54 protein-coding genes, 5 pseudogenes and 1 riboswitch (1 of these 60 running past the window's edge) are annotated in these 55,931 nt (G+C 68.9%); of the genes and pseudogenes, 31 read left to right on the top strand and 28 right to left on the bottom strand.

From position 1 onward, the window contains the following. The 4 genes from QH290_RS28595 to QH290_RS28580 form a co-directional block, all read right to left on the bottom strand. A protein-coding gene (locus tag QH290_RS28595) for a MaoC/PaaZ C-terminal domain-containing protein (RefSeq protein WP_280261764.1) crosses the window boundary here: on the bottom strand, positions 1-249 show its 5' portion. It extends 627 nt beyond the left edge of the window; 249 of the gene's 876 nt are visible here — the first part of the coding sequence; its start codon is at positions 247-249; its stop codon lies beyond the left edge, outside the window. Beyond that, positions 246-680 (bottom strand): type II toxin-antitoxin system Rv0910 family toxin, encoded by a 435-nt coding sequence (locus QH290_RS28590; protein WP_280261762.1) that lies wholly within the window; start codon positions 678-680, stop codon positions 246-248. Before QH290_RS28590 ends, QH290_RS28595 begins: the two co-directional genes overlap by 4 nt. A gap of 28 nt (positions 681-708) precedes the next feature. Further along, entirely contained in the window at positions 709-1,917 is a 1,209-nt protein-coding gene (locus tag QH290_RS28585) for a lipid-transfer protein (RefSeq protein ID WP_280261760.1), read from the bottom strand. Positions 1,918-2,139: 222 nt separating this feature from the next. After that, positions 2,140-2,784: a TetR/AcrR family transcriptional regulator gene (locus tag QH290_RS28580; protein ID WP_280261758.1), complete on the bottom strand. Its 645-nt coding sequence runs from the start codon at positions 2,782-2,784 to the stop codon at positions 2,140-2,142. A gap of 168 nt (positions 2,785-2,952) precedes the next feature. Here QH290_RS28580 and QH290_RS28575 point away from each other — a divergent pair, with 168 nt between their 5' ends. The 13 genes from QH290_RS28575 to QH290_RS28515 are packed head-to-tail and all read left to right on the top strand — an operon-like array spanning position 2,953 to position 15,211. Next, entirely contained in the window at positions 2,953-3,489 is a 537-nt protein-coding gene (locus tag QH290_RS28575; RefSeq protein ID WP_280386291.1) for a nuclear transport factor 2 family protein, read from the top strand. Next, on the top strand, positions 3,486-3,890 hold the full coding sequence (locus QH290_RS28570) for a nuclear transport factor 2 family protein (protein WP_280386289.1): 405 nt from the start codon (positions 3,486-3,488) through the stop codon (positions 3,888-3,890). The genes QH290_RS28575 and QH290_RS28570 overlap by 4 nt, the downstream gene beginning before the upstream one ends. Positions 3,891-3,947: 57 nt before the next feature. After that, positions 3,948-5,219, top strand: a complete 1,272-nt coding sequence (locus QH290_RS28565; protein WP_280386287.1) for a beta-ketoacyl-[acyl-carrier-protein] synthase family protein — start codon at positions 3,948-3,950, stop codon at positions 5,217-5,219. After that, complete coding sequence (locus QH290_RS28560) at positions 5,216-6,463, top strand: beta-ketoacyl synthase N-terminal-like domain-containing protein (RefSeq protein WP_280386285.1); 1,248 nt, start codon at positions 5,216-5,218, stop codon at positions 6,461-6,463. Before QH290_RS28565 ends, QH290_RS28560 begins: the two co-directional genes overlap by 4 nt. Positions 6,464-6,468: 5 nt before the next feature. Next, positions 6,469-6,735, top strand: a complete 267-nt coding sequence (locus QH290_RS28555) for an acyl carrier protein (protein ID WP_280386283.1) — start codon at positions 6,469-6,471, stop codon at positions 6,733-6,735. Further along, positions 6,725-7,519 carry an SDR family NAD(P)-dependent oxidoreductase gene (locus QH290_RS28550; protein ID WP_280386281.1) on the top strand — a complete coding sequence of 265 codons (795 nt, stop codon included), beginning with the start codon at positions 6,725-6,727 and terminating at the stop codon, positions 7,517-7,519. Before QH290_RS28555 ends, QH290_RS28550 begins: the two co-directional genes overlap by 11 nt. 28 nt (positions 7,520-7,547) lie before the next feature. Continuing rightward, complete coding sequence (locus tag QH290_RS28545) at positions 7,548-8,456, top strand: aromatase/cyclase (protein ID WP_280386279.1); 909 nt, start codon at positions 7,548-7,550, stop codon at positions 8,454-8,456. Further along, entirely contained in the window at positions 8,453-9,388 is a 936-nt protein-coding gene (locus QH290_RS28540; RefSeq protein WP_280386277.1) for an MBL fold metallo-hydrolase, read from the top strand. The genes QH290_RS28545 and QH290_RS28540 overlap by 4 nt, the downstream gene beginning before the upstream one ends. 14 nt (positions 9,389-9,402) lie before the next feature. After that, complete coding sequence (locus QH290_RS28535) at positions 9,403-10,953, top strand: class I adenylate-forming enzyme family protein (protein ID WP_280386275.1); 1,551 nt, start codon at positions 9,403-9,405, stop codon at positions 10,951-10,953. Next, complete coding sequence (locus QH290_RS28530) at positions 10,950-11,648, top strand: dienelactone hydrolase family protein (protein WP_280386273.1); 699 nt, start codon at positions 10,950-10,952, stop codon at positions 11,646-11,648. Before QH290_RS28535 ends, QH290_RS28530 begins: the two co-directional genes overlap by 4 nt. A gap of 17 nt (positions 11,649-11,665) precedes the next feature. Then, the gene (locus QH290_RS28525) at positions 11,666-13,207 is read left to right on the top strand and encodes an acyl-CoA carboxylase subunit beta (protein WP_280386271.1); all 1,542 of its coding nucleotides are present in this window, start codon (positions 11,666-11,668) and stop codon (positions 13,205-13,207) included. Between the two features lie 21 nt (positions 13,208-13,228). After that, positions 13,229-13,426, top strand: a complete 198-nt coding sequence (locus QH290_RS28520) for an acyl-CoA carboxylase epsilon subunit (RefSeq protein WP_280386269.1) — start codon at positions 13,229-13,231, stop codon at positions 13,424-13,426. A 24-nt stretch (positions 13,427-13,450) separates the two neighbouring features. Further along, positions 13,451-15,211, top strand: a complete 1,761-nt coding sequence (locus QH290_RS28515; protein WP_280386267.1) for an acetyl/propionyl/methylcrotonyl-CoA carboxylase subunit alpha — start codon at positions 13,451-13,453, stop codon at positions 15,209-15,211. A 3-nt stretch (positions 15,212-15,214) separates the two neighbouring features. Here the strand turns inward: QH290_RS28515 and QH290_RS28510 are convergent, their stop codons facing one another. After that, a complete protein-coding gene (locus QH290_RS28510; RefSeq protein WP_280386265.1) occupies positions 15,215-16,264 on the bottom strand; it encodes an Lrp/AsnC family transcriptional regulator in 1,050 nt (349 codons plus the stop codon). 108 nt (positions 16,265-16,372) lie between these two features. Between QH290_RS28510 and QH290_RS28505 the strand changes: the two genes are divergently transcribed. From QH290_RS28505 to QH290_RS38235, 3 genes are read left to right on the top strand one after another with little or no spacing between them, the layout of a single operon-like run. Next, a complete protein-coding gene (locus QH290_RS28505; protein WP_280386263.1) occupies positions 16,373-17,938 on the top strand; it encodes an MFS transporter in 1,566 nt (521 codons plus the stop codon). A gap of 34 nt (positions 17,939-17,972) precedes the next feature. Continuing rightward, complete coding sequence (locus QH290_RS28500) at positions 17,973-18,392, top strand: hypothetical protein (protein WP_280386261.1); 420 nt, start codon at positions 17,973-17,975, stop codon at positions 18,390-18,392. Between the two features lie 11 nt (positions 18,393-18,403). Then, complete coding sequence (locus QH290_RS38235; protein WP_425303660.1) at positions 18,404-18,886, top strand: anthrone oxygenase family protein; 483 nt, start codon at positions 18,404-18,406, stop codon at positions 18,884-18,886. Between the two features lie 93 nt (positions 18,887-18,979). On the opposite strand, the pseudogene QH290_RS38230 reads toward QH290_RS38235, so the two are convergent. From QH290_RS38230 to QH290_RS28485, 3 genes and pseudogenes are all read right to left on the bottom strand, one after another. Further along, a pseudogene (locus tag QH290_RS38230) lies at positions 18,980-19,249 on the bottom strand (helix-turn-helix domain-containing protein); the annotation flags it as partial. Between the two features lie 915 nt (positions 19,250-20,164). Beyond that, positions 20,165-21,304, bottom strand: coding sequence for an MFS transporter (locus QH290_RS28490; RefSeq protein ID WP_280386299.1), 1,140 nt, complete (start codon positions 21,302-21,304; stop codon positions 20,165-20,167). 448 nt (positions 21,305-21,752) lie between these two features. After that, positions 21,753-22,970: an NADP-dependent isocitrate dehydrogenase gene (locus QH290_RS28485; RefSeq protein WP_280261953.1), complete on the bottom strand. Its 1,218-nt coding sequence runs from the start codon at positions 22,968-22,970 to the stop codon at positions 21,753-21,755. A 269-nt stretch (positions 22,971-23,239) separates the two neighbouring features. Continuing rightward, a riboswitch (SAM riboswitch) is annotated at positions 23,240-23,350 on the top strand. A 144-nt stretch (positions 23,351-23,494) separates the two neighbouring features. Between QH290_RS28485 and metX the strand changes: the two genes are divergently transcribed. Both metX and QH290_RS28475 read left to right on the top strand, forming a co-directional pair. After that, positions 23,495-24,652, top strand: coding sequence for a homoserine O-acetyltransferase MetX (gene metX, locus QH290_RS28480; protein ID WP_280386258.1), 1,158 nt, complete (start codon positions 23,495-23,497; stop codon positions 24,650-24,652). A gap of 808 nt (positions 24,653-25,460) precedes the next feature. Continuing rightward, on the top strand, positions 25,461-26,405 hold the full coding sequence (locus QH290_RS28475) for an EamA family transporter (RefSeq protein ID WP_280386256.1): 945 nt from the start codon (positions 25,461-25,463) through the stop codon (positions 26,403-26,405). Between the two features lie 37 nt (positions 26,406-26,442). Here QH290_RS28475 and QH290_RS28470 read toward each other — a convergent pair whose 3' ends face one another. Next, entirely contained in the window at positions 26,443-26,688 is a 246-nt protein-coding gene (locus QH290_RS28470; RefSeq protein WP_280261957.1) for a DUF3017 domain-containing protein, read from the bottom strand. A 122-nt stretch (positions 26,689-26,810) separates the two neighbouring features. On the opposite strand from QH290_RS28470, the gene QH290_RS28465 reads away from it, so the two are divergent. Beyond that, on the top strand, positions 26,811-27,287 hold the full coding sequence (locus QH290_RS28465; protein WP_425303659.1) for a tRNA (cytidine(34)-2'-O)-methyltransferase: 477 nt from the start codon (positions 26,811-26,813) through the stop codon (positions 27,285-27,287). Between the two features lie 84 nt (positions 27,288-27,371). Here QH290_RS28465 and QH290_RS28460 read toward each other — a convergent pair whose 3' ends face one another. The 5 genes from QH290_RS28460 to QH290_RS28440 form a co-directional block, all read right to left on the bottom strand. Next, the gene (locus QH290_RS28460; RefSeq protein WP_280386254.1) at positions 27,372-28,382 is read right to left on the bottom strand and encodes a DUF4349 domain-containing protein; all 1,011 of its coding nucleotides are present in this window, start codon (positions 28,380-28,382) and stop codon (positions 27,372-27,374) included. After that, on the bottom strand, positions 28,379-29,677 hold the full coding sequence (locus QH290_RS28455; protein WP_280386252.1) for a hypothetical protein: 1,299 nt from the start codon (positions 29,675-29,677) through the stop codon (positions 28,379-28,381). Before QH290_RS28455 ends, QH290_RS28460 begins: the two co-directional genes overlap by 4 nt. Beyond that, the gene (locus QH290_RS28450) at positions 29,674-31,212 is read right to left on the bottom strand and encodes a glycoside hydrolase family 19 protein (protein WP_280386250.1); all 1,539 of its coding nucleotides are present in this window, start codon (positions 31,210-31,212) and stop codon (positions 29,674-29,676) included. Before QH290_RS28450 ends, QH290_RS28455 begins: the two co-directional genes overlap by 4 nt. A gap of 20 nt (positions 31,213-31,232) precedes the next feature. Then, positions 31,233-31,544 (bottom strand): hypothetical protein, encoded by a 312-nt coding sequence (locus QH290_RS28445; RefSeq protein ID WP_280261941.1) that lies wholly within the window; start codon positions 31,542-31,544, stop codon positions 31,233-31,235. A 173-nt stretch (positions 31,545-31,717) separates the two neighbouring features. After that, complete coding sequence (locus tag QH290_RS28440; protein WP_280386248.1) at positions 31,718-35,074, bottom strand: error-prone DNA polymerase; 3,357 nt, start codon at positions 35,072-35,074, stop codon at positions 31,718-31,720. Between the two features lie 207 nt (positions 35,075-35,281). Between QH290_RS28440 and QH290_RS28435 the strand changes: the two are divergent. From QH290_RS28435 to QH290_RS28425, 3 genes and pseudogenes are all read left to right on the top strand, one after another. After that, positions 35,282-36,202 (top strand): annotated as a pseudogene (locus QH290_RS28435) (SDR family NAD(P)-dependent oxidoreductase); the annotation flags it as partial. Positions 36,203-36,303: 101 nt separating this feature from the next. After that, the gene (locus QH290_RS28430) at positions 36,304-37,197 is read left to right on the top strand and encodes an alpha/beta fold hydrolase (RefSeq protein WP_280386246.1); all 894 of its coding nucleotides are present in this window, start codon (positions 36,304-36,306) and stop codon (positions 37,195-37,197) included. 150 nt (positions 37,198-37,347) lie between these two features. Further along, positions 37,348-38,079 carry a MerR family transcriptional regulator gene (locus QH290_RS28425; RefSeq protein WP_280261937.1) on the top strand — a complete coding sequence of 244 codons (732 nt, stop codon included), beginning with the start codon at positions 37,348-37,350 and terminating at the stop codon, positions 38,077-38,079. Positions 38,080-38,108: 29 nt separating this feature from the next. On the opposite strand, the gene QH290_RS28420 is transcribed toward QH290_RS28425, so the two are convergent. The 4 genes from QH290_RS28420 to QH290_RS28405 form a co-directional block, all read right to left on the bottom strand. Beyond that, the gene (locus QH290_RS28420; protein ID WP_280261936.1) at positions 38,109-39,023 is read right to left on the bottom strand and encodes a ferredoxin family protein; all 915 of its coding nucleotides are present in this window, start codon (positions 39,021-39,023) and stop codon (positions 38,109-38,111) included. Then, positions 39,023-39,583, bottom strand: a complete 561-nt coding sequence (locus QH290_RS28415; protein ID WP_280261935.1) for a YdeI/OmpD-associated family protein — start codon at positions 39,581-39,583, stop codon at positions 39,023-39,025. Before QH290_RS28415 ends, QH290_RS28420 begins: the two co-directional genes overlap by 1 nt. A gap of 27 nt (positions 39,584-39,610) precedes the next feature. After that, positions 39,611-40,378: an alpha/beta fold hydrolase gene (locus QH290_RS28410; RefSeq protein ID WP_280261933.1), complete on the bottom strand. Its 768-nt coding sequence runs from the start codon at positions 40,376-40,378 to the stop codon at positions 39,611-39,613. Positions 40,379-40,458: 80 nt separating this feature from the next. Next, positions 40,459-40,893, bottom strand: coding sequence for a tautomerase family protein (locus tag QH290_RS28405; RefSeq protein WP_280386244.1), 435 nt, complete (start codon positions 40,891-40,893; stop codon positions 40,459-40,461). Positions 40,894-40,974: 81 nt separating this feature from the next. On the opposite strand from QH290_RS28405, the gene QH290_RS28400 reads away from it, so the two are divergent. Further along, positions 40,975-41,490, top strand: coding sequence for a winged helix-turn-helix transcriptional regulator (locus QH290_RS28400; protein ID WP_280386242.1), 516 nt, complete (start codon positions 40,975-40,977; stop codon positions 41,488-41,490). Positions 41,491-41,666: 176 nt separating this feature from the next. Beyond that, positions 41,667-42,371, top strand: a complete 705-nt coding sequence (locus QH290_RS28395) for a class I SAM-dependent DNA methyltransferase (protein WP_280386240.1) — start codon at positions 41,667-41,669, stop codon at positions 42,369-42,371. A 23-nt stretch (positions 42,372-42,394) separates the two neighbouring features. Here QH290_RS28395 and QH290_RS28390 read toward each other — a convergent pair whose 3' ends face one another. Together QH290_RS28390 and QH290_RS28385 are read right to left on the bottom strand one after the other, a co-directional pair. Next, positions 42,395-44,278 (bottom strand): Y-family DNA polymerase, encoded by a 1,884-nt coding sequence (locus tag QH290_RS28390; protein WP_280386238.1) that lies wholly within the window; start codon positions 44,276-44,278, stop codon positions 42,395-42,397. A gap of 193 nt (positions 44,279-44,471) precedes the next feature. Beyond that, on the bottom strand, positions 44,472-45,197 hold the full coding sequence (locus tag QH290_RS28385; protein ID WP_280386236.1) for a hypothetical protein: 726 nt from the start codon (positions 45,195-45,197) through the stop codon (positions 44,472-44,474). 259 nt (positions 45,198-45,456) lie between these two features. Here QH290_RS28385 and QH290_RS28380 point away from each other — a divergent pair, with 259 nt between their 5' ends. Next, positions 45,457-46,587, top strand: a complete 1,131-nt coding sequence (locus QH290_RS28380; protein WP_280261921.1) for a serine/threonine-protein kinase — start codon at positions 45,457-45,459, stop codon at positions 46,585-46,587. On the opposite strand, the gene QH290_RS28375 is transcribed toward QH290_RS28380, so the two are convergent. After that, complete coding sequence (locus tag QH290_RS28375) at positions 46,588-47,226, bottom strand: response regulator (RefSeq protein ID WP_280261954.1); 639 nt, start codon at positions 47,224-47,226, stop codon at positions 46,588-46,590. A gap of 167 nt (positions 47,227-47,393) precedes the next feature. Between QH290_RS28375 and QH290_RS28370 the strand changes: the two genes are divergently transcribed. After that, a complete protein-coding gene (locus QH290_RS28370; protein WP_280261919.1) occupies positions 47,394-47,927 on the top strand; it encodes a GrpB family protein in 534 nt (177 codons plus the stop codon). 6 nt (positions 47,928-47,933) lie between these two features. Here the strand turns inward: QH290_RS28370 and QH290_RS28365 are convergent, their stop codons facing one another. From QH290_RS28365 to QH290_RS28355, 3 genes are read right to left on the bottom strand one after another with little or no spacing between them, the layout of a single operon-like run. Then, complete coding sequence (locus QH290_RS28365; protein WP_280261917.1) at positions 47,934-48,326, bottom strand: TA system VapC family ribonuclease toxin; 393 nt, start codon at positions 48,324-48,326, stop codon at positions 47,934-47,936. Then, positions 48,323-48,547, bottom strand: a complete 225-nt coding sequence (locus QH290_RS28360; protein WP_280261915.1) for an antitoxin — start codon at positions 48,545-48,547, stop codon at positions 48,323-48,325. The genes QH290_RS28365 and QH290_RS28360 overlap by 4 nt, the downstream gene beginning before the upstream one ends. 15 nt (positions 48,548-48,562) lie before the next feature. Then, a complete protein-coding gene (locus QH290_RS28355) occupies positions 48,563-49,897 on the bottom strand; it encodes an ATP-binding protein (RefSeq protein ID WP_280386233.1) in 1,335 nt (444 codons plus the stop codon). Positions 49,898-50,107: 210 nt separating this feature from the next. On the opposite strand from QH290_RS28355, the gene QH290_RS28350 reads away from it, so the two are divergent. Beyond that, positions 50,108-51,664, top strand: coding sequence for a PspC domain-containing protein (locus QH290_RS28350; protein ID WP_280386232.1), 1,557 nt, complete (start codon positions 50,108-50,110; stop codon positions 51,662-51,664). Next, entirely contained in the window at positions 51,657-51,863 is a 207-nt protein-coding gene (locus QH290_RS28345) for a hypothetical protein (RefSeq protein WP_280386230.1), read from the top strand. The genes QH290_RS28350 and QH290_RS28345 overlap by 8 nt, the downstream gene beginning before the upstream one ends. Positions 51,864-51,925: 62 nt before the next feature. Here QH290_RS28345 and QH290_RS28340 read toward each other — a convergent pair whose 3' ends face one another. Then, positions 51,926-52,390 carry a guanyl-specific ribonuclease gene (locus tag QH290_RS28340; protein ID WP_280386228.1) on the bottom strand — a complete coding sequence of 155 codons (465 nt, stop codon included), beginning with the start codon at positions 52,388-52,390 and terminating at the stop codon, positions 51,926-51,928. A gap of 18 nt (positions 52,391-52,408) precedes the next feature. Between QH290_RS28340 and QH290_RS38305 the strand changes: the two are divergent. Further along, a pseudogene (locus tag QH290_RS38305) lies at positions 52,409-52,846 on the top strand (hypothetical protein); the annotation flags it as partial. A gap of 420 nt (positions 52,847-53,266) precedes the next feature. Continuing rightward, positions 53,267-53,728: pseudogene (locus QH290_RS38300) on the top strand (M13-type metalloendopeptidase); the annotation flags it as partial. A gap of 32 nt (positions 53,729-53,760) precedes the next feature. On the opposite strand, the pseudogene QH290_RS28330 reads toward QH290_RS38300, so the two are convergent. After that, positions 53,761-53,940: pseudogene (locus QH290_RS28330) on the bottom strand (ribonuclease domain-containing protein); the annotation flags it as partial. Positions 53,941-54,221: 281 nt separating this feature from the next. On the opposite strand from QH290_RS28330, the gene QH290_RS38225 reads away from it, so the two are divergent. Continuing rightward, on the top strand, positions 54,222-54,443 hold the full coding sequence (locus QH290_RS38225; RefSeq protein WP_425301541.1) for a Clp protease N-terminal domain-containing protein: 222 nt from the start codon (positions 54,222-54,224) through the stop codon (positions 54,441-54,443). Between the two features lie 80 nt (positions 54,444-54,523). Here the strand turns inward: QH290_RS38225 and QH290_RS28325 are convergent, their stop codons facing one another. Further along, the gene (locus tag QH290_RS28325) at positions 54,524-54,787 is read right to left on the bottom strand and encodes a hypothetical protein (RefSeq protein ID WP_280264225.1); all 264 of its coding nucleotides are present in this window, start codon (positions 54,785-54,787) and stop codon (positions 54,524-54,526) included. A 142-nt stretch (positions 54,788-54,929) separates the two neighbouring features. Continuing rightward, entirely contained in the window at positions 54,930-55,859 is a 930-nt protein-coding gene (locus QH290_RS28320) for an ABC transporter ATP-binding protein (protein ID WP_280386226.1), read from the bottom strand. Between the last annotated feature and the right edge of the window lie 72 nt (positions 55,860-55,931).

The raw sequence follows: 55,931 nt of genomic DNA, 5'->3' as shown, positions 1-55,931 counted from the left end.
CACCACCCGGCCGAAGATGTCCATGGGCGCCACGTCGATGACCGGCACCATCATGGCGTCGAAGACCGGCACGATCGCGAAGACCGGGGAGGCCACCTCGCCGTCGCGGTGGGCCGCGATGGGATCGTTGGTGGCGGCGGCGTATTCGGCGATCCGCTCGCGCGTGACCTCGAAACGTTCCTCGTCGGACCAGGTGTTCAGGCCGGAGTCGTCGAATTCGACGACCCGGCCCTCGGTGCCCGTACTCACTTGGCCGCCAGCGCCTCGAGTTGCTCGAGGGACTTCTCGAGCTGCTTCATGCCGTCCTTCTCCACGGCCTTGCCGAGCGCGCCCTTGATGAGCGCGCCCTCGAAGTCGCCGTTGACCGCCAGCTCGCTGCCGTCGCCCGCCGCGGTGATGGTGAAGGTGAATTCCACCTTCACACCGGCCATTCCGGTCGCGGTCAGGGTCAGCTTGCTGGGCGCGTCGACGTCGGCCACGTTCCACTCGAACTTGTTGGCCATGCCGAGCATGACGACCTTGGCGACCAGCTTGTTGCCCACCTCGAGGGTGGCCGGGGGCTCCTCCATCCACCGCTCGTGAATGGAGAACCAGTCGCCCCAGGTGTTCGGATTGCCCACAACCGCCCACAGCGCATCAGGCGCGGCAGACAACTTCTTGGTGTATTCGATGTGGCCCATGTGTCCTCATTCTACGAAGAATGTTGGTTTATCGACGATCCGCGCGCTGGTAGGCCGTCACGATGGCCGCGCCGCCCAGGCCGATGTTGTGCTGTAGTGCCGCAGTGACATTGGATACCTGGCGCTTGTCGGCCGTGCCGCGCAGCTGCCAGGTCAGCTCGCTGCACTGCGCCAAACCCGTTGCGCCCAAGGGATGTCCCTTGGAGATCAGGCCGCCGGAGGGATTGACGACCCACTTGCCGCCGTAGGTGGTCTGGTCGGCGTCGATGAGCTTGCCCGCCTCGCCCTCGCCGCACAGGCCCAGCGCCTCGTAGAGCAGCAGCTCGTTGGCCGAGAAGCAGTCGTGCAGCTCGATCACCTGGAAGTCCTCGGCTCCCAGCCCGGACTGCTCGTAAACCTGTTGCGCGGCTTTGACATTCATGTCGTAGCCGATGATGCCCTTGGCCGTGCCGTCGAAGGTGGAGGCGAAGTCGGTGGTCATGGCCTGCCCGACGATCTCCACCGCCTGGGCGGCCAGGTTGTGCTTGTCGACGAATGCCTCGGAGGCGAGGATCGCCGCGCCCGAGCCGTCGGAGGTCGGCGAGCACTGCAGCTTGGTCAGCGGGTCGTAGATCATCCGCGCGTCCAGGATGTCCTGCATCGAATACTCGTCCTGGAACTGCGAATACGGGTTGTTGACCGAGTGCTTGTGGTTCTTGTACCCGATCTTCGCGAAGTGCTCGGCGGTGGTGCCGTAGGCCTTCATGTGCTCGCGACCGGCGGCGCCGAACATCCACGGCGCGGGCGGGAACAGCACCTCGGAGATCTCGGCGAGGGCCATCATGTGCTTGGCCATGGGCTGCTCGCGGTCGTCCCAGGTCGAGCCGAGCGATCCGGGCTGCATCTTCTCGAAGCCCAGCGCCAGCGTGCAGTCGGCCAGCCCGCCCCGAATCGCCTGTGCCGCAAGGTACAGCGCGGTGGAGCCGGTCGAGCAGTTGTTGTTGACGTTGACGACCGGGATGCCGGTCATGCCCAGCTCGTAGACCGCCCGCTGGCCCGAGGTGGACTCGCCGTACACGTAACCGACGTATGCCTGCTGCACCTGATCGTAGGAAATCCCGGCGTCCGCAAGGGCTTTCGTGCCCGACTCGCGCGCCATGTCCGGGTAGTCCCAGTCGCTGCCGTCCTCGTTCTTGCGCCGCCCCGGCTTTTCGAACTTCGTCATGCCGACGCCGACGACGTAGACCTTGTTCGCCATCGAACTCCTCACATCTGGCCGCCGCGCGGACGGCGTGGACGATCCCGTCGGGACCGGACTAAAACAAACATACAGAGCTGTATGTAACTTGGCAAGGGGTGCGGGATTCCGGCCGGAGGCAGAGGTGGGACGGCGGCCGGAAATGAGGTGGAGCGACGGCCGGAGGCGAGGTTGGACCGTGGCCGGAGGAGAGGTTGGAGCTGGCCGGGTGAGGCGGGTGGGTCAGTTGGGCTGACGTAGGCCCGGGAGCGAGGCTTCCGCGGCGATGCGCAGGTGGGCGGAGGCGCGTTTCCAGCGGCGCAGTGCGCGGTCGGAGTCGGGATCGATGAAGTTGGAGACCAGGATTCCGCGCAGCGCGTCCATGGCGGTGTAGACGAAGTCGCGCGCTATCTTCCGGTCGACCTCGTCGGGAACCATCTGGGCGACCGCCATGAGCACGGCGTTGTTGACGAACGGCTCGACCTTCGCCATCTCGGCGGCGAGCACCCGATCCACGCGGCCCGCCACCCACAGCTCCATCGCCGCGATGAACAGCGGGCCCTGGTGCAGTTCCCACAGGAAGTCCAGGACCGCGGCCAGCGGGTCGTCCTCGGCGCGGAAGCGGCCGAGTTCCTGCATGGCGGCGTCGGTGCGGCGCTGCGCGAGGTGGCTGATCGCGGCCACGACGAGGTCGGTCTTGGAGCCGAAATGGTGCACCTGCGCGCCGCGCGTGACGCCCGCGCGCTCGGCGACCCGCGGCGTGGTGGTGCCCGCGTAGCCGTATTCGACGAGGCAGTCTATGGTGGCGTCGAGCAGCCGGACGCGCATCTCACTGCTGCGCTGCTCCTGCGTGCGACGCTGCGGTTTCGAGACTGCGGGCCTGGCCATTCCGAAGATTGTACACTTACATGCAGACCTGCATGGAAGTGGTCTCCGCAGGGCCCCGGGTTTGCCCGATCGCCACGAATTTCCCCGGATTGCGAACAGAAGTGCCGAACAGGGGAACCCGAGTGCATTCACATTGCCACTCCCGCACACCGCTGCATACCGTGTGAATTGTCGATCGAGGCGGGGGATCTCATCGACTTCGGTTTCGAAAATGTTAACACGATTCTCACGGGGCGGTACGAGATGACAACACAATTGTCGACGGCGGAGAAAATCGATCCCGGCGTATCCGACTACGATTCCTGGAGCCGGTTCTACGCCGAACACATGGCGGCGCTCGACGGGGGCAATGTCGCGAGCTGGTCGGCGGATTTCCTGCCGGAGGCCATCTTTACCGCGAGCGGGCTCGAGAATCCGCTGCGCGGCGCACGGCAGATCGGGGATGCGGCGGCCGCCGGGTACGCGGCGCGGGAGAAGTCCGGCGTCCGGCACCGCCATCTGGTGTCGATGCTGCGGATCGAGCCGCGCACCCCGATCCTCACCCGGGCCACCAGCTACGTGCTGGTCATCGAATCCCGCGCGGGCGGCGGCTCCGAGATCTACGCCAGCACGCTCTGCGAGGACCTGCTGGTCCGCCGCGGCGACCGCTGGCAGATCCGGTTCCGCCGCGTCACCCGCGACGACAGTGCCTGGGGGCGGCCATGATCACCGCCGCCGCGGCGAATGCCGAGCAGTTCTACGCCGAACAGGTGCACGCCCTGGACCGCGCGGATTTCGCCGCCTACGCCGCGACGTTCCTCCCGGACGCGGTCTTCCGCATCGTCGGCGCGCGCACCCTGCTGGGCCGGGCACAGATCGTCGAGCACAGCCGGACACTGCGGGCCCAACGGTCGGCACGCAATGCGGTGCAGCGGCATTACATGTCCAATTTCTCGGTCGATCCAACCGCCTCCGGCGCCCGGGTGCGGGCCATTGTGCTCACCGTGGAATCCGCACCCGGCCAACCGGCCCGACCGACCGGAATCATTTCGTGTGAAGACATCCTCGCCCGCGATTCCTCGGGGCGATATCTCGTCGAATTGCGCACGGCGACGCGCCTCGCCTAGCCGTTCCATTTACCACCGCCGGAAACCATTTCCGGCGCGGTTGATTCAGGAGTCCCCATGTCACAACACGACCGCAGAGTCGTCGTCACGGGTATCGGTGTGGTTGCCCCCGGTATGCCCGGACGGAAGAATTTCTGGAATCTCATTGCCGGTGGCCGCACCGCCACCCGCCGGATGACCCTCGTCGATCCGGCGCCGTTCCGCTCGCAGGTCGCCGCCGAGGTCGACTTCGACCCGCAGATGTGCGGGCTGAGTCCCGCCGAGACGCAGCGGATGGACCGGGTCGGCCAGTTCGCCCTGGTCGCCGCGCGGGAGGCGCTGGTGGACAGCGGTCTCGAATTCGACCGCACCGACCCCTGCCATACGGCCGTCGTGGTGGGCACGGCCGTCGGCTCCACCCCGGGCCTGGAGTCGGAGTACGTGCGGATGAGCGAGCGCGGCACGCTGTGGGAGGTCGCCGAGCACGCGGCCTCGCCGAACTACTACTCCTATTACATCCCCAGCTCCATCGCCGTCGAGCTCGCGCGGGAAGTCGATGCGCGCGGCCCGGTCTCGGTGGTGTCCAGCGGCTGCACCTCCGGGCTGGACTCGGTCGCGCACGCGGTCGACCTGGTCCGCGAGGGCACCGTCGAGCGGGCGGTGTGCGGCGCCTCGGACGCGCCGATCTCCCCGATCACCATCGCCTGCTTCGACGCGATCAAGGCGACCACGCCGCGGGTCGAGAATCCCGAGCGCGCCTCGCGGCCGTTCGACCTGTCCCGCAACGGTTTCGTGCTCGGCGAGGGCGCGGCCATGTTCGTGATCGAGGAGCTGTCGGCCGCGGTGCGCCGGGGCGTGCCGATCTACGGCGAGATCAGCGGCTTCGCCGGGCGGTGCAATGCCTACCACATGACCGGCCTGCGCCCGGACGGCGCCGAGATGGCCGACGCGATCACCGCCGCGCTGCGCCGGGCCCGGCTCGCGCCGACCGAGATCGGCTACATCAATGCGCACGGCTCCGGCACCAAGCAGAACGACCGGCACGAGACCGCCGCGTTCAAGCGCGCGCTGGGCGAGCACGCCTACCGGACGCCGATCAGCTCGATCAAGTCGATGGTCGGGCATTCGCTGGGCGCGATCGGATCCATCGAGATCGCCGCCTGCCTGCTCACGCTGACCAACGAGCTGCTGCCGCCGACCGCCAACTGGACCGAGCGGGATCCGCAGTGCGACCTGGACTACATTCCGGGCGAGGCCCGGCCCGCGGCGCTGGATCACGTCCTGACCGTGGGCAGCGGGTTCGGCGGATTCCAGAGCGCGATGGTCATCTCCCGGGTGGATGCGCGATGAGGGCCGTCATCACCGGGCTGGGCGTGATCTCGCCGTTCGGGCTCGGCACGCAGGCGTACTGGTCGGGGACGCTCGCGGCGGCCAATGCCGTCGCGCCGATCACCCGGTTCGACGGCAGCCGCTACGCCACCGGCGTGGCGGGCGAGGTGACGCCGTTCGATCCCCGGGCGCACCTCCCGGCGCGGCTGCTGCCGCAGACCGACCGCGTCACCCAGTTCGCGCTGGTCGCCGCGCAGGAGGCGCTCGACGACGCCCGGCTGTCCCCCGACGACCTGGCCGGATATTCGGCGGCGGTGGTCACGGCCAACAACGGCGGCGGCTTCGAATTCGCGCAGAAGGAGATGCAGGCGCTGTGGTCGCAGGGGCCCGACCACGTCAGCGCGTACCAGTCCTTCGCCTGGTTCTACGCGGTCAACTCGGGGCAGATCTCGATCCGCCACGGCATGAAAGGCCCTGGGCGAGCGCTGGTTTCCGATGACGCGGGGGGCATGGACACGATCGGACAGGCGCGGCGGCAACTGCGCGAACCCGGCGACTGCCGGATCGTGCTGGCGGGCGCGGTGGACAGCAATATGTGCCCGTGGGGCTGGTCGGCCTACACCAGTTCGGGGCTCATGACCGTCGGCGCGGACCCCGACACCGCCTACCGGCCGTTCTCCCCCGGCGCCTCCGGATTCGTCTCCGGTGAGGGCGGAGCGCTGCTGACGGTGCAGCCGGACCGCGCGCCCGACGGCACGCGGCCGCAACGGATGTACGCCGAAATCGCCGGTTTCGCTTCGACTTTCGACGGTCGCGGGGCTCCGGTTGCCGGGCTGGAGCGGGCGATCCGGCGTGCCCTCGCCGATGCCGACGCGGATCCCGGCGAGGTGGACGTGGTCTTCGCCGACGGATTCGGCACGGCGGATATGGACGAGCAGGAGGTACGGGCGATCACCGCGGTCTTCGGCGCGGGCGCCGTGCCCGTGACCGTGCCCAAGGCGGGGATCGGCCGAATCGGCTGCGGCGCCAGCGCTTTGGATATCGCCACCGCCTGCCTGGCGCTGCGCGACGGTGTCGTCCCGCCCACCCGCACCTATCCGCGCTCCCGGCGAGCCCGGGACCTCGATATCCCGACCAGTCCCGTCCACGCGGACCTCGGCGCCGCCCTGGTGCTGGCCCGCGGGCGCGGCGGCTTCAATTCGGCGACCTTGCTGCGCAGGCCGAGCAGCGCTGTCGCGGTAGCGAACTCGGCCACGAAGAGGTGATTCGGATGAACAGCGAATACAAGGACATTCTCGCCGAGGTGCTGCGGCAGGTGGCGGGCGACGATGCCGCCATCGAGGTGGCGGCCCTGGACCAGGCCGGTGACGAAACCCCGTTCGAGGATATGGGTTTCGACTCCATCGCCCTGTTGGAAGTCCTCAACCAGCTCAAGCGCGAGCACGGTATCGCACTGGACGACGACGTGCTGGAGCAGGCCACGACGCCCGCGCAGCTGGTCGCGGCGATCGACGAGGAGCGCCGCCATGTCGCCTGACACCAACGGACAGGGCCGGGTCGCGCTCATCTCCGGCGGCACCAGCGGCATCGGGCTGGCCACCGCCACCCGGCTCGGCACGGCCGGATACCGGGTGTTCCTCTGCGGGCGCGACACCGACCGGCTCGCCGCCACCCTCGCGGATCTGCGCACCCTCGGCATCACCGCCGACGGCGTCGGTTGCGATGTGCGCGACGAGGTTTCGATCGAGGCGTTCGTCGCCGCCGGTGTCGAGCGCTTCGGACCGGTCGACACCCTGGTCAACAATGCCGGAATTCCGGGCGGCGGCGTGACCAGTGAGCTGTCGAGCGAGCTGTGGGACACCGTGATCAGCACCAATCTGCGCAGCGTCTTCCTGATGTCGAAGTACGTGCTGACCACGGGAAGGATGCCGACGCGGCCCGCCGGGCAGATCATCAATATCGCCTCCACCGGCGGCAAGCAGGGCGTGGTGCTCGGAGCGCCGTACACCGCGTCCAAGCACGGCGTGGTGGGCTTCTCCAAATCGCTCGGCCTGGAGCTGGCGGGGACCGGTGTCACCGTCAACGCCGTCTGCCCGGGATATGTGGAAACGCCTATGGCACAGCATGTTCGGAGCAACTACTCGAAGATCTGGGGCATCGAGGAGTCGGCGGTGCTGACCAAGTTCGAGGCCAAGATTCCGCTGGGCCGCTACACCACGCCCGACGAGGTCGCCGGGCTCGTCGAATACCTCACCACCCCGGCGGCCGCCGCGATCACGGCGCAGGCGATCAACGTCTGCGGCGGACTCGGCAACTACTGACCGGCACTCACCGAGCGAGGACAACGCCATGGACACCACACATTCCGTCGATATCGACGCCGATTCCGGCACGGTCTACGACCTGCTGGCCCGGGCCGAGTACTGGCCGGAGCTGTTCGCGCCCACCCTGCGGGTCGAATATCTGCACCGCGCACCGGATTCGGAGATGCTGCGCATCTGGGCCCGGGCGGGCGAGGACGTCAAGTCGTGGACCTCGGTGCGGGAACTGGATCGCGACGCCGGGCGCATCACCTTCCGGCAGACCGCCCCGGCCGCGCCGATCGCGGCCATGGCGGGCACCTGGACGGTCGAGCCGATCGGCGACGACCGGACGAAACTCCATCTCGCCCACACCTTTTCCGCGGCCGAGGACGACCCGGCGGTACTCGAGTGGATCGAGCGGGTCACCGACGAGAACAGCCGCACCGAACTGGCGGGACTGAAGGCACTGGCCGAGCGCCGGGCCGAGACCGCCGAGGTGCGGACGTTCTCCGACTCGATCCGGATCGCCGCCGATCCGAAGGCCGTGCACGAATTCATCTGGGACGCACGGTGCTGGACCGAGGTGCTACCGCATGTGCGGGCGATCGACGTGCGCGAGTACGGGACCGGTGTGCACGCGCTGACGATGACCACCCGCTCCAGCGTGGGCGAGCACGACACCATGTCGATCCGGATCACCGACGGGCACAGCCGTATCGAATACAAGCAGCTGAACCTGCCGCCGCTGCTGGATCTGCACCTGGGCAGCTGGAGCATCGACGCCTCCGGCGGCGATGCCGTGCTGACCTCGTCGCACACCATCCGGTTGCGGCCCGAGCACGCCACCGCCGAGCCGCAGGGACCGAATCTGGACAAGGCGCGAGATGCGTTGAGCGCCAACAGTATGTCGACGATGCGCATCGCCAAGCAGCGCCTGGAGAGCGAGCACCCGTGACCGAACTCGCCACGGCCGGACTGCCCGCGGCTCCCACCATGGTGGAGCTCGCTCCCAGCGTATTCGCCTACCTGCAGGAGCATTCGGGGTGGTGCGTCAACAACTGCGGGGTGGTCGCGGGGACGCACGGCACCACCGTGATCGACACCTGCGCCACCGAGGCGCGCACGCGGGCGCAGCTGGCCGCGATCTCCGAGTTGGGAGCCGCGCCGATCACCGACCTGGTGAATACCCATTTCCACGGCGACCACGTCTTCGGCAACTGCTTGTTCCCGGACCGCACGCGCATCGTGGCGCAGCGGTGCACCCGGGACGAGATCGCCGAGAACGGCACCGCCCTGACGGGGCTGTGGCCGCAGGTCGAGTGGGGTGAGGTGTGGGTGCGGTTGCCGGAGGTCACCTTCGACAGCCGGCTCACGCTGCACGACGGCGACCGGGAGATCGAATTGATCCATCTCGGTCCGGCGCACACCCGCGGCGACACCGCGGTGTGGCTGCCGCGGGAGCGGGTGCTGTTCAGCGGGGATCTGCTGATGTCCGGGTGCACACCGTTCTTCCTGATGGGCTCGCTGGACGGGATGCGGCGCGCGGTCGAGGCCATGCGGGAGCTGCGGCCGCGCGTGATCGTGCCCGGGCACGGACCGATCGCCGGGCCCGAACTGCTCGGGGCGACCGCGCGCTACCTGGACTGGGTGGGATCGATTGCCGCGGTGGGGTTCCGGGCGGGCCAGTGCCCGCTCGACGTCGCCCGGCACGCGGGCCCGGGCGCCGAGTTCTCGGGGTGGCGCGATCCGGAACGCCTGGTCGGCAACGTCCATCGCGCCTATGCCGAACTGCGTGGCGGCGCGCTGGGTGAGGCCCTGGACGTGGTGTCCGTCTTCGGCGAGATGGTCACCTTCAACGGCGGCACCCTGCCGCACTGCGCCGCCTGATACGGAGACGAAAGATGCACAGCGACAGCACAATCGAGATCACCGGTGCGACAACACCCCCGGCGCCGGACAGCACGCCCGGCACCGTGGACGAGCTGCTCTCCGAGGCGGCACGCAGCCACGGACCGCGCACGGCGGTGCAAACCGACGTGGCCGTGCTCACCTTCGCCGCGCTCGACGATCTGGCCGATGCGGTGGCTCGGACGCTGCGGGACAAGGTGGGATCGCGCCGGGTGGTCGGCATCGTCGCCGACCTCGATCCGGTCTTCCCCGCCTTCTACTACGGCGGCATTCGCAGCGAAAACATTGTCGCGCCGATCAATCCGCTGCTACCGGCACCGGCGCTCGCGCATGTGCTGGAGTTGTCGGCACTGGCCGCGGTGCTGGTCTCCGAGCGAGGCTTCGAGGGATTCCTCGACAAGGCCCTGGGGCACGAACGGCTCAAAAGCCTGCTGCGCGAGTCGATTCGGCTCGACGCGGGCTGGCTGGTGCGCACCGGATTCGACCACACGGCGGGATTACCCGACGACGCCGCCGCGCTGATGTTCACCAGCGGCTCCACCGGTCCGGCGAAGGCGGTCTGCTACAGCCACGCCAATATTCGCGCCAATGCCGAACAGCTTTCCGCCGCACACGGTCTCGCCGACAGCGGCGGGGTCGCCCACAGCCGTCCCATCTACTACCCGATGCATATGAACGCGTCGATCCGGGTGGGTGCCCGGCAGGTGCTCGCGGGGCATCGCGATGTCTGGGAGTCCGTGATCGTCGCCGATCAGCTGCGCGCCACCCACCTGTATTCGCTGCCGGTGCGGCTCGAGCAACTCGCCGCGGACCCGCGGTTCGGCGATGCCCCGATCCGGCACCTGACCATGATCGGATCCGGCAGCACCGCGCTGTCGGCGCGGGCCAATGCGCGGATCCGGTCCACGCTGAGGCTGCCCTGCTGGCAGGGCTACGGCCTGACCGAAACGACGTCGCTGATCAGCACCGAGCGGGCGGGCGCCGAGCGCATCGGGTCCGTCGGCACCGCCGTCGGCGGTGTCTCGGTGCGGATCGCGCCGCTGGACAGCGCCACACCCGACCCGGTTCCCACCGGAACACCCGGGCAGATCTGGGCGAGCGGACCCGCCATCATGCTCGGCTACTACGACGGCGCCGCGCTGCACAGCGCCCCCGGAACCTGGTTCGCGACCGGCGATTACGGCAGCCTCGGCGCCGACGGCCTGCTCACGGTCACCGATCGGATCCGGGATCTGGTGCACCGCGACGGCGAGGTGATCTCCCCCTCGGCGGTGCGGCGCGCGCTGGAATCGCATCCGGGTGTCGAAGAATGCGAGGTGGTCGGGGTCCATGACGGCGCGGCGGTGCGCCTGGCCGGATTCGTCAACGCCGCGCAGGGGTCCTCCGGCCTGCTCGAAGAGCTGCGCGACACCTATTCCGAAGCAGCACAATTGAACTCGATCGAACTGGTGGACCGGCTGCCACGCCTGCCCAACGGCAAGGTCGACCGATCCGCACTGTCCGACATCGCACGAGCCGATATCGCACGAGGAGCAGCGCAATGAACCAGACCCGGATCGACTCCCCCACCGGCGGCATCGACGCCGAACTCGTCCGGCCCGAGGGTTCCGGCCCCTGGCCGGGCGTGGTCGTGGTGCACGACGTCATGGGACTCAACGACGACGTCCGCACGATCACCCGCACCATCGCCGAGGCCGGATATCTGGCCGCGGCACCCCGGCTGTTCGACGGCAGCGGGCCCCGCTGCCTGGTCGGGATGTTCCGCGACTTCAATCGCGGGCAGGGCACCACCTTCGACCGCATCACCGCGGCCCGCGAATTCCTGAAGGGGCAGCCCGACTGCACGGGGCGCATCGGCGTGGTCGGTTTCTGCATCGGCGGCGGGTTCGCACTCGCCACCGCCACCGACGGATTCGACGCGTCCGCGCCGTTCTACGGCAACCTGCCCAAGGATATGAACGAGACGCTGCGCGGCAGCTGCCCCGTGGTCGGCAGCTACGGCAGGCGCGACCCCTCGCTGCTGGGCGCCGGGGACAAGCTGTCCGAAGCGTTGTCCCACAACGATGTTCCCCACGACGTGAAGACCTATCCCGGCGTCGGGCACGGCTTCGCCAACCACTGGAACGCCGGGCCGATGACCCCGCTGCTGCGCGTCACCGGCTTCGGCTACCAGCGGCAGGCGGCCGAGGACGCGTGGCGGCGGGTGTTCGAGTTCTTCGACACCTACCTGAAAAGCTGAGAGACAGAGGAGACGTCGTGTACCGAACCGTCGCCGAACTCACCGACCTGCAGCGGTCGGTGCAGAGCAATACCACCGCGGCCAGCGCCCGCCAGCACGACCAGGGCAAGGCGACCGCGCGCGAGCGCATCGACATGCTGCTGGACAAGGGATCTTTCACCGAGGTCGAATCGCTGCGGCGCGGGCTCGGGACCGGGTTCGGGATGGCCGGGCGCCGCCCGCACACCGACGGCGTGGTGACCGGATGGGGCACGGTCTTCGGGCGCACCGTTTTCGTCTACGCCCAGGATTTCCGCATTCTCGGCGGCGCGCTCGGCGAGGCCCATGCCGAAAAGATCCACAAGGTCATGGATTTGGCGGCGGCGACCGGTGCGCCGCTGGTGGCGCTCAACGACAGTGCGGGCGCGCGGATCCAGGAGGGCGTCTCCGCACTGGCCGGGTTCGGCGGGATCTTCCGCCGCAATGCCCGGTCCTCCGGGGTGATTCCGCAGATCAGCGTGATGCTGGGGCCGTGCGCGGGCGGTGCGGCCTACAGCCCGGCGCTGACCGATTTCGTGTTCATGGTGCGCGGGATCGCGCAGATGTTCCTCACCGGGCCGGATGTGGTCGCCACGGTCACCGGGGAGCGGGTCACCATGGAGCAGCTCGGCGGCGCCGATGTGCACGCGCAGCATTCGGGGGTGGCGCATTTCGCCTACGACGACGAGCAGACCTGCCTGCACGACGTGCGGCTGCTGCTGTCGATGCTGCCCGCCAACAATCACGAACAGCCGCCCGTCGCACCGTGTTCGGATCCCGCCGACCGGCGCAGCGAGGCGCTGTACGACCTGGTTCCCGCCGACGGCAACCGGCCCTACGACATGCGCGCGGTGATCGAGGAGATCGTCGACGACGGGGTCTTCTTCGAGGTGCAGGAGCAGTGGGCCGCCAATGTGGTCTGTGTGCTGGCGCGGCTCGACGGGCATGTAGTGGGAATCGTTGCCAGCCAGCCGAATTCGCTGGCCGGTGCGCTCGATATCGCCGCCGCCGAGAAGGCCGCGCGCTTCGTGCAGACCTGCGACTGCTTCAATATCGCGATCGTGACGCTGGTCGACGTGCCCGGATTTCTCCCTGGCGTCGGGCAGGAGCACGGCGGCATCATCCGGCACGGCGCCAAATTGCTGTCGGCGTACTGCAATGCGACGGTGCCGCGGATATCGGTGGTGCTGCGCAAGGCATTCGGCGGGGCCTACATCGTGATGGACTCCCGGTCCATCGGTGCGGACCTGGCGCTGGCCTGGCCGACCAATGAGATCGCCGTCATGGGCGCCGAGGGTGCGGTGGAGGTCGTGTGCCGCCGCGAGATCGCGGGCGCCGAGGATCCGGAAGCGGTGCGGGACGAGCGAATTCGCGAGTACCGGTCCGAACTCATCCATCCCTACTACGCGGCCGAGCGGGGCCTCGTGGACGAGGTGATCGACCCGGCCCGGACCCGGTCGGCGCTGATCCGCGGCCTGGCGATGCTGCGCTCGAAACACGCGGACCTCCCGCTGCGCAAGCACGGCAATCCGCCGCTGTGATCGTCGACGAACGGAGACATTGTGAACGACAACGGAATCGGGATCCGGATCGAGAAGGGCAATCCCGACGATGAAGAGATCGCCGCGCTGGTCACGGCGTTGCTGCTGGCGACCGCGGAGCCCTTGGCGCCGGTGCTGCGTCCCGCGCCCGCGCTGTGGCTGCGGCCGCAGCGGCGTACCGTTTTCCTCACCGCGAACAGCTGGTGCCGAGCGGCCTGACCGCCGCGGACTAGGAGGTCGGCCGTGCGAAAAGTATTGGTAGCGAACCGGGGCGAGATCGCGGTGCGTGTGATCCGGGCCGCTCAGGATGCCGGTATCGGGAGTGTCGCGGTGTATGCGGAGCCGGATGCGGAGGCGCCGTTTGTGCGGCTTGCGGATGAGGCGTTCGCGTTGGGTGGGCAGACGTCGGCGGAGTCGTATCTGGTGTTCGACAAGATTTTGGATGCGGCTCGGAAGTCGGGTGCGGATGCTGTTCATCCGGGGTATGGGTTCTTGTCGGAGAACGCCGATTTCGCGCAGGCGGTGTTGGATGCGGGGTTGATTTGGATCGGTCCGTCGCCGCGGTCGATTCGCGATCTCGGGGACAAGGTGACCGCGCGGCATATCGCTGAGCGGGCGTCCGCGCCGATGGCGGCGGGGACGAAGGATCCGGTCAAGGACGCGACCGAGGTTGTGGAGTTCGCGCGGACCTATGGGGTGCCGGTGGCGATCAAGGCCGCGTTCGGTGGTGGTGGGCGTGGGATGAAGGTCGCGCACACGATCGAGGAGATTCCGGAGTTGTTCGAGTCCGCGACGCGGGAGGCCACCGCGGCGTTCGGGCGCGGCGAGTGTTTCGTGGAGCAGTATCTGGACAAGGCGCGTCATGTGGAGGCGCAGGTGCTGGCCGATCAGCACGGCAATGTGATCGTGGCGGGGACGCGGGATTGTTCGTTGCAGCGGCGGTTCCAGAAGTTGGTCGAGGAGGCTCCGGCGCCGTTTTTGTCCGATGAGGTGCGCGGCAAGATTCATGAGTCGGCGAAGCGGATCTGCCGTGAGGCCGGGTACTACGGCGCGGGCACCGTCGAATACCTGGTACAGGGCGAGACGGTGTCGTTCCTCGAGGTGAACACCCGTCTCCAGGTGGAGCATCCGGTCACCGAGGAGACCTCGGGTTTGGATTTGGTGCGGTGGCAGTTCCGGATCGCTGAGGGTCACGAGTTGTCGATTACCGAGGATCCGACCCCGCGGGGGCATTCGTTCGAGTTCCGGATCAATGGTGAGGATACGGGCCGGAATTTCCTGCCCGCTCCGGGGCCGGTGACGGTGTACAAGGAGCCGACCGGGCCGGGTGTGCGTGTGGATTCGGGTGTGGTTGCCGGGAGTGTGATTGGTGGGCAGTTCGATTCGATGCTGGCCAAGTTGATCGTGACCGGTGAGAACCGCACCCAGGCCCTGGAGCGTGCGCGGCGGGCGTTGGCGGAGTACGAGGTCGAGGGCCTGGCCACGGTCATCCCGTTCCACCGCCACATCGTCGAGAACCCGGCGTTCGTGGGTGACGGGGCGAAGTTCGATGTCTACACCAAGTGGATCGAGAACGAGTGGGACAACCCGATCCCGCCCTACACCGGCGGGCAGCCCATCGAAGACGACGAGTCCGAACCACGCCGCACGATGGTCGTCGAGGTCGGCGGACGACGCCTGGAGGTCTCACTGCCGAGCGAACTGACCGCCCGCGCCGCGCCCACCGGCACCAACGGCGTCGTCCGCATGAAACCCAAGTCCCGCACCAGATCCGGCCCCCGCACCGCCTCCGGCAACGCGGTCACCGCACCCATGCAGGGCACCGTCGTCAAGGTCGCCGTCGAGGAAGGGCAGCCCGTCGAGGCGGGCGACCTGATCGCCGTCCTCGAGGCCATGAAAATGGAAAACCCCGTTACCGCCCACAAATCCGGCACCATCACCGGCCTCGCGATGGAGACCGGTGGCGCCGTCACGCAGGGCACCGTCCTAGCCGAAATAGTCTGAGCCTCAGGAAGATTCCACCGGCGACCCCGACGCGACCGCTAGGCGCAGGCCGTTGCGGAGCGCGCCCGCCTGCTTGACCGTGCGAATTACCGGGGAGGTCTCGACCATCGTAAGTCCTTCCAGGAGGCGGACTTTCGTGGTGATGAAGGCGTACAGGTCCTCGGCGGTGCGGCAGACCACCGAGGCCAGGAGGTTGGCGGTGCCGGTGATCGCGACGACGAAGGGGACCTCGGGCTGGTCGGCCAGCAGCTGGCCCGCCTCGGCGAGGTGCTGCGGGTGCACTGTCAGCCAGAGGTAGGCCAGCGAGCGGAAGCCCAGCAGCTCGTAAGCGAGATCGATGTCGAAGACCAGGGTTCCGCTCTCCATCAGGGCATCCAACCGGCGCGCGGTACGCCCGTGCGACTGCCGCGTGGCCTGCGCCAGGCGCGCCACGCTGGTCCGGCCGTCCGCCGCAAGCAGATTCAGCATCGGCAGATCCTCGGGCAGCACCTCGGTCCGCCCGCGCGGCGCGGTCCGCGGCCGCGCCGGTATCTGCGCGGACAAGTCGCCGAACTGCTCGTCGGTGAGATAGTCGCCGTACGCCTGCCAGTCGGCGCCCTTCGTCTTGGCGAAGCGGTGGATCCATTCGTGCGCGTAAACCCGGTCCACCGCACGGGTTTTCGGCAAACGATTCAGCAGCAGCGATTCGCGGTCCTGCATCGTGCGGCAGTGGATGTTGCAGATGATCTCCGAGCCACCCGCCGCGATCGACACCCACGACACATCGGCGCGGCGGGCCAGCGTGGCGCAGATCTGGTCGGCCGACTGCGCGCTGCACCGCAGCCGCAGCGTCCAGGTGCTCTGCGCGGTGTCGTCGCCGCCGACGAGCCCGCTGATGCGCAGGATCCCCTCCGAGACCAGGCGGCGGTAGCGGCGGCCGATCGTCTGCTCGGACGCGCCCAGGACCTGGGACAACACCGTCACCGGGGCACGGTGATAGATCGACAGGCATTGGATGATCTTCATATCCAGCTCGTCGATCGCGATGAAATTTCCCAGATCTATGGGGTTCATGGAACTAATCCTCATTCTGAGGCCGGAACCTGTCAACGGCTCGGCGGCGCTGCCAGCATGGGCGACGACAACGACGTCACGGGCACAATCCCATTCGAAGGAACTGAGATGCGGAAATGGGTTCCGCTCGGCGCCGTGGCGCTGGGCACACTGATGTTGCTGATCGACGTGACCATCGTCAACGTCGCTATCCCGCAGATGGCCGCCGATCTCGATGCCGGGCTGGCCGATCTGCAATGGGTGGTCAACGCCTACGCGCTGGCGCTCGGCGCCGTACTGCTCGGCGCGGGCGGGCTCGCCGACCGCCTCGGGCACGTCCGGATTTACGTCTACGGCTTGGCGGTCTTCGCGATCGCGTCCCTGGTCGCCGGACTCGGGACGAATCTGCAGGTGGTCGTCGGCGCCCGGGCGGTGCAGGGCATCGGCGGCGCGGCCATGCTGGCCACCAGCATCGCGCTGCTCAACGCCGCCTACACCACCGGTAAGGACCGCGGAATCGCCTTCGGCGTCTGGGGCGCCACGGCCGGTGCCGCGGGTGCGGTCGGCCCGGTACTCGGCGGGGTACTCACCGAGTGGCTGTCGTGGCAGTGGGTGTTCTTCGTCAACGTCCCGATCACCGTGCTGGCCATCGCGCTGTCGTTGCGCGCCTTCACGAATGCGGGCGGCGACCGGCAGCGCAGGCTCGACGTCGCGGGCATCGCGACCTTCACCCTGGCGGCGGCCGCGCTCACCTACGGGCTCATCGAGGCGGGCCCGCGCGGCTGGTCCGATGCGCTGGTGCTCGGCTCGTTCGCGGTGGCGGCGGTCGCGCTGGCCGGTTTCGTGGTGGCGGAAATGGTTGTCCCGCAGCCGATCCTGGAGCTGCGACTGCTGCGCAACCGCGAGTTCGCCGGGATCCTGCTCGGTTCCGGACTGCTGAACTTCGCCGCGTTCGGGTACCTGCTCTACACCGCGCTGTGGCTGCAGGACGATCGCGGCATGAGCCCGATCTCCGCGGGGCTGGCCGGAGCGGTCGCGCTGGCGCTGGCCGGATTCGTGGTCAGCGGGGCGATCGGGCGGAACCTGCATGATTCGAATCCGCGCTGGATCATCGGCGGCGGACTCGTGCTGATCGCCATCGGCGCTGCGGCACAAGGCATCCTGACACCCGATTCGAGCTGGCTCCGGCTGCAGGCCGGGTTGGTCATCACGGGCTGCGGCGTCGGACTGGCCACCCCGATCCTGGTGTCGAGCGCGATGTCGACGGTCCCGGTGGAGCGCGGCGGCATGGCCGCGGGCGCGGTCAACACCGCGCGGCAGCTGGGACTGGTATTCGGAATCGCGGTGCTGGGCACCGTATTCCAGAGCCGGGCGGCCCAGGTGCTGAGCGACCGCGGCATCGGCGGCGACACGGGCGAGTTGTCGCGCACGATCGCCTCCGGCGGCGGCGGTCAGATCGTGGCGCAGGCCCCAGAGGCGCAGCGCGCTGCGCTGGCCGAGGCCATCCACGCCGCATTCGCCTCCGGCCTCAACGTCACCCTGCACACGGCCGGGCTGGCCGGGCTCGCCGGGGCGGTGGTCACCGTCGTGCTGATCCGCCGCCGCACCCACGCCGAGCCCGAGATCGCGGCCACCGCCGCAATCGAGAACACGTCCGTACCCGGCGCCGAGTTGCCCGCGGCAACGCGCGCCTGACCTCGCTCGCTCATCGACCGACAAGGAGTCAGTCATGGTTTCGCTTTCCGGTACCCGGCAGCAGGCATATCCCGTCGCCGCCCGGGTGACGCTGGCACTGTCCGGCGTCTTCAGCATCGTCGTCGCCGCCTTCGGATTCATCGGCCTGTTCGCGCAGTCGAACATGCTGCCGCCCGAGGACGCCGTCACCTCGGGGGTGCAGTTCTTCGGTGCCCTCATCGCGGTCCGCAACATCCCGCTCGGGCTGGCGGCGCTGTATGTCATCGTGCGCCGCGACCGCGTCGATCCCACCCCGATACTCGTCGTGTCCGGTATCGTCCAACTCGGCGACGCGGTGATCGGACTGGTCAACGGCCTGCCCAGCATGGGCGTGTCGGCCGGTATCGGCGCCGTCCTGTATGCCGTTGCCGCCGTGTACGTTTCGGGCGCGCGCCGCGGCGAGTCCCGGAGCTGAGATCCGAGTCGATGTCGTGGGAAACGGGGTGGGCCGTGTACACCGTGTCGATTGCGCTGTCACTGTTGACATCCGGGCTGTTCGCGGGGCTCTCGTTCGGGATCGCCGCCAATCCCAGCCTGGCGCGGCTCAGCCCGCCCGCCTACGTGGAGTATTGGCAGGCCGTCAATCGCGACTACGGTCGCTTGATGCCCGCCGTCTTCGCCGTCGGCCTCGGCTCGGCGACCATGGTGCTGCTGCTCGGCCTCGGCGGGCCGCCGCTGGCGGTGACCGGCAGCGTCGTCGCCCTGGCCGCGCTGCTGACCACCATCGTCCTGACGCTGGCCGTGCTCGTGCCGCTGAACGTCCAGGCCGATCGCTGGGCCGGACCGGACTTCCCGGACGGCTGGGCGGGTGCCCGCGACAAATGGCGGCGGTACCACGCGATCCGCACGGGCGTCGCGCTGACCGGATTCGCCGCCACCGCCCTGGTGCCCTTGAGTCAGCTGTCCTGACCGGGCGTCAGCTCGCGCAATTGCCGTACACCGAGACATCCGGCCCGACCTCGAACCGTCCGGTACCGCCGCCGGACGGATGCGGCGATAGTCGCTCGGGGCGCGGCCGAATTCTCGCTGGAATGCGATACCCAGACCGCGCGCGGTACGAAATCCGCACATCTTCGCGATCTGGTCCATTGTCAATATGTCCTGCGCCGGATCGGACAAAATATCCTTCGCGAACGCGGTACGCATCCGCCGCAGCACCGACATCGGCGGATCGCCGTCGTCGAACAGCTGGAAGAGGCTGCGCCGCGAAATATTCAGCGCGGCGGCCAGATTCTCGGCGCTGAATTCCGCATTGGACAGATTGTCCTGCATCACGCGCAGCGCCTGCACCCGGCGCGCGGGCATCGTCTCGGTCAGCGCGAGCTCGTCGGAGAAGGCGTTGCGGACCACCAGATCGACCAGGCTCACCAGGAAGTTGCCCGCGGCCTGCGGGTCGTGCCGCGGCCCGGCCAGCAGGCGCATCGCCGCCTGCGCGAACAGCTCGACCAGCCCCGTGTCGACCGGAAGCGCCGTGAAACAGGCCCGCCGCAGGATCTCGGGGGCGACGGTCAACCGCGCGGCATCGATGTCGACGAACAGCATGTGGTCGTGGGCGGGGCGCAGCGTGGTGCGCGGGCGGCTGTTGAACTGCAGGATCACCGAGCGCGGCGGAATCTCGCGGCGGTCCGAGCCGAGGTCGACCAGGTGCGGCGTGTTCCCCGTGAGCATCAGCTGCACCCGCCCCGAGTCGACGGCCTCGGTCCGCCCCCGATCCATGACGAACACGCCGCCGTCCATCTCGCCCGCGACGACTCCGGTATCGCCGAACCAGCTGCCGGTGTAGTCCGCGGCGAAGGTCCGCTCGCCGCGAATCTCGGGCATTCCGGCGGAGCCGTAGCGGGTGAGTCCGGTCAGTTCGTTCCAGTGGTCGAGGCGCTCCGCGGGGGCGGTGTCGTGATTGTGAATTCTCATCCGGAAGATCGATCCCTCCGGTTTACCAATCTGTTCCCTGCCGTGCATGCTTCCTCCCCAAAGTAAGGCCACAGCAATCGCTCGTTCGATTGATTGATCGGGATCGACCGTCTCCCGAGCGAAGACACCCTTGTCGCCAGCACGGTCTGATTTTGATATCCGCGGATACGCCGACGATATTAACAAACTCCAGGTTTGTTCTAAGCCCCCAAAATGGATGGCGGATGTGTACCAGATCACTATTGGTCACTGGAAAAGAAAGGAACCCCGCGAACGTCAGGCCGCCGCGCGCCGCGCGAGCCACACGGTCACGGTGAACAGCAGCACGCCAGCGACGGCCAGCCCGGCGCCGACGACCGCCGGAGCGGTGTAGCCGAGGCCCGCCGCGATCACCAGCCCGCCCAGCCAGGCACCACCGGCGTTGGCGATGTTCAGGGCGGCATGGTTGAGGGCCGCGGCGAGCGTCTGGGCGTCGTGCGCGACATCCATCAGCCGGGTTTGCAGTCCGGGGGCCAGCGCCGCACCCGAGGCGCCGACCAGGAAGGCACCGGCACCGGCGGTGAACGGATTGTGCGCGGCCGCAACGAATCCGGCGAGAATCACGACCATCGACACCAGCGCCGCGAAGACGGCACCGTCCACTCCGCGATCGGCCAGCACCCCGCCGAGAATGTTCCCGGCGATCATGCCGAGGCCGAACAGCGCCAGCACGATCGGCACCAGGCCCACCGGCATGCCCGCCACATCGGTGAGGGTGGTGGTGATGTAGGTGTAGACGGCGAACATTCCGCCGAACCCGACCGCGCCGACCAGCAGCGTCAGCAGCACCTGGGAGCGGCGCAGCGCACCGAGTTCCGTGCGCGGATCGGTGACGCGGATTCCGGTGAGTTCCGGGACGAACTTCGCGATGGCGAGCACCGTCGCCAGGCCGATGACCGCGACCACCACGTAGGCATCGCGCCAGCCCAGATGCTGGCCCAGCCAGGTGGCGGCGGGAACGCCGACGACATTGGCGGCGCTCAGGCCCAGCATAACGGCGGCAACCGCTTTGGCCCGCTGTCCCACCGGCGCGAGTGTCGCGGCGGCCAGCGATGCCACGCCGAAGTAGGCGCCGTGCGGCAGGCCCGAGACGAACCGCGCGGCGATCAGCGCGCCGAAGGAGGGCGCCAGCACCGTCGCGACGTTGCCCACGGTGAACGCCACCATCAGGGCGATCAGCAGCTTCTTGCGCGGCATCCGGGCGCACAGCGCGGCGATGACGGGCGCGCCCACCACGACCCCGAGCGCGTACGCGGACACGGCGTGCCCGGCCGTCGGTTCGGACTCACCCATGGCCTGCGCGATATCCGGCAGCAAACCCATGGTGACGAATTCGGTGGTGCCGATGCCGAAGCCGCCGAGCGCCAGCGCCAGCATCGCGGGGAGGTGCCACCCGCGCCGCTCGGGAAGATCGACGACGGGGATGCCGGTTACGGGTACGTCGGCGGTGCCGCGCGGAGGCGGCGTCGAGGAGGTGGACGAGGTCTGGGAGGAGGCCGCGGCGGGCCCGAGTACGGAGGCCACGCCCCAGCGCAACACGGCGGCGAACGCCCGCGCATCCCCGATCAAACGTGATCTCACTCACCGCGCCGAATTGTCGGTATCACCCTCTTGCCGGTCGATCCGCACAACTTCGGCACCGAACCCGAACGATGCTGCCGCGCAAACGCTTTCAACGAGACAGCCATCCCACCCGAGCCCCCCACCGAAGCCCCCTGTCACCGACATCACCCTACCCCCCACCACTCGCATGCCCGAGCGCAGACAAGTCGGGCACCCGCGGCCACCGGAACGGTGGGGCGGGTGCCCGTGCGTTCGACCTCGGCTAGCGGAGTTCGCGGGCCAGGTTGGCGTCGAGGACGCCGAGGAACTCCTCGGTGGTCAGGTAGCCCTGGTCGCCGCCGACCAGCAGCGCCAGGTCCTTGGTCATCTGGCCGTCCTCGACGGTCTTGATGACGACATCCTCGAGGGTCTGCGCGAAGCCGATCACCTCGGGGGTGTTGTCCAGCTTGCCGCGATGGGCGATGCCGCGGGTCCACGCGAAGATCGAGGCGATCGGGTTGGTGGAGGTCGGCTTGCCCTGCTGGTGCTGACGGAAGTGCCGGGTGACGGTGCCGTGCGCGGCCTCCGCCTCACAGGTCTTGCCGTCCGGGGTCAGCAGCACCGAGGTCATCAGGCCCAGCGAGCCGAAGCCCTGCGCCACGGTGTCGGACTGCACGTCGCCGTCGTAGTTCTTGCAGGCCCAGACGTAGCCGCCCTCCCACTTCAGCGCGGAGGCGACCATGTCGTCGATCAGCCGGTGCTCGTAGGTCAGGCCCGCGGCGTCGAACTCCTCCTTGAACTCGGTCTCGTAGATCTCCTGGAACGTGTCCTTGAACATGCCGTCGTAGGCCTTCAGGATCGTGTTCTTGGTCGACATGTAGACCGGGTAGTTCTGCTGCAGGCCGTAGTTCAGCGAGGCCCGCGCGAAGTCCTCGATGGACTTCTTGAAGTTGTACATGCCCATGACGACGCCGCCGTCCTCGGGCATCTTCACGACCTCGTGGACGATCGGCTCGCTGCCGTCCTCCGGGGTGAACTGGATCGTGACGGTGCCCGCCTGGTGCACCTTGAAGTCGGTGGCGCGGTACTGGTCACCGAACGCGTGGCGGCCGATGATGATGGGCTTCGTCCAGCCCGGAACCAGGCGCGGCACGTTGGAGATGATGATCGGGGCGCGGAAGATCGTGCCGCCCAGAATGTTGCGGATGGTGCCGTTGGGCGACCGCCACATCTTCTTCAGGCCGAACTCCTCGACCCTCGCCTCATCGGGGGTGATGGTGGCGCATTTGACGCCGACGCCGTGCTTCTTGATGGCATTGGCGGCGTCGACGGTCACCTGATCGTCGGTCTTGTCCCGATACTCGATACCGAGGTCGTAATACTCGAGATTGATGTCGAGGTACGGGTGGACCAGCTTGTCCTTGATGAACTGCCAGATGATCCGGGTCATCTCGTCGCCATCGAGTTCGACGACGGTACCTTCAACCTTGATCTTGGACATGGATCTTCGTGTCCTCCTAGGAAGGTGCTCCCATTGCACGGCCAGGTGAACACGCTTGTGAGCGGACCCTAGCTGTTCAACAGACAACGTATACGCCCCGTGTTGTCCACGGGGACTCGAGGTCTAAACAAGACAAGCGTACTGGTGCGCTGGGTCTCACTTCCAGGGGCCGTCCCATTGAGAGATCGCGCTGTGAGTAATCAGACAGGCGCGGGAGCGCCGACCCTCCCCTGGCCCGTCCCGCGGGTGATCGGTTACCATCCAAATCAGGTCATGAGTGCCAGCGCGAAGCCCCGGCTTGCTGGCCGGCAACCCTCCAGTTGCGGTGGGGTGCTCCGGGTGATGACCCGGCCCTCGAGAGCCGAGGGCAAGCGCGACATTCTGGAGTAGAACATGAGCGACCCGACCGCGTCCGCGAAGTGCACGGACCCGTCAGAGTTGCACGGACGTGCCGATAACATCGGGGATGTGCGTTCCCTTGTCATCCACCCGGTGCCCGCGGCGCCCGGGAAGCAGGCGGCACGGTGACCGTGGGCGTCGAACCGAGCACCGCGGCCGTCGCGGCACAGCTGCTGCCACTCCCTGATGGACGACTCGGCACCATCGCCATCGGAGGCGTGCGGCTCGAGAGCGGCGCGGTGGTTCCCGACGTCGAGCTGGCCGTGCAGCGCTGGGGCGAGCTGTCGCCCGCGCTGGACAACATCGTGCTGGTCGAGCACGCGCTCACCGGGGATTCACACGTGGTCGGCGGGCCCGACGAACTGCATTCGCTGCCGGGCTGGTGGGACGGCATCGTGGGTCCGGGCGCCGCGCTGGACACCGACGAATGGTGCGTGATCGCCACCAATGTGCTCGGCGGCTGTAAGGGCAGCACCGGGCCCTCCTCCCCCGCCCCCGACGGAAAGCCTTGGGGCGCACGGTTTCCCGAGATCTCGATTCGCGACCAGGTGACCGCCGAGGTGGCGCTGTGCGACCTGCTGGGCATCGAGCGGCTCGCCGCGGTCGTCGGCGGGTCCATGGGCGGCATGCGGGTGCTGGAGTGGATGGCCGGTCATCCGCAGCGGGTGGAGGCCGCGCTGGTGCTGGCCGTCGGCGCGCGCGCCACCGCCGATCAGATCGGCACCCAGACCACCCAGATCGCGGCCATCCGGGCCGATCCGGACTGGCAGGGCGGCAACTATCACGGCACCGGACGGGCGCCGACCGCCGGGCTGGGGATCGCGCGCCGCATCGCGCACCTGAGCTATCGCACCGAATTCGAGCTGGACCACCGCTTCGAGAACCATGCGCAGGGCGACGAGGACCCCCGCGACGGCGGCCGCTACGCGGTGCAGAGCTACCTGGAGTATCAGGCGAAGAAGCTGGTGGGGCGCTTCGACGCCGCCACCTACGTGCTGCTGACCGAGGCGATGAACCGGCACGACGTGGGCCGCGGGCGCGGCGGGATCGAGGCGGCGCTGTCCGCCACCCCCGTGCCGTGCATCGTCGGCGGCGTCGACTCCGACCGGCTCTACCCGCTGCGCACCCAGCAGGAGCTGGCCGATCTGCTGCCCGGCTGCAAGGGTCTCGAGATCGTGCACTCGCGCGACGGGCACGACGGCTTCCTCACCGAGACCGAGGCGGTCGGCAAGCTGCTGACGGAGACGATGGAGCTGGTGCGATCGGGGCGAGCCGGGCGCTGAGCGTCATGCCCGGCGCCGCGCCGCGATGCCGGGGATCACAGCCCGCGAGGCAATCCGCCACGCGGTGAACGCTATTCAGCAATGAGCCCGTTAACAAACCGTTGCTCTGGCTATCTACCTTTTCCTTCGTGAGATACGGTTACCCCGTGGGACACGGTTGCACTGAGCCTCGGCCGCCGCGCGAATACCTCGCGGCCGCAAGGCATTTCGTTCCTCGTAACGTGCCGGAGCCGGGCCCGGTCTGAGCCGTCCGCACGGTGCGGGTATTCATTCCTCCCCGCCTCGTACTTCCGGCACACTCAGCCTGCCCTGCTCCGGCGCACTCATTCCGCTCCTACCTCCGACCCACTCATTCCGCCTCCGCATTCCGGCGTGCTTTTGGCCGGAATCTCCCGGACCGCACGAGGATCCCGGCCAAAAACGCGCCGGGAAACGAGTGGTGAGGCGCCGGGAAACGAGTGGTGAGGAACGCCGGGAACGAGTGGTGAGGAACGCCGGGAACGAGTGGTGAGGAACGCCGGGAAACGAGTGGTGAGACGCGCCGGAAACAGTGGTGAGGAACGCCCGAAACCAGTGGTGAGACGCGCCGGAAACCAGTGGTGAGGAACGCCGGGAAACGAGTGGTGAGACGCGCCGGAAACAGTGGTGAGGAACGCCCCGCAACCAGTGGCGAGGAACACCGGAAATGGAGGTATGGAGGTACACCATTTCCCTTTGTTCCCATTGCAGCACAACGTAATTCATAGTGGTGGCTGCCCCCGCCGGGCGAGGTCCGGTCGGTGGGGCGTGCCGCCGGAACGGAGTACTCGTGGCCGTCACCTCGGCCGATCAGCTTCCCTTACGGGCCCTGCCGACGCGCGTGTTCGCGACCGTGCCCGCGCCGATGCTGGTGCTCGGCAGCATGGTCGGCATTCAGCTCGGCTCCGCCGTCGCCAAATACCTGCTCGAGCTGACCGGCGCCACCACCGCCGCCGGTGTGCGGTTGCTGCTCGCTGGGCTCATCGCGCTGCTGGTGTGGCGGCCCGCCCTGCGCGTGGACCGGCGCGCGCTCCCCGCCATCGCCGGATTCGGCGCGGCCATCGCGGGGATGAACCTCTGCTTCTACGCGGCGATCGACCGCATTCCGCTGGGCATGGCGGTCACCATCGAGTTCCTCGGACCGCTGACGGTCGCGCTGGCGAGTTCGCGCCGGCGACTGGACGCGATGTGGGTGGTGCTGGCCGGGGCCGGTGTCGTGCTGCTGATGCGGTCCGGCGGGCCGGTGTCGTGGACCGGTGTGCTGTTCGCGGTCGCGGCCGGGATCGGCTGGGGCAGCTATGTGGCCTGCAGCGCGGTGCTGGGCGAACGCACCAGCGACAGCGACGGTCTCGCGCTGGCGATGGCGTTCGGCGGGCTGATGGCGCTGCCGTTCGTGGTCGCCGATGCCGGTGCGCTGCTGGCCGATCCGCTGCTGCCGCTGTGCGCGCTCGGTGTCGCCGTGCTCTCCTCACTCGTCCCGCATCTGGTCGAGCTCGAGGCGCTGCGGCGCATGCCCACCTCGACCTTCGGCGTGCTGATGAGCGCGGAACCGGCCGTGGCCGCGGGCATCGGATTCCTGCTGCTGGGCGAGGAGCTGCGGGTCGCGCAGTGGGCGGGGATCGGGCTGGTGGTGCTGGCGACGGTCGGTTCGACCCGGACGTCGCGAGAGGCGGACGCACCGCCACCGACCGCCGACCTGCGGCCGGAACCCGCGCTGGCGCACGCGCGCGACTGACTCCGGCCGCTCGGCGCCGACGGCGCTCGCGGCGCCCTCAGCCGACGCCGAGGGTGTTGATGGTGGCGGCCAGCGTGATGATGGCGGCGCCCAGCACGGTGTAGGCGCCGACGTCGAACGGCTTGCTGCGGACCGCGAGCAGGCCCACCCGGGCGGTCGGCAGGGACAACCGCAGCGCCGCCGCCAGCACCGTCGCGCCGCCGATCACGAACGCGCCGCGACGCCAGCGATCCTGCGCCACGAACACCACCGCCACCAGCAGCACCGCCACCACGAGCAGCATCGGCAGGTGGGTGTGGAAGAACCGGCCTGCCGGGCTGGGGTGCGGCGCGGGAGTCGCGGGGGCTTCGGTCACGCCCCGATTCTTACATTGCCGCGTCGCACGGTGCAGATGTGGCATGAGGCATGCTGGTGGCCGTGCTCCATGTCGTGTTCTTCGAGCCTCGGATTCCCCCCAATACCGGCAACGCGATCCGGCTGGCGGCCGGCACCGGCTGTCAGCTGCACCTGATCGAGCCGCTGGGATTCGACCTGTCCGAACCCAAGCTGCGTCGGGCGGGGCTGGACTACCACGATCTGGCGTCGGTGACCGTGCACGGCAGCCTCGCCGCCGCATGGGAATCCCTGCGGCCCGAACGGGTTTTCGCGTTCACGACCCGAGCCGGTACGCGCAATACCGATATCGCGTACCGCAAGGGAGACGTGCTGCTGTTCGGGCCCGAACCGACCGGGCTGCCCGAGGAGGTGCTCGGCGACGCCCACATCACCGATCAGGTGCGCATCCCCATGCTGCCGGGTCGGCGCTCGATGAACCTGTCCAATGCCGCGGCGGTGGCGGTGTACGAGGCGTGGCGGCAGCTGGGGTTTCCCGGGGCGGTGTGAACCGGGGCGGGTCAGGCGTCGATCTCGGATCGCTTGAACCGGGAGGTGGCGCCCGCTGTCAGGCGTGGGGGACATGGTGTGTTCCTACTCCGCACCACCAGGTTTCTCCGATTCGTCGCGCTCGTCGGAGCTGGCAGATTCGGTGCCGTTGTCCGCGCTGCTGTTGGCTGCGTGAGTCTCTGCGGGCGCTGATTCTGTTGGGGTGGAGGGGTTTTCGGGCTTCGGCGGCTCGGGGGCGGGGGCCTGGGCCGGGCGGCGGCGAGCTCGTACGATGCGACGGATGGCCCAGGCCAGGGCGGCCAGGATTGCCAGGAAGCCGAGCCATGGGATGGCGCCGCCGGTCGACTTCAGGGCGTCCAGGAGTGCATGCCAGCCGTCGACGATTCGGGTCCAGTAGTTGTCGGGCCGCGACCCCGGCGGCTCGTCGGTGTCGAGTTCGATGGTGAGGGTGGACAGGGCCACCTCGTCGTCCAGCTGGCGCTTGCGGGCGGTGAGGCTGTCGAGCTCGCCCTGCCGGCTCGACAGCGCGTTCTCGGCGGCGATCAGGTCGGCGGTGGTGGCGGCACCGGCGACCAGCGCCCGCAACCGGTCGACCGACGCCTGCAGGGCCTTGATCCGCGCGTCGAGGTCCTGCCACTGCATGGTCACGTCTTCGCGCTGGGTGGAGACGCTGGTGACCTCCCCGACTCCGCCCAAGCCCTCGATGAACTCGTCGGTCTTGTCCGCGGGCAGCCGGACGGTCAGCGTGGCATGGGGTTCGGTGGTGTCGGTGCCGGGCTGCTCGGAACGGGCGTCCACGCGTCCGTTCGCGGCCCGCACCCGGTCGGCGACCTCGGTGGCGCCGCCGATCGGGTCGTCGGTGGTGATGTCGACGCTGCCGGTGACGACCTCCTTGCGCTCGGCCGTCACCTCCGTGGAGTCGTCCTGTCGATTCGGGCTCATCGGCCCCTGCTCGCGTAGCGGCGCCGCGGGTGCCGTCGCCGCGCGTCCGTCGCTCTTGGACAGTCCGTCGGCGGCATCCTGCTTGTCCGAGCCGCATCCGGCGAGCAGTGCGAGCGTCAGCAGACCGGCCGACAGAACCGCCACTTTTCTCATGGGACGCAGCGTAGCCACCGATCGCATGTTTCACCCGCCTTCCGCAGGCCCGGCGGCATCCGCGGCCCGAGGGGCTCCGGGCGGGCACGCGGCAGGCGCAGGTCGACCACCTCGTGGTCGAGGACACGCATCTCGGAATCGGCGAACAGTAGCAGATCGCCACTGTGAACGGCATGGACCCGGCCGGGGGCGACGCGGCGGATCTCCAGCGTGACCGCCGGTGCGAGCGCCGCGTGCCGGATCGTGTCGTCGCCGCCGTGCCGATCCCAGCGGGCGCCCGGCGCGGTCCAGACGGCCGTCGCGAGGAGCCGATCCGGCGAATTCGGCTGCCAGAACAGGCCCGTGGCGGTCGGCACCATCTCGGCCCAGCGCAGGTCGACAAGCTCCGAACAGCCGGTCAGCGCGGGCGGATAGAGGATCTCGAGCCTGCCCTGCGCAAGCTCGATGCGGACCAGACGCGCTGTGCCACAGGAGTTTCCGTCGCGGACATAGCCGCCCAGCACCAGCTCTCCACCGTCCGGGCGCAGGGCGGCCGTGCCGATGGCGGTGTTGATTTCGTCCACGCGACCCAGCGGCCGCGCCGTGCCCGTGGCCACTTCCACGGCGGTCAGGTGGTTGATGCCCCAGGCCACGCGGGGTGGTGCCTCCACCCTGCCGAGGATCAGCGTGCGGCCGTCGGCGGCGAGCAGCCTCGGGCTCGACAGCGTGTTGCCCGGCGCGATGGGAGGAACCGGCGGCGGCAGTGAAACAGGGGTGCGCACCGTGGGATTCGGGCTTCGGAGATCGGCCTGCACGAAATGATCCGGCCCCTCCCACCAGCCGACGACGGCATCGTGCAGCGGGAAGACCCGTTCGCACCGGCACGGCACCCGATGCGGTAGGCCGATGCCGCCGGGTACCGCTATCGCGGTCAGCTCACCGGTGTCGTCGACCGCGTAGACGTGTGAATCGTCGTGTGTGAACCCGAGATCGATGTAGTTGCCCGAGTGTCGTGCGATGACCCGCTGTGCCGTGGCCAGCACCAGCTCCGACCGCGTGCGGTATACGAACGGGCGGTCGCCCGCGCTACTCTCCGCTGCCACAGTGGGTTTCGGCGCCGACGAGCCGGGAATGCCACCGGCACAACCGGATGCGATCAACGCCCAGATCAACGCCGCCAGGACAATGGTCGAGCGACGGCCCGACGCGATACTGCCGCGCTGCTCGGAGACACCGGGGCACTCGCATCGATCGGCACGAGCAATGTTCGCCGACCGCCCCGCGCGGGTGTCGCCCAGGGCGGCGCGGGCGCTCATCCGAGCACCGCCAACGCTCGGCGGAAGTACTCCTCGCGCGCGGCCAGGCCGTTGTAGCCGCCGTTGACGGCCTGCGTGACGGCGGCGAAATCGCCCATGTCGGCGAGGGCATTGATATCGCGGGAGGTCCAGTACCACTGGGCAATCCGGAATCCGATATCCGGAGCGGCCGCGAGTTCCGGATTGCCCTCGAGGTCGAGGCCCAGCGCCTCGCCCGCCGCCCGGTAGTTGGCCCGGCCGGTCAGCTGGATGGGGCCGCTGCCGTGGTATCGGGGACCGTCGCCCGGCTCGGTGTTCCCGGCGGCGGTATTCGGCTGCCCCGGGTCGTACTGGCTGAAATAGTCGTCGTCGCCCAGCTCTTCGAAGTAGCGGAGCTGGCAGCTCTCGTGGGCCAGCTGTGCCAGGAATGCGGCCTGCCGCGGCGGCGTGGTGATCTGGCCCTCGGCCATGGCGGTATTGAGCGCGGGCAGGTACTCCTGCGCCCGGTCCAGAGGCAGGTCGGGCATGATCGCGACGAGCTGCTCGGCGGTGATGGCACCCGGTGGCGGCTCGACCACGGCCAGCGGCTGCGGAACCGGTATCGAGGCCACGGCACCGGTATCGGGTTCGCCCTGGTGGGCGTCCGCGATCGGGCCCCGCGGGACAGGGGCCACCGAACCGACCTGGCCGTCGTGAGCAGAAGTCGCCGACCCCGTTGCCGCCGCGTGTGTTTCGGTGAAGTTCGCGGCGCCCGGAAGCGCTGGTGTGGGCTCGGTGTACTCCCCTGCGGTGACGGCCGTGCCGAGGCCGCTCGCCAGCACGCCCGGTCCGCTCCCCGCCGCGAACGAGTCGGTGGTCGGGTCTCCCGGGACACTCCCCTCCCTGGTCGAGCCGGTGTCCGGTCCCCCAGGGCCGCTCTCCACCCTGGTCGAGTCGGTGGTCGGCGGCCCCTCACCAGGACGGGGCGGAGGTGTCCCGGTGTCGGTTGTCGGCGTATCCCCGGGCCGATCAGGTCCACCGGAATCCTGCGCGGCTGGGGTCGGGCCGCCCGTCAGGAGGGCTCCCAAGCCGTCCAGAAGCAGCCGGGGGAAGTCGAAAGCTTTTGCCAATTCGGTTATTTCGGTGCCGACCGCCGCGATCGCCGCGCGGCCCCGCTGGTCGGCGCGCTCGACCGCGGCCACGGCCTCGGTGATGACCTCGGCCCAGTCCTGTGCGGTCTCACCGGCCGTGACCGACCAGTCGTCGGCGACCCGGCAGCCCGCGGCTTCGGCGTCTGCCACGTAATCGAGCAGGGCCAGCGCCGTGTAGTGCAGGTCCGACAGTGCCCGCGCACCGGCCTCCCGCAGGCGCTCGGCATGCTGGCACAACACCTGGTGGTGCCGGTAGGCGGCATCGACGTGGGCGAGCACCGCGTCATAGGCCAGGCCCTGCCAGCCGTCGCCGTCGAGCCGGTGGCAGGCGTCGCGCACGGTGGCCGACAGGGTCTCCAGATCCTCGATGCGCCGGTCGAGTTCGGCGCACAGCAGATCCGCCGCCTCCAGCGCACGCCACCGCATCACTACCGGCCGCGGCGGGATCATATGCGGGCCGCCGAACGCTCGAGGCCGGCGGCGTGGCAGCGATCGATCGCGGCGAATGCCTCGGCGGCCTGCTCGGTATGCTCGGCGAGACGCCGGAAGCACTCGACGCTGCGCCGCACGATATCGATGGCGGCACCGGCCGATTCGCACCACTGCGGAGCGGTCTCGCTCTGCGGAATCAGGTCCGCGATCGTCGCGACCGCCTCGGCCGCCGTATCGAAGACCGCGCAGATGTCCCGAAATACCTGCAGCGCAACGATTCCGAACCGCAGCACCGCATCCGTATCGACAACACACGAACCGGACATGCACCCCCCTTTGCCGTCACTTCCTCCGTCCGCCGCCACGGTATCCACGCCCATCCGCACCTGTCACGGCCCCGCGAGTCCTCGCACCCCTTGCCCGTTCCCGCACCCCTTGCAGGGGCATGAACAGGGTGCGGGAGCACGCAAGGCGTGCGGGAATATGGACGGGAGCGGGCTCAGCGGAAATCGCGGGACTTGGAGGCTACTCGCAGGTCCAGGCGTTGGAGGTGTTCGGCGACTACGCTGACCGCGCCCTCGGCGTTCTGCACCCGGCCGCGGATCAGCAGGGCGGAGGCGCCCTGCGCGATGCGGCGGTAGCGGCGCCACAGGCCCACCGAGCAGACCACATTCACCATGCCCGTCTCGTCCTCGAGATTGACGAAGGTGACGCCCGCGGCCGTCGCGGGCCGCTGCCGATGCGTAACCGCGCCCCCGACAAGCACTTTCGAACCATCGGGCACCTGAGACAACCGCGCCGCGGGGAGCGCACCGAGCGAATCCAGGTGCGAGCGCAGGAATTCGGTCGGATAGCTGCCCGGCGATACTCCGCTCGCCCAGACGTCGGAGGCCGCCAGCTCCAGCTCGCTCATCCCGGGCAGCGCGGGGGCGGCGGTGGTGGCGCCCGTGCCGGGCAGCCGGTCGGCGCGTTCCCCCGCCGCCGCACCCGCCGCCCACAGCGCCTGTCGCCGAGTGATTCCGAGGCTGTCCAGCGCACCCGCCGTGGCCAGCGACTCCGCCTGCGGCACAGTGAGTTCCACGCGCCCGGTCAGATCCAGGAACGAGGTGTAGGGAGCGGATCCCCGTGCGGCGACGATCTTTTCGGCCAGATCGTCGCCGATGTGCCGGATCGCGGCCAGCCCGAGCCGCACCTGCGTACCGCGCCGCTCCAGCGTGGCTCCGGCACGGCTGTGGTTGATGTCCGGTCCGTGCACCACCACTGCGTGCCGACGGGCGTCGGCGACCAGCGACTGCGGCGAATAGAACCCCATCGGCTGCGCGTTCAACAGGCCCGCGCAGAACGCCGCCGGATGATGCAGCTTGAACCAGGCCGAATAGAACACCAACGAGGCGAAGCTCTGCGAATGACTTTCCGGGAAGCCGAAATTCGCGAACGCGTACACCTTCTCGTAGACGCGATCGGCCAATTCCCCTGTGATACCGTGTAATTCGCGCATGCCCTCGTAGAAGCGCTCACGCAGCCGCTCCATCCGCTCCGTGGAGCGCTTGGATCCCATCGCCCGGCGCAGCTGATCCGCCTCCACCGCGCTGAACCCGGCCACATCGACCGCCATCTGCATCAGCTGCTCCTGAAACAGCGGCACACCCAGCGTGCGTGACAGCGAATTACGCAGGGCCTCATGGTCGTAGACGACCTCCTCGCTGCCGTTGCGGCGCCGGATATAGGGGTGCACCGACCCGCCCTGGATGGGGCCGGGTCGGATCAGCGCCACCTCCACGACCAGGTCGTAGAATTCGCGCGGCCGCAGCCGCGGCAGGGTGGCCATCTGGGCCCGCGACTCCACCTGGAACACCCCCACCGAGTCGGCGCGACACAGCATGTCGTAGACCGCGCGCTCCTGCAGGTCCAGCTTGTGCAGTTCGATGAGTTCGCCGGTGTGCTCGTGCACCAGATCGATCATGTAGTGCAGCGCCGACAGCATGCCCAGGCCGAGCAGATCGAACTTCACCAGCCCCGCCGCGGCGCAATCGTCCTTGTCCCACTGCAATACGCTGCGGCCGGGCATGCGCGCCCACTCCACCGGGCACACGTCGGCGACGGGGCGGTCACAGATCACCATGCCACCGGAGTGGATGCCCAGATGCCGCGGCAGGCCCTCGATCTCGCCCGCCAGGGCCAGCACCTCGCCGGGGATATCGGTGTGCGTCTCCTCCGCCACACCGGTCCAGCGGTTGACCTGTTTGCTCCACGCGTCCTGCTGCCCCGGCGAAAAGCCCAGCGCCCGAGCGGCATCGCGCACCGCCGACTTGCCGCGATAGGTGATGACGTTGGCCACCTGGGCGGCGTACTCGCGGCCGTACTTGGTGTAGACGTGCTGGATGGCCTCCTCGCGGCGATCGGATTCGATATCGATGTCGATATCGGGCGGGCCGTCGCGCTCCGGCGACAGAAAGCGCTCGAACAGCAGGTTGTTGGCCACCGGGTCGACGTTGGTGATGCCGATCGCGTAGCAGACCGCGGAGTTGGCCGCCGAGCCCCGGCCCTGGCACAGGATGCCGTTGTCTCTGCAGAAGGCGACGATGTCGTGCACCACCAGGAAGTAGCCGTGGAAACGCATGCGCTCGATGATCCCCAGTTCGTATTCGATCTGGCTGTACGCCTTGGCGTTTCCCTCCCGGGGGCCGTATCGCCGGGCGGCGCCTTCGAGGGCCAGTTTGCGCAGCCACGAGTCCTCGTCGTGTCCGGGCGGGACGTCGAACGGGGGCAGCTGGGGTGCGATGAGCTTCAGGTCGAAGGCGCATTCCCGGGCCAGCGCAACGGCATTGGGCACCGCCCGCGGGCAGGCCGCGAACAGCCGTGCCATCTCGGCGCCCGACCGCAGGTGCGCGCCTCCGGCGGGAGCCAGCCAACCGGCCATCTCGTCCAGGCTCTGCCGTGCCCGGATCGCCGCCAGTACCATCGCGCGACGGCGCTGCGCCGGAGCGGCGAAATGCGCTGCGGTGGTGGCGATCACGGGCAACCCCGCCCGGTCGGCGAGGGCGACCAGCCGAGCGTTGCGTTCGTCGTCCTCGGGAATGCCGTGGTGGGTGAGTTCCACGGTCACCCGATCCGAGCCGAAGCGCTCCACCAGTTCGCGCAGCGCCGCCGTTGCCGCCGCGTCACCGTGCCGCAGGGCTTGGCGCACAGGGCCTTTGCGACATCCGGTGAGAATCTGCCAGTGCCCGCCCGCGGCCTCGGTGAGCCGGTCCAGGTCGTAGCGCAGAATTCCCTTCTCCCCCGCCGCCATGTGGGCGGCCGAAATCTCCCGCGACAGACGGCGATAACCTTCCTGCCCACGCGCCAGCACCAATAGGTGCGGCCCCGCGGGATCCGGGGCCCCCGCACGCGGTTCGGAATCGACGGGCACGGCATCCTCGCCCCGACCGGAAGCAGACCGGGATGACGAAAGCAGGCCCCCTGCCGGAGAATCCGGCTCGCCCAGGGACAGCTCGGCGCCGAATACCGTCGGCATTCCCCACTCCCGCGCCGCCTCGGCGAACCGCACCACCCCGTACAACCCGTCGTGGTCGGTGAGCGCGAGCGCCTCCAACCCCAGCCGCACCGCCTCCTCCACCAGATCCTCCGGCTGGGCGGCGCCGTCGAGGAAGCTGTAGGCGGAGTGCGCGTGCAGCTCCGCGTACGGCACCACCGGCGCATCGGACCGCGGACGCGGCCCCGCCCGATACTTGCCGCGCTTGTGCGACCAGGCCGGGCTGTCGCCGCCGTCCCCGGGCGGATCGTCGGCGCGGCCGGGCCGCCCGGACAGCACCCGCTCCATCTCCGCCCACGTCGGCGGGCCGTTACCCCAGCCCATACACACCTCCGGCAAACCGATCAGTCTCAGTTTACTCGAACATACATTCGACACCGAGCATGGCCACTGGCGGCGTAACTTACTATGGAGTAAGTTCGAGTCGAATCGACGTGCAAGGGAGCAGCGATGACCGACAACCACGCAGGCGGCGGTCCCGTGGACGCCGTCGAACCGGGCTATCTGGCCCGTCGGCGCGCCCGCCGGGACCTGGCCGGTAAACATGTCCTGATCACCGGCGCGTCCTCCGGCATCGGCCGGGCTGCCGCCGTGGCCGCCGCCGAGAAGGGGGCGGTGCTGTTCCTACTGGCCCGCCGCGGCGACGAACTGTCCGCCGTGGTCGACGAGATCAGGGCCGCGGGCGGCCAGGCCTACGGCTACCAGTGCGATGTCACCGACTCCGAATCCGTCGAGCACACCGTCAAGACGATCCTCGACGAGCACGGCCACGTCGACATGCTGGTCAACAACGCCGGGCGGTCCATCCGCCGCGCCGTGCACCGCTCCACCGACCGGCTGCACGATTTCGAGCGCACCATGGCGGTGAACTACTTCGGCGCGGTGCGGATGACGCTGGCGCTGCTGCCGCAGATGCGCGAGCGCAAGTTCGGCCACATCGTCAACATCTCGAGCGCGGGCGTGCAGGTCGCTACTCCGCGCTTCGCCGCCTACCTGGCCTCCAAGGCCGCGCTCGACAAGTTCGCCGAGGTGACCGCGGCCGAAATGCTCGCCGACAACGTCACTTTCACCACCATCCACATGCCGCTGGTGCGCACCCCGATGATCGCGCCGAGCGGCAACCAGGGCCCGTCGGAGTCGCCCGAGTGGGCCGCGGCCACCGTCGTGCGGGCCCTCACCGAACGCCCCAAGCGCATCGACGTGCCGCTCGGCACGCTGGCCGAATACGGCACCCTGTTCACCCCGCGCCTGAAGGACCGCATCCTGCACCGCTACTACCGCGCGCTGCCGGATTCCGCCGCCGCCAAGGGCGAGATCCCCCAGGACGACGCCTCGGATACCGAAGCCCTTGTCCCCCAACGCGAACCCCGTCGCACTACCTCGGCCGCGGGCCGAGTGACCCGCACCGCCCTGCGCCGGGCCGCACGCCTGGTCCCCGGCACCTACTGGTGAGCGGGGTCGCACCGGCATCGAGGTGATGTCCGGGGCCGAGTTCGAGTGCTGCCACGCAGGGGGTTGACCCTGACGCAACGTCAGGGTTGGAGGCTTGTCGCATGACGAACGACATCACGTCCCCGCAGCGGCTCACGCCGCCGATCGGAGGGTTTCAGGAGATCGACGGCAGCCGAGTTTTCGTGCATCGCTCGGGTAGCGGCGGACCGGCCGTCGTGTTCCTGCCGGGTGCGAGTGCGGTAGGGCTGGACTATTTCGGTGTCCAGCAACAGGTTTCGCAGTTCACCACCGCCGTGGCGTACGACCGCGGCGGCACGGGTTACAGCGACCCGCTGGCGCTGCCGCGCACCGCCGCGGCGGTCGCCACGGAGCTGCGCGAGCTGTTGCGGGCCCAGAACATCGCCGCCCCTTATGTTCTCGCGGCGCATTCGCTCGGCGGGCTCTACGCGCATCGGTTCGCGCAGCTGTATCCACGGGACGTGGCGGGCATGGTCTGGCTGGACACCCTGCACCGCGACTGGGACGAGTTCGTGCCGCCCGCAGCGAGTTTCGCCGCGGTCGAGCGGATGGCGCCCGATCCGGAGCAGCTCCGGCAGATGCGCCCGGCCCTGCACGAGATACACGCCGAGCTGCTCGCGGACTACCCGGAGCACATCCGGCAACCTCTGCTCGAGGCCAAGATGAGCGATGAATGGATGCGAATCGGCATCGCCGAGCGCTCCGCCCTGACCGCCCTCGCCACCGAACTGCGCGCGGGGCCGGGCATTCCCGACGTCCCGGTGGTCGCGCTCACCGTGGCGGGCCGCGACCCCGCCCAGCCGGAGCTGACCTCGCGGGAGATGCTCGACGCCAAGACGAGAATGGATGCGGCCCTGGTCGGCGGGGTTTCACGCGGGGAACAGCGCATCCTCACCGACACCCTCCACCACCGGCTCTGCTTCGATCGCCCCGACGCCGTGGTCCAGGCGATCCGAGATGTCGTCGACCGGATCTGAATCCGCCCTAGGCTCGAGAAACAATCTGCTTCCCGAAGACCCGAGTATGAGCCCGCCTCCTACACTCGGCACAATCGTGCTTCCCGAAGACCCGAGTACGAGCCCCCTACACTCGGCACAATCTTGTTTCCCGAAGACCCGAGGAGGACGGTGCTGACGATCGGCCAGCTCGCGGCTGCTGCGGGCGTGACCGTGCGCACCGTTCGCCACTATCACCAGGTCGGCCTGTTACCGGAGCCCGAGCGCGACGCCTCCGGCTATCGCCGCTACGGCGCGCAGGCCGCGGTGGATCTGATCCGGATCAGGACCCTCGCCGACGCCGGTGTCCCGCTGGCCCGCATCGACGCGCTGCTGCACGCCCAACCGGCCGAATTCGACGCGGCCATCGCCGACATCGACGCCGAACTGCAGCGCAAGATCGACCGGCTCACCGAATACCGCGGCCGCATCGCCGACCTGGCCAGCGGTGAGAGCCTCGTGCTGCCGCCCGAGGTCGTCGCCCTCCTGAACCGGATGCGCGGCCTCGGCGTCAGCGAACGCCGGGTCCGACTCGAGCGCGACTCGTGGATCCTGCTGCAGGCGCTGGACCCGCGGGCCGTGCCGCAGCGCATCCGGGACAAGTCCGCGGGCCTCGACGACCCCGAGACGGTGCGCCTGTATCTCGCCTGCGACCGAGCGGTGGACTGGGATCCGAGCGATCCCCGCCTGGACCGGCTCATCGAGGATCTGGATGCCTGGGAGATCGCACACGAACGAGACGACACCCCGGAGAGCCTGCGGCTGATCTCGTCCCGGATCTCCGAGGCGTCACCGGCCTGGGAGCGCATCATCGACGCCCTCGCCCACCGCGCGGAGCGGCGCCGAGCCGGGCAGCGCAGCTGATATCGACGGAGTCGTCCCCTGGCCGCCGGTCAGAACAGTGCGCGGGGTGGGTCCGCGATGACCGCGGTGGCCGGTTTGGGGGCGGCGCCACAGCTGGCCTGGCGGGGAGCGTGGGCGACGGTGTGGGCCGTCACCTGCCAGCGGCGGCCGTCGCGGTGGGTGACGAGTGCGGCACCGGCGACGGTGGCCGGGTCGCCCGGCGCATCGCCCGCCTCGGCGGAGACCACGGTGAGATCGTCGGCGGCGGCCGGAACCCGTTCGCGCACCGCGATTTCCGCGACCTGCTCGACCGGGGAATAGCAACTGCGCCCCCGGAACCCCTCGAGCGATATCGCGTTGCGGTCGGCGGCGGCCACGGCCTCGACGGCACCGTCGCCGTCCACCCGTCCGTAGGTCAGCCCGGTGGGCAGCAGGACCACCGCGGGCGCGAACCGGTGGCCGCCGGTGTGCGAGCACTCCCAGACCCGGTCCGGATACTGTGCGGCGAGCCGGGCCGCGATCGGGCGGCCGAGCCGCGCGCAGCACAGATCGCGCTTGCCGTGGGCGCACACCAGTACCGGATCGTCCACGGGCACACCGATTCCCGGCGCCGGGCCGTTCAGCAGGTGCAGGTCCAGATCCAGCAGCTGCTTCAGATCGGTGATCTCGAGCCGTTCGCACCAGGAACCCCGCGGCCGGGAGCTGGCGATGAGAACCGTTCGCGCACCGGTGGATTCATTGCGTCCCGGGCGCCGGATCAGGGTCGGGCGCACCCGGGCGGCCTTGGTGCGCGCCGCCAGTTCGGCGGTGATCTCGGGCCCCAGGACCTCGTCGCCGATCACGTCGCGGCCCCACGCCCCGGGATGCTCGACACACAGCCACCCGGTGACGTGAGTAGCGCTGCCCGGCAACGGAATATCGACGGCCGCGGCGGCGGAACACGACAGTCCCTCGAATCCGGTCATCAGAACCTTTGCCCCGCAGCCAGCTTGCCGATGATCTGCTCCAACCGCCGCGCCCGCGTCTCCGGCCGCACCGCGTTGCCGAGGTGATAGCCGATCGCGGCCCGGGACTGGGCGTCGAGGGTTTCGAAGAAGGCGGCGGCCTTCGGATCGGCCGCCAGCGCATCGACGAAATCCTGTGGGAGCCTGCGCCCGTAGGCATTGGCCCAGCGCCCGTCGAGCTTGGCCCGCTCGATCTCCGCATGCCCGGCCGGATGCATGAGCCCCTGCTCGATCAGCTCCTCGACCAGGCCGATATTGCGCTGCGACCACGGACTGCGACGACGGCGCGGGGTGAAGCCGACCATCCAGTAATCGTCGTCGAGGGAGCGGGCCTGCCCATCGATCCAGCCGAAACACAGCGCCTGCCGCAACGCGCCCGCGTGATCGAGGGACGCCACCCCCGAGCCCCGCTTCGCGAACTTCAGCCAGATGCCGTCGACGGCGGCGTGGTTGGCCTCCAGCCATTCGCGAAACGACTGCTCATCGGCGAAGAACAGCGTCGGACGATCCAGGGTGGACATCGTTTTACTGTAGAAGCACCGGCCGCGTCAGTGGCCGAGGAAGGGCAGCGTCGCCTCGGCGAATTGCCGGTAGCGGTCGCGGTGGATGCTGTGGCCGCAATCGAAGGCGCAGACCGTGCAGGCGGGGACGGCGGCGCGGAACAGCTCCAGCTTCTCCGGGTCGACCATGCCGCCCGGGCCGCCGCGCAGCATCAGGGTGGGCGCGGTGATCTCCGGCAGCCGGTCCCACCACTGCGGATTCGGCTTGCGGAACTGCTCCAGCGCGATCCGGGTCATCGATCGGTCGAATGCCAGCACCGCCTGCGGATGCCGGATCAGGCTGGTGGTGGCGTGCCACAGCTCCGGCACGGTGGGCAGGCGGCGGGTGAGGGTGAGCTGTTCGTCGCCGGAGCGCAGCGGCAGCGGCTGCTCCTCGATCACCAGGCGGCGCACCAGGTCGGGGCGCTCGATCGCCACGCACGACACCGCGTACCCGCCGAGCGAATGCCCCACCATGTCCACGGTGGTCAGGCCGAGCCGGTCACACAGCCGCAGGACATCCGCGCCGAACTCGTCGAACAGATAGGAATCGGTGTGCGCGCTGCGGCCGTGGCCGCGCAGATCCGGGATGATCACCCGGCGCCCCAGCCGCACCAGGCGCCGGGCGAACCGGTCCCAGGTGTGCCCGTCCCCGCCCATGCCGTGCACCAGCAGGACGGGAACGGCGGACAGCGGGTGCGTAGCGGCCGACGGACCGGAGTCGCGATAGGCGATCGACACGCCGTCCAGCGGCACCCGGGTAACGGTCGACTCCACGATCTGCCAGGGTACGGGTTCCACGGGCCCGCCGCCGCAGGTTGTGCGCGGCACCATAGGTGAGCTGGGGCGGTGTCGACCTAACCGGCGGATACCAGGGCTGCGATGTCCTCGATGCGCACGATCTCCCCGCGCGCACCCCAGTTGCCCTCCGGGACCTCGTTGATGTGCACCCACGCGGTGGCGGCCTCGGTGAAGCGGGCCGGATCCTCGTCGGCGTCCGCGAGCACCCGGGTGACTCGCCGCACGATGTCGCGGCGCTTGTCGTCGCTCATCGAACCGGCCGGAACACCCACCCGCACCACATATTTCGGCTTCTCCCCGGCGGGCAGCCGTCGGCCGCCCACGAACCAGGCGTCGATCTCGTTGACCACCAGCCACGAGATGGACCGGGCCGCCTCGGTGTCCGGCGCGCCCTCCGCGAGCATCACCTCCGACACCAGTCGGCCGCCGATCTTCTCGCGGCGCTCCTGGTCGAGCGAGCCCTTGGGAACGAACAACTCCACGAACGGCATTAGTAAGTCCTTTCATTGAACTCTTACCGTCGACACGGTACGCCCCGTGAGTTCAATGAATCAACCCTCTAGACTGGGTACATGCAACGGACCAGCTTCGCGGAGATGCACTGCTCGATCGGGCAGTCCCTGGAACGCATCGGGGAATGGTGGACGCCGCTGATCGTGCGGGACGTCTACCTCGGCCTGCACCGGTTCGACGACATCGCCGAGAACCTCGGGATCTCGCGCAACCTGCTCACCCGGCGGCTCGAGACGCTGGTCGCCGACGGCATCGTGGAGCGCCGGGCCTACCGGGAGCGCCCGCTGCGGCACGAATACCACCTCACCGCGGCCGGTCTCGAGCTCGTACCGGTGCTGATGGCGCTGATGGCCTGGGGCGACAAGTGGGCGACCCCGCCGGGCGGGCCGCCGGTGCGGCTGGTGCACCGCGAATGCGGGGCGCAATTCACGCCGCAGGTCTGCTGTTCGGAGTGCGGGGAGCCTGCCATCGCGACGAATACGACGGCGCTGGCCGGGCCCGGGGCGGCGTCCGGACCGGGCACCCGGGTGCTGGCCCGTCGCAGCGGGGTGGGACCGGCAGACATCGAATCCTGAACCGGTGCAAAGATATTCGCTGGCCCACCAAGCAGGCCCGGGCTTGCCGGCGATGGCCGCGCCGGGTTCAGGTGCGTGCCCGCCACACGGATAGGCGGGAGAGGGATGCCCGCCGGAGGGTGCGGCGAGCGAAAATACTTGGCAGGTACCCGGTGCGGCGCGCGATACTGCGGCGCATGCCGACCTTCGCGGATTTCGATCGACGCAACTATCGCACCGTCGACGTCGCCACGGGCTACGACGGGTGGGCGCCCACCTACGAGCAGACCGTCATGGACGAGATGGACCTCGCGCTGCTGAACCGGCTGCGGCGACCGGAGTGGGGCCGGATGCGCCGCGCCGCCGACCTGGGCTGCGGCACCGGGCGGACCGGCGCGTGGCTGAGCGGGCAGGGCGTCGCGCACATCGACGGGGTCGACCTGAGCGAGGGCATGCTGTCGCGCGCCCGCGAGCGCGGCGTGCACACCACCCTGACGCATGGCGATGTGCGTGACACCGGATTGGCAAGCGGCACATACGATCTGGTGATCTCGTCGCTGATCGACGAGCACCTGCCCGACCTGGCGCCGTTCTACGCCGAGGCCCACCGGCTGGCCGCGCCCGGCGGCACCTTCGTCCTGGTCAGCTACCACCCGCAGTTCATGATGGCGACCGGTATGCCGACCCACTACACGCCCGAATCCGGTGAGCCGCTGGCGATCAGCACCCATCTGCACCTGTTCAGCGAGCATGTGACCGCCGGGGTGGCGGCGGGCTGGCGCCTCACCGAATCCGCCGAGGCCCTGATCGACGACACCTGGCTCGCCACCAAGCCCAAGTGGGAACACCTGCGCGGCTACCCGTTCACCATGGCCTGGGTCTGGACCCTCCCCGACCGGTAGGAAGTGCGGGGAGGGTAGCGCGGTTACTCGTACAGTCCCTCGACGTGCCAGGTTCGGTTGTAGCCGAGCAGGAGTAGGACGTTGACGTCGGCGTCCAGGAGTACTTGAGCGCGGACCCTGTAGTCGCCGTCGCCGGTCCACCAGCGCTCGTCGAGCGGCCAGGGGCCCGCCCAGCCGGTGACATCCCAGTGTTTGCCGCTCCAGCGCAACCTGGTCGGGTCGGCGGTGAACAGGCCGCGGTCGGTGATCCACACCGGGGTGCCGTCGGCGGTCTCCAGCACCACCTCGGGGTGGTTGACCAGCACCACGGCGGGCGCGGGTTCGGGCAGCCTGCCGGGCCAGGGCAGCGCCGGGTCGGCGGCGGGCACCCGCTCGTCGCCGAGCGCGACCAGGGTGACGCGTTCGGCCGGGCCGCGACCGCCGCTGAGCACTCCGATCCGCACCGCCTCCCCACCGAGCAGGCCCTGCACGCGGACCAGTGCCCGCCGGGCCCGCTCGTCGCCCTCACCGACACCACCCCACAGCCCGAGCTGCAGCGCCCCCGCCGCCACCACCTCCACCGGCTCCAACCGCAGCAGCGTGATGGGCGCCGTGGGTGCGGTGCCGTGCCGCGAGCCGAAACCCACTCTTCTCGAAGCGCGCCCGGCCCCACGACGCCTCCCCGCACCCGACAAGCCCACGGAACCCGAACCAGCCCAACCATTCACAGAATCCGAGCCAGTCCGACCATTCGCGGAACCCGAAGCGCCCCGACCGTCCACGGAACCCGAACCGGCCCGACCGTCCACGGAACCCGAAGCGGCCCGGCTATTCACCGGAATCGTTTCGGTCCAATTATTCTCCGCTTCTGCCTTCTCGGCGGCACGGCCGTGGACCGGGCCGAATGACGCGTCATCCTCGCCCGGCGCGCTCCGGGCTCGGTGGGTGAGCCAGCCGTCGAGTTGCCAGCGGATTCGGTCCGCCGTGCCCTCCGGGGTGAGGGGTTCCGCGCAGCGCCAGATTCGCGAAAGTTGTTCACCGGCGGCCGTTTCCGCCGTTACCGACAGGCGCGTGCAGGCCACCGATGCGGCGGACAGCTGCGCGTGCAGGCGGGTGGCCAGCAGGCGGCCCGCGAATGCGGCCGCATCGACACGGTCGATCGGCGGATCGCAGCGATACTCCACCGTCAGCTCCGGGGCGGGCGGGCGCGCGGACGGCAGCCGCTCCGGTTCCGCCCGGGCGCAGCGGTGCGCGCGAATCGCGTCGGCGCCGAAGCGGGAGGCGACCTCGGCGGGGGTCAGCGCGGCGAAGTCACCGATCCGGCGTAATCCCAAGCGGTGCAGCAGATCCACCAGATCGGCGCGCTCCGGCGCGGCCAGGCTCGGCTCGACGGCGAGCTCACCCACCGGCAGCGGCGCCAGGAACCGCGCACCGGATCCGGTCGGCACGAGGGCGGCCCGGCGGGCGGCGAGCACCGCCGTGGACAGCTCGTCGGCGATGCCGACCTGGCACTCCACCCCGACCGCGGCGACCGCGTCGACGAGCCGCTCGGCCGCCGCCTCCTCGGATCCGAAGAAGCGGGCGGCGCCGCGCGCGGCCAGCACCAGCAGCCCGGGCCGCAGCACCTCCACGCCGGGCACCGTCGCATCAACGGCCGCCACCACCGGCTCGAACAGCCTGGCATCGCGATCCGGATCCGACTGCGCCACAAACAGATCCGGGCAGCGCGCCTGCGCCTCCCGGCGTTTGAGCCCGCGCTGCACGCCCGCGGCCCGCGCCACCGCCGAACACGCCACCACCCGGTTCGCGTGCAGCACCACCACCGGCCGCGTGGGCGGAACGTCGGCCACCGCGGCCGCCGCGGCGGCGGGCCAGTCCGGGCACCACAGCGCCAGCACCCGGGAAACGCGCCGCGCACTCAGCCGCATCGGCGAACCGCCCCGCCGCAGCGCCGCCGACCTCCCGGGCAGCTCAGAGATTGAGACTCCGCGGCCCGGGCGCCGCCGCGGCAGCAGGTCGCCGGTTCAGGCATGACGCTCGCTACCTCGAGAGCCGGTGGGATGGGGCTCGGCGACCGCCCCCGGCGGCTGCGACAGCCGCGCGCACGGCGGCGACCGTCGCTCACGAGGCGGCCTCGCGCACCGTCTCCAGCCGCTGCGGCCGACTGTCCTGCGCCGCAACCCATTCGACGCGCCCGTCCGCGGAACTCAGCTCGAGGCAACCCGTGCGGGGCGGGGCCGAGCGCCCGCGCACGCGCACATCCAGGCGCAAGGTGCGCAGGCGGCCGCAGCCGCGCCCCAGGCCGTCGTAGCCGGCGATGCGGGTGTCGATGCGCAGCGTGGACCCGCTCCAGGCGCCGCCGGTCACCACGAGCGTGGATCCCTTGCTGCGGGCACGCGCGGCGAGCACGCGAGTTCGGCTGGGCGGCACCGACAGACCACCCAGCCCGATCACCACCAGATCCAAGCCATCGAGCAACACGGCAGCGACCTCCACCGGATCCGGTCCGGGATCGGGGACGACGGCCAGCCTTCCCAGTTGAGCCCCCATCTCCGCCGCGGCGAGCAGGCCGAGCCGGGGCAGACCGACCACCGCGGCATGCCCGCCACCGGCCGTCACCGCGGCCAGCAAACCGGCCAGCAGCGAACCCGACCCCGCGTACTCGACCACCGAACCTTTCGCCAGACCGCCCTCCGGCAGCAGCTCCACCAGCGGCGACGGCACCGGCAACGGTTCTCGGTGCAAGGCTGGGCGCGGCGCCGCACCCGCACCACGCGCCGGAACGGCCGCCATTCGCCGCCGCAGCTCCGCCAGCCGCTCGGACTTCGCCTCTCCAGCCGAATCCATCCTCGACCACCTATCTCCCACCGAGTGGACTCCACCGTCCGGCCGCGGCACCCGCGCGACTGCGCGAGCGGCCCCGCCGGGCCGATCCGGCACCGGATCCCGCCGACTCCAGCACCGATTCAGCTATCGATACTAGTCGAATATACGTTCGACTCATCTTCAGTAGAACCCCACCCCCCAGCCACGTCAAGCGGCACTCGCGCGAATCCCGGAGTTCCGAAGCAGGCCAGTCAGGACGGTTTTCCGCTATCCTCGCGCCGTGACCGAACGCGCCCGCCCTTTCGTCGGCCCCGACTATCTGGTCGCCGGCCGCTACCGCCTGCAGTCGAAGCTGGGCGGCGGCGGCATGGGCGCCGTGTGGCTGGCACACGACCGGCTGCTCGACCGCGACGTCGCCATCAAACAGGTACTGTCCACGGCCGGACTCAGTGAGGAGGAGGCCACCGCGGTCCGCAACCGGATCATCCACGAGGGCCGGGTCGCCGCGAAGCTGTCGCACGAGCACGCCATCGCCGTCTACGACGTGGTGCTCGAGGCGGGCGAGCCGTGGCTGGTGATGGAGTACCTACCCTCGCGCAGCGTCGCCAAGGCGCTCGCACTGGCGGATACGCTGTCGCCGATCGAGGTGGCACAGATCGGCGCGCAGGTCGCCGACGCGCTGGCCGCCGCGCACAGCGCCGGCATCACCCACCGAGACATCAAGCCGGGCAACATCCTCGTCGCCGACCGCGGGGCCGAGGTGGGCAAGGTGAAGCTCAGCGACTTCGGCATCTCGCGCGGCACCGGAGACCCCCACGACGAGCTGGACGACGTGATCACCGGGACCCCGGCCTACCTGCCGCCGGAGGTGGCACGCGGGTCCCGGCCGACCGAGGCCAGCGACGTATTCTCCCTCGGCGCAACGCTGTACACCGCGATCGAGGGCCAGCCGCCCTACGGCTTCGACGACGACAACGACGTGATCGTCGAGCGCGCCGCGATGGCGCAGATCATTCCGCCCAGCCGCAGCGGGACGCTCACCGCGGCGCTGCTGCACATGATGGAGCCCGCCCCGCAGCGACGCCCGACCATGGCCGAGGCGCGCGACGAAATCCTCACCGCCGCTTTCGGTCCCGGCACCGGGCCCTACATTCTCGGCGCGCCCGTCCGCACCGAGGACGGCACCATCCCGGCGTGGGCGGCCCGCAACTCGGCCGCCGGTCTGCGCAGCCCGCACTCCACCCCGCTGCCGCGCCCGCCGCGCGCCACCACACCGAGTGCCCCTGCGCCGCAACAGAAGCTGGGCCTCAACGTGTCGAATCTGGGCCCGAACGCGGCGCCGCTGGCGATCGCGGTGGGGCTGCTGATCGGCCTGCTGATCCTGATCGTGATCCTGGTCGCCGCGCTGTAGTCAGTCGATCCTGCGGCGGTGGGCCCAGCGGGTGAGGGCGTTGCGGTTGGACTGCTGGGTCTTGCGGAGCACGTTGGAGGCGTGGGTTTCCACGGTCTTCACGGAGATGAAGAGGGTTTCGGCGATTTCGCGGTAGGTGTAGCCGCGCGCGAGCAGGCGCAGCACCTCGAGTTCGCGCGGGGTCAGCGAGTCCAGCTCGGGATCCAGCGGCGGCTCCGGGGCCGGTGAGCGGCCGGTGAACGAGTCCAGCACGAAGCCCGCCAGGCGCGGGCTGAACACCGCGTCTCCGCCCGCGACGCGCCGGATGCCGTCGGCCAGTTCGGATCCGGAGATGGTCTTGGTGACATAGCCGCGGGCGCCTGCGCGGATCACCGCGATCACATCCTCGGCGGCGTCGGACACGCTCAGCGCCAGGCACACCGGGCCCTGATCCTCGATGCCCTGCAGCACCGCCACCCCGCCGCCGTCGGGCATGTGCACGTCCAGCAGCACCACGTCCGGGGCGGCGGTCTTGATTCCGGCGATGGCCTCGGACACCGTGCCGGCCTCACCGACCACGTCCATATCGGATTCGCGGCTCAACTCGGCGCGCACGCCGGAGCGGAACACGGCGTGGTCGTCGACCAGAAAGACCCGGATACTCACTGCTCTCCTCACCTCGGGCACAACCGATGGCGGGCGCGACACCGCCCATTCATCGGTACCACACCGTGGGCCCGTGCGCCGCGAACCAGCGCGGTCGGCCGCCGCCGACGGGCGCAACCCCCTGCGGGAGTCCGCGGGCGAGACGTCATACGATGCCTCGAGTGCATATTCGAGTGGTTCCCTACGACCCCGAGTGGCCACGGCGGGCGAATGCGGCGATCGCGGAATTGACCACGGCGCTTCCGGGCCTGTTCCGCGAGATCGAACACCTGGGTAGCACCTCGGTTCCCGGCCTCGCCGCCAAGCCGATCATCGACCTGATGGCCGCGGTCGACGATCTCGACGTGGCGGTCGATCGCGAACACACGCTCGCCGCGCTCGGCTATCACCGCGCGGACAACGGCATGCCCGACCGCCTGTTCTACCCGCGTGCCGACGGATCCGGGCGGCGCACCCATCACCTGCACGTGGTGCGCGCGGCCGAATGGGACGACCAGAACGAGCGCATCCTGCGTGACTACCTGCGCACCCACCCCGATGCGGCCGCCGAGTACGCCGCGCTGAAACAGCAACTGGCCGCAGAGGTTTCCGACCCGGACACCTACACCCGCCGCAAGACCGACCTCATCCAGCGCCTCGTCGACGCGGCCCGCACCGACCTCGGCCTCCCCCTCGTCCCGGTCTGGATCGAATGAGGCGGCCTACTCCAGGAGATCGACCACATCGGGGTGAACCGCGGCCAGCCCCTGATCGAACGTTACGAGCCGACCCCGATGCTCCCGCGCGAGCTGCGCAAGATAAGCGTCGGTCACTTGGCGATGCCCGATGACCGAATCCATCGTCACCTGAGGGAACGAGAGTGAGTCCGGCCAGAACTCGTGCGATTCGTGCGCGGTGACCCCTGCCAGCACCTCCACCGCCGTCTTGGTGTTCTGGCCTTCGCGAATCAGCAGTCGCAGCAGACTTCCCTGAGTAACCGGGCACGTTGCGAACTTGCCGTCCAACTCGCCGAACCACGCCTCCGCCGCTCGGTGGTGTACGTGATTCTCCACCGACAACGCGATCAGAACATTGGCATCCAGCAGGGACGTCACTCGTCCTCCAGCGAGCGGACATCCTCCGATGTGATCACTCTGCCGAGCCGGACGGTGGGCAATCCCGTTCTGGGGCTACGTGCCAGCTCATCGCTGCTCGCCTGAGTCAGGCCCCGGCGGATGAGGCACGTCACCGTCTCGCTCAAGGTCCGATGAGTGTCGCGAGCGATCGCCATTGCCTGCCGGTGCAACTCCTCGGGCAGGTCGATCGTGGTTCGCATCACTGCATCATATCATCATGATGCACTCGCAGCGTTTCGTGATTCACCGGCCTCATCCAGGTGGGCGCTGATCTCATCCGTCACCGCCTCGCCCGCTGCGTCCTGCCCCTCGGAATCGGTGCGGGGCAGGATGATCCGGACCTCGGTGCCGCGGCCCGGGGTGGACTGGATCTCCACGGTGCCGCCGCGGCGCTCGATGCGGGCGCGGATGGATTTGGCCAGGCCCTGACGGTCGGCGGGGACATCGGCCGGGTCGAAGCCCGAGCCGCGGTCGCGCACGAAGATGCTCACCTGATGGGGCTCCACCTCGGCGAACAGGTCGATGGTGGGGACGCCGGCGTGTTTGGCGGCGTTCACCAGCGCCTCCCGGGTGGCGCCGAGCAGGGCCGTGAAATGCTCTCGGGGCAGGCCGAATCCGGTCTCGCCCGGGTCCATCGACACATCGCCGACGGTCACCGGCGGCACCTTCACCCCGTACTGGTCCTCCACCTCGCCGGCGATGGTGCGCAGCGCGGCGGCCAGGCTGGACTGGGCGGGCACCGTGTCCTCGAACAGCCACTTGCGCAGCTCGCGCTCCTGGCCGCGGGCCAGCCGCGTGACCTCCTGCGGGTCGTCGGCCTGGCGCTGGATCAGCGCCAGCGTCTGCAGCACCGAATCGTGCAGGTGCGAGGCGATCTCCTCGCGCTCCTCGTTGCGGATGCGGGCGGCGCGCTCGGCGTTGAGTGCGCGCATCATGCGCAGCCACAGCGGCACCGTCAGCAGACCGACTCCGATCAGGGTCACCGCGACGGCGATCAGCGCGGAGCCCAGGGAACTCAGGTTGATACGACCGAGCACCACCACGCCCAGCCCGACCACGATCAGCGTGACCCCGGCGAGTATGCGCGTCCAGGTGAGCACGCTCGGCCGCGCGGGCAGCCCGAGAATCGACCGCGGCCCCTCCGCGTCGAACTCCCGCCACACCAGCGCCGCGCCGACCGCGACCACGATGATGGGCCCCACCACCCGGGCCGCGGTGCCGCTGAACGCCCACGACATCGACACCGCCAGCGCCAGCCCGAGCAGTATCAGGCCCACGGCCTGGCGCCGCTCCGAACTCGGCGGCGGCGGGGCATCGGCACCGGCCGGGGTGAAGATCCACAGCATCCCGTAGGCGGCGATGCCCGCGCCCATCAGCGCCGACAGCAATACGAACGCCATCCGCACCTTGAACACGTCGACCCCGAGATGGTCGGCGATACCGCCGGCCACCCCGCCCACGACCCGCCCGCCGGAGCGCCGCAGCAACCGCGGATAGGGCGGCACAGGCGGGACTCCGCGCACATCGAACGCGGGCGTGGACGGGTACATGCCTTCGATACTGGCACGGCCCCCCGACAGCGACCATCGGGAAACACCCCCATTCCACAGTCGGGGCGGGAGGCCATGCGCCGCCCGATCCACGCCACGCATCCGGCCTCGGCGGCTCGGCCGTGCTGTCACCGGCGCACCGAGGTTCAGGCCCGAGATCAGGGTGAACCCCGATGCGTTCCGGCCCTGCCGCTCGCCACCATGGAACCCATGACCAGATCGAGCGGCTGGGCCGGCGGGACCGGCCGGGCGGGATTCAACGACCAACTCCACCACCTGTGGCGAACGCGGCCGCAGCGGCTGCCGCGGCAGGGCCCGATCGCGGGCGTGGCGGCCGGATTCGGGCATCGGTACCACGTGGACCCGGTGCTGGTGCGGGTCGCCTTCGTGGTGTCGTCGCTGTTCGGCGGCGCGGGGATCGTGCTGTACCTGGCGGCCTGGTTGCTGCTGCCCGCGGCCGGAGATCAGGTCTCGGCCACCGAGGGCCTGCTCGGCAAGGGCCACAGCTCCCAGTCACCGACCAAGACGGTCGTGCTGATCGTGGCGCTCGCGATCGCCGTGACCACGATGGGCCCGGTCGGCGTGGGCCTGGGCGGGTCCGGGCTGATCAGCTTCGCGCTGATGCTGGCCGGCTGGTGGCTGCTGTATATGCGGCAGCCGGAGCCACCCGCCGACGGCTACGATCCGCTGCTCGCCGAGGGCGGCATCGCCTCGACCGGCTATCCGGGCACCATGTACCCCGGCGGGTCGCCCTGGGCCGGGCCGATGTACGGGCCGTACACCACGCTGCCCGATCACTACGAACCGGACCAGCCGAAAAACACTGCCCAACAAGATGTTTCAACCGCGGCACCAGAGGACGCTGCCACCGAGGCGATCGGGAAGCAGGCCGACACCGCGGTGCTGCGCACCGAACAGCCCGATTCCGGTGCGGCCCCGGCGGATTCGACCGGGGACGCAAACCCGGTCGCCGACACCGAGGTGATGCCGGGAAAAGAATCAACTCCCGCTGACGAATCCGAGGCCCCGCCCACCACCTCCGCAGCGGCACCTCCACCGCCTTACGACACCCGTACCCGGACGATGCCGGTCCCCGGCCCCACGCCGCCCGGGTGGGATCCGCTGGGCGTGGCCCCGCTCGCGTGGGACCTGCCCGATCCCACCCCGCAACGCCCGCCCGTGATCCCGGCACCGCCCCGGCGCCCTCGTTCCCGGCTCACCCCCATGGTTATCGGCCTGGCGATCCTTGCCGCGGCCGCAGCGGGTGCCGTGGCGGCCGCCGGAGTGGACTGGATGACCCCCGGCCGCATCGGTGCGGTCGCCCTGGCGGTGGTCGGGCTCGGCCTGATCCTGGGCGCGTTCCTGCGACGCGGTTACGGACTGACGGTGGTCCTGGCCCCGCTGGCCGGGTTCGTGATCCTGGCGTCGATGGTCGGACCGGTCGAATTCGACCGTGGCGCAATGGGAGACCATCTGTGGAAACCGGCCACGGTGACGGAACTGAACCCGGACTACCGGGTGAACATGGGTTCGGGCACGCTGGACCTGCGCTCGCTCGCGCTCACCGAGAACCGCACCGTGGACGTCACCGTCCGGATGGGCGACTTCCGGGTGCTGGTACCCGATTCCCTGCGCCTGCAGACCAACTGCACGGCCAAGCTGGGCGACATCGACTGCCCGCGGGGCCTCACCGGCCCCGCCGACGGCCCGGTGCTCACCCTCAACGTCGATGTACATGCCGGAGACGCGGAGGTGAAGCGTGGCTGACAACTCGGAAACCCGTCGGGGACCGTCGTTCTCGCTGCTGCTGGCAGGACTGCTGGGGGTGCTGGTGAGCGTGTGGGCCTTTATCGGCCCGTCCTCGTGGCCCGCCCACAGCATCATCCCGATCGGCTGGATCGTGCTCGCCGCAGCGGTCGTTGTCGGCATCGGCCTGGTGCTCTCGCCCCGCAGGAAGAAGCGCTGACTTCGCACAGCACAAGGGGCTTGGATCCAGATGGACCCAAGCCCCTTGTACTGCAACCGTTGTCAGCGCATCTTGGTGAAACTGCGGTAGTGATCGTCTGTGTACCACGCCGATCCGTCGCTGCCGGTCACGATCCGCTCGGCATCGCGAGACTGCCCGGGCTGCTTCGGATTCACATCCCATTCCCGGTACCGGATGTGATTTCCGGAGCCGTCGTTCTCGGGCAGCTGCCCCTCCCGGTTCTGCCAGGTGCGCCCGCCCTGGGTACCTTCGGCACCGGCCGCATCCGGCCACCGCCCTTCGTCGATGAGCTGCAACGTCTTCCACGCCCGGTCCGGCACGGAGTCGGCAACCAGCCGCACCTCCTCCGCACCCGCCACGACCGACGTGGCCGTACCGTCGTGGACACCCTCGGTCCCAGGCATCAGCACCACGGCCACCGCGGCCAGCAGCGCCATCGTCAATGCCGAGAACGCCGCAAACGGCTTGGCCCACAACCTCTTCGACCGGTCGAATTCTCGATTCATAGGTTTACCTCCCCAACAATGGCCGGGCCGGACGACCCGGCAACTCGCCCGAGCACCGGTGCCACCGTCACACAACGGCACGAATCTCCGCGATACGAAATACGACCTACGGCTTGCCATCGAATGAATACGACTCTCTCGTCGGAGTCCCCGAAGCCGAAGGGGCCGGATCTGTCCGAGGCTGACAACACCATCCGAGCTCAGGACGACCTGTACCTTCACGTCAACGGCACCTGGTTGCGGACCTACCAGCTCCCGCCGGACAAGTCCCGCTATGGCTCATTCGAGGAAATGGACGAGCGCGCCCGCCACAACCTCAAGGCCATCCTGGAGGGCATCGGCGACGACGCTGCGCCGGGCTCACCGGAGCAGAAGCTGCGCGACCTCTACCGCGGCTGTCTCGACATCGACACGATCGAGCGTCGGGGCACGGAGCCGATCGCTGACCTGCTCGCGGCCGTGACCCAAGGACCCAACCCGCTACCTGCCGAGGCTGGCTCAGTCCGGCCTCGGCATGCCGGACGAGGCCTACTACCGCGACCTGCCGAAGGCCCCGATCCGCGACGCCTACCGCACGTATCTGCACAGAAATCGCCGCAGGACACTGGAACCAGGTCGACACCCGCAACGCCGACCGGACCTACAATATCCGCAGTTGGGCTGAGGTGCGCACGCAGGCGCCACTGTGGTGGTCGACGAGCCCTCGTACATCACGGCTTTTGCGCAGCTGTGGGCCGATACCGACGTCGCTGTCTGGCGCGAGTACTTCACGTTGGCCATAGTCCGCGCATTCGCCCCCTTCCTGAAGAGGGACTTCGCCGACGCCGACTTCGACTTCGACTTCGCGGGCAAGACTCTGAAAGGAACACCACGGCGGGCGAGCTGCTCGGCCAGAAATATGTCGCCGAACACTTCCCACCTGAGGCCAAGAAGCAGGCGCTCGACCTCGTCGCCAACCTGCGCGAGGCCTACCGCGAGCGGTTCCAGCGCACCGAATGGATGAGCAAGGCGACTCGCGAGGCCGCCATCGCCAAGCTCGACAAGGTCCAGCCGATGATCGGCTACCCCGACAAGTGGCGCGACTACTCGGACCTCTCCGTCACCAAGGACCGGCTCGTTACCAGTATCCGTGCCGCGAACGTCTTCGAAAGCAGGCGTCAGCTCGCCAAATTGGGCACACCGGTGGACCGGGGCGAGTGGGGAATGACTCCGCAGACCGTCAACGCCTATTACACGGCCGGCATGAACATGATCGTCTTCCCGGCAGGCATCCTGCAGCCGCCGTTCTTCGACCCCGAAGCCGACCCGGCAGTCAACTACGGCGGCATCGGCGCGATGATCGGCCACGAATTGGGCCACGGTTTCGACGATCAGGGTGTTCCGACCGTGCACCACGCCGATCCGTCGCTGCCGGTCACGATCCGCTCGGCATCGCGAGACTGCCCGGGCTGCTTCGGATTCACATCCCATTCCCGGTACCGGATGCGATTTCCGGAGCCGTCATTCTCAGGAAGCTGCCCCTCCCGGTTCTGCCAGGTACGCCCGCCCTGAGCGCGCCGCAAACGGCTTGGCCCACAACCTCCTCGACCGGTCGGATTCTCGATTCATCGGTTACCTCCTCAACAACGGCCGGGCAGGACGACCCGCCGACTTCGCCCGAGCACCGGTGCCACGCTCACACAACGGCACGAATCTCCACGATACGAAATACACGGGTCGATGGTATACGGTAGTACATATATAATGCGGCAGTATGTATTATATTCTAAGATGATTGGAGCTACGACGCACCTGACCTACCGTTCGGCTATTCATCTCGAAAGGACACGTGATGACCTCACCGGCACCCACGCCCCGATATACCAATGTAATTTCCTCCGCCACCAAGATTGCGCAAGATATGGGACATGATCATCTAGGGGTGGAACATCTATTCCTGGCTATCGTCCGTGAGGGAAATTCCCTTCCGGCACTAGTGCTCGGAGAGGCATTGGACCCGAGCGAACTCGACCGGAGGGTGTTGGATCGGATGAGGGCTGCCTATACCGAATAGGCACCGAAACGTGGTGGGTCTACCACGCCGCTGGCGTGGTAGACCCACCTCTGTCATGCGATCAGTCGAAACGCCCGAGTTCAGTCGATCTGAACCCAATGGAAGTAGTCATTTTCGAACTTGCACTCCCAGATCGAACCGTCCGATCCAACAGTCGTCTGACCGTCGTTTCGCTGGTTGCACGGGGTCTTCGGCGGCCCAGGATTGAGCTTTTCCATCGAGTGGCCGACGGTAATCGCGGCCGTGGCCGGAGCCGCATTTGCCGCAGCGGTGCCCGCGATTCCGAACGAACCGATTGCCGCTGCCACCGCGACAGCTACCGGGACCAACTTCATTTTCATCATTTCTTCATTCTCCGAGTCACTGTTTACAAGAGCGGGTCGACCATCGACGATAGACCCTCAACTCACATCTTTCGGGTGCCTGTTGATTCACACTGTGCCGATCAACCGATAATGGCCCACCCCCTTTTCGTCCGAATAAGAGTCAAGACATGGAAGCCATCGGAGCAGCTTGGATCTCGTACATGCTGCGATACTTTCCATCCGGATATCGCATCAGTTCGTCGTGGGTGCCGACTTCCGAAATTCTCCCGTCATCGATCACTACAATCCGGTCCGCGCGCCGTGCATTCATAATTCGATGTGTTATGAATACGACAGCGGTAGCGCCGTGCACGTCCCTGTTGTCGGTCAGGAAACCGAGGACACGACTTTCGGTAGCAGGATCGAGGGCGGAGGTAGCTTCGTCGGCAATTAGCAGCGTTGCGCGACGTATCAGCGCTCGGGCAATGGCCAGTCGCTGCCACTGTCCCATGGAAAGATCCCGCCCGCCGACGAACCGCGCAGACAACAAAGCTTCCATCTTCATGGGCAACTCGTCGATCACGGCATCGGCGCCTGGCACCCGCAGTGCCATGTCCCAGTCGACCCGCCCGCCCGACCGCGTGGGATCTTCGCCGATCGCGATATTGTTTCCTGCCGTAGTCGGCCACTGGGCCGGGCTTTGAGCGATGAAGGAAACCCGCTGCCGAAGATCTCGCTCGCGGACGGTCGAAATATCGACGCCGTCCCACAGCACGGCCCCCTCGGACGGAGGATACAACCCGGCAAGCAGCTTGATCAACGTAGACTTTCCGGATCCATTGTTACCGACTACCGCAACAACCTCGCCCGCACGGATGGTTAGATCAACACCGGACACCGAACGCCTCGAGCCACCCGGATAACTGAACCCGACATTGCGAAGTTCGATGGTTTTCGGCCCTGAATGTACCAGCGAGCCGGCCGCTTCGGGACGGCATCGCTTCCGCGCCTCCCCTAGGAGCTCCTCGTAGAGTTCTATCCCCAGTCCCAACTCCAGGAACTGATACATCGTCGTGGGCCGCGTGGTGACAAAATAGATTGTGAATAGCATTTAGAAGACGGGCGCGCCCGCGAACGCAATAAAAATACATCCGAAATATAACAAATAGAACATAATAACGAA

The sequence above is a fragment of the Nocardia wallacei genome (assembly GCF_029869545.1).
In the GTDB taxonomy this organism is placed as follows: Bacteria; Actinomycetota; Actinomycetes; order Mycobacteriales; family Mycobacteriaceae; genus Nocardia; species Nocardia wallacei_A.
The sequence above is the reverse complement of the archived record's forward strand: the minus strand, read 5'-3'. Positions and strand labels throughout refer to the sequence as shown.

What these genes read in the sequence shown, in the direction of transcription:
- QH290_RS28555 (WP_280386283.1), top strand. Translation starts at nt 6,469, where the DNA reads ATGAACAGCGAATACAAGGACATTCTCGCCGAGGTGCTGCGGCAGGTG.
- QH290_RS28340 (WP_280386228.1), bottom strand. Translation starts at nt 52,390, where the DNA reads ATGAATCGAGAATTCGACCGGTCGAAGAGGTTGTGGGCCAAGCCGTTT.
- QH290_RS28325 (WP_280264225.1), bottom strand. Translation starts at nt 54,787, where the DNA reads ATGATGAAAATGAAGTTGGTCCCGGTAGCTGTCGCGGTGGCAGCGGCA.
- QH290_RS28350 (WP_280386232.1), top strand. Translation starts at nt 50,108, where the DNA reads ATGACCAGATCGAGCGGCTGGGCCGGCGGGACCGGCCGGGCGGGATTC.
- QH290_RS38225 (WP_425301541.1), top strand. Translation starts at nt 54,222, where the DNA reads ATGACCTCACCGGCACCCACGCCCCGATATACCAATGTAATTTCCTCC.
- QH290_RS28485 (WP_280261953.1), bottom strand. Translation starts at nt 22,970, where the DNA reads ATGTCCAAGATCAAGGTTGAAGGTACCGTCGTCGAACTCGATGGCGAC.
- QH290_RS28390 (WP_280386238.1), bottom strand. Translation starts at nt 44,278, where the DNA reads ATGCGGCTGAGTGCGCGGCGCGTTTCCCGGGTGCTGGCGCTGTGGTGC.
- QH290_RS28545 (WP_280386279.1), top strand. Translation starts at nt 7,548, where the DNA reads ATGGACACCACACATTCCGTCGATATCGACGCCGATTCCGGCACGGTC.
- QH290_RS28430 (WP_280386246.1), top strand. Translation starts at nt 36,304, where the DNA reads ATGACGAACGACATCACGTCCCCGCAGCGGCTCACGCCGCCGATCGGA.
- QH290_RS28450 (WP_280386250.1), bottom strand. Translation starts at nt 31,212, where the DNA reads ATGCGGTGGCGTGCGCTGGAGGCGGCGGATCTGCTGTGCGCCGAACTC.
- QH290_RS28445 (WP_280261941.1), bottom strand. Translation starts at nt 31,544, where the DNA reads ATGTCCGGTTCGTGTGTTGTCGATACGGATGCGGTGCTGCGGTTCGGA.
- QH290_RS28415 (WP_280261935.1), bottom strand. Translation starts at nt 39,583, where the DNA reads ATGTCCACCCTGGATCGTCCGACGCTGTTCTTCGCCGATGAGCAGTCG.
- QH290_RS28535 (WP_280386275.1), top strand. Translation starts at nt 9,403, where the DNA reads ATGCACAGCGACAGCACAATCGAGATCACCGGTGCGACAACACCCCCG.
- QH290_RS28395 (WP_280386240.1), top strand. Translation starts at nt 41,667, where the DNA reads ATGCCGACCTTCGCGGATTTCGATCGACGCAACTATCGCACCGTCGAC.
- QH290_RS28505 (WP_280386263.1), top strand. Translation starts at nt 16,373, where the DNA reads ATGCGGAAATGGGTTCCGCTCGGCGCCGTGGCGCTGGGCACACTGATG.
- QH290_RS28500 (WP_280386261.1), top strand. Translation starts at nt 17,973, where the DNA reads ATGGTTTCGCTTTCCGGTACCCGGCAGCAGGCATATCCCGTCGCCGCC.
- QH290_RS28400 (WP_280386242.1), top strand. Translation starts at nt 40,975, where the DNA reads ATGCAACGGACCAGCTTCGCGGAGATGCACTGCTCGATCGGGCAGTCC.
- QH290_RS28460 (WP_280386254.1), bottom strand. Translation starts at nt 28,382, where the DNA reads ATGAGAAAAGTGGCGGTTCTGTCGGCCGGTCTGCTGACGCTCGCACTG.
- QH290_RS28510 (WP_280386265.1), bottom strand. Translation starts at nt 16,264, where the DNA reads ATGAACCCCATAGATCTGGGAAATTTCATCGCGATCGACGAGCTGGAT.
- QH290_RS28405 (WP_280386244.1), bottom strand. Translation starts at nt 40,893, where the DNA reads ATGCCGTTCGTGGAGTTGTTCGTTCCCAAGGGCTCGCTCGACCAGGAG.
- QH290_RS28585 (WP_280261760.1), bottom strand. Translation starts at nt 1,917, where the DNA reads ATGGCGAACAAGGTCTACGTCGTCGGCGTCGGCATGACGAAGTTCGAA.
- QH290_RS28360 (WP_280261915.1), bottom strand. Translation starts at nt 48,547, where the DNA reads ATGCGAACCACGATCGACCTGCCCGAGGAGTTGCACCGGCAGGCAATG.
- QH290_RS28550 (WP_280386281.1), top strand. Translation starts at nt 6,725, where the DNA reads ATGTCGCCTGACACCAACGGACAGGGCCGGGTCGCGCTCATCTCCGGC.
- QH290_RS28440 (WP_280386248.1), bottom strand. Translation starts at nt 35,074, where the DNA reads ATGGGCTGGGGTAACGGCCCGCCGACGTGGGCGGAGATGGAGCGGGTG.
- QH290_RS28530 (WP_280386273.1), top strand. Translation starts at nt 10,950, where the DNA reads ATGAACCAGACCCGGATCGACTCCCCCACCGGCGGCATCGACGCCGAA.
- QH290_RS28560 (WP_280386285.1), top strand. Translation starts at nt 5,216, where the DNA reads ATGAGGGCCGTCATCACCGGGCTGGGCGTGATCTCGCCGTTCGGGCTC.
- QH290_RS28355 (WP_280386233.1), bottom strand. Translation starts at nt 49,897, where the DNA reads ATGTACCCGTCCACGCCCGCGTTCGATGTGCGCGGAGTCCCGCCTGTG.
- QH290_RS28465 (WP_425303659.1), top strand. Translation starts at nt 26,811, where the DNA reads ATGCTGGTGGCCGTGCTCCATGTCGTGTTCTTCGAGCCTCGGATTCCC.
- QH290_RS28565 (WP_280386287.1), top strand. Translation starts at nt 3,948, where the DNA reads ATGTCACAACACGACCGCAGAGTCGTCGTCACGGGTATCGGTGTGGTT.
- QH290_RS28470 (WP_280261957.1), bottom strand. Translation starts at nt 26,688, where the DNA reads ATGCTGCTCGTGGTGGCGGTGCTGCTGGTGGCGGTGGTGTTCGTGGCG.
- QH290_RS28455 (WP_280386252.1), bottom strand. Translation starts at nt 29,677, where the DNA reads ATGAGCGCCCGCGCCGCCCTGGGCGACACCCGCGCGGGGCGGTCGGCG.
- QH290_RS28590 (WP_280261762.1), bottom strand. Translation starts at nt 680, where the DNA reads ATGGGCCACATCGAATACACCAAGAAGTTGTCTGCCGCGCCTGATGCG.
- QH290_RS28580 (WP_280261758.1), bottom strand. Translation starts at nt 2,784, where the DNA reads ATGGCCAGGCCCGCAGTCTCGAAACCGCAGCGTCGCACGCAGGAGCAG.
- QH290_RS28420 (WP_280261936.1), bottom strand. Translation starts at nt 39,023, where the DNA reads ATGACCGGATTCGAGGGACTGTCGTGTTCCGCCGCCGCGGCCGTCGAT.
- QH290_RS28320 (WP_280386226.1), bottom strand. Translation starts at nt 55,859, where the DNA reads ATGCTATTCACAATCTATTTTGTCACCACGCGGCCCACGACGATGTAT.
- QH290_RS28490 (WP_280386299.1), bottom strand. Translation starts at nt 21,304, where the DNA reads ATGCTGGCGCTGGCGCTCGGCGGCTTCGGCATCGGCACCACCGAATTC.
- QH290_RS38235 (WP_425303660.1), top strand. Translation starts at nt 18,404, where the DNA reads ATGTCGTGGGAAACGGGGTGGGCCGTGTACACCGTGTCGATTGCGCTG.
- QH290_RS28570 (WP_280386289.1), top strand. Translation starts at nt 3,486, where the DNA reads ATGATCACCGCCGCCGCGGCGAATGCCGAGCAGTTCTACGCCGAACAG.
- QH290_RS28385 (WP_280386236.1), bottom strand. Translation starts at nt 45,197, where the DNA reads ATGGATTCGGCTGGAGAGGCGAAGTCCGAGCGGCTGGCGGAGCTGCGG.